We start from the raw sequence: 55,731 nt of genomic DNA on the forward strand, positions 1-55,731 counted from the left end.
GTCCGGAGAGGTACACACTCTCCCGGGTTTCTTGCCGGTAAGAGGAGTCTTGGCGAGAATAAGAGAACCACGGGGAATGGCGAAAACCGTTTAAAGGCCGCTCGCGTTTTTACAGGAATAGGGAAAACGTGTTACAGTGAACGTGGAGACTAGGGAAAAGGAGAATGCAGAATGAAACGCAAAAGAGCCGATCGGCCAAACTGGCGGCGGGTAAAAAAGCTGGGCTACGATGAAAAACGGGTCGAATCCCCGGAGTTCACGGGTTATGCTGTCCGCCTGACATTGGATGAGGTGCATGAGCCGGCGTATATGACGGTGGGCGGAAAGCGCCTCTGCGTAGGGGACAAAGGGTATTGCTACCTGCAGTATTTCCCGAACGGCTGCGGCTACGCCGTGACCAAAATGCTGGATGGCCAAGGCAGAACCATTCAATGGTACATCGACATTTGCAAGCAGCACGGCAAGGACGAACAGGGGTATTTGTTTTACGATGACCTTTATCTGGACATCGTGGTGCTGCCGAACGGCGACGTATTTTTGCTGGATGAGGACGAGCTGGAAGATGCCTTGAAGCGAGGGGCCGTCGATGAAGCGGAGTATCGGTTTGCTTGCCGGACGGCGGACGACCTGCTGGAAAAATACAGGGCTGGCCAGAGAGAATGGTTCGACTTTCCGAATCCGTGGAAATAGGTCTTTACAGGCAAGAGGAAGAGCTCCTATAATGCGAGTATAGGAAAGTGAGTAATCACTCGCTTTTTGGTGAAGCGTGGCTTTCAACATCTTTTTCACCACACACGGGAATACCGGGCGGCAGTACGCGTTTTTGGTGGATAGGATGTTTTTTTATTCAGCTAAAAATGAGTGAGTACTCACTATTAAAATGAGGTGATCAAATGTTTCGCACTCTGAAGATTTCTTTGCTCGCTGTTTCGCTTCTGTTTTTCTCTGGCTGCTCTATGTTTCAGCCCGCTGAACGGCCGCTCTCTGGCACGATTGAAGCGGAAGAGTTGCCAATCGTGACGGAAGCAAGCGGGCTGATTCAAAGCGTCAAGGCTGAGGAAGGAGATCCCGTTCAGCAAGGCGGGGTGCTGGCGGAAATCGACAAGCGGACCTATGAGGCGGCGGTAAACGAAGCCGAGGCGGCCAAAGCGCAGGCGCAGGCCAAATTGGATGAGGCGAAAGCCGGAAGCCGGGACCCGTCCATCCAAAAAGGAATCTCCCAGGTTCAGCAGGCAGATGCGGCGATTGCCCTGCAGGAAGCTCGTGCCAGACAGGCTCAGGCCACCCTGGCTCAAAGCAATGAACAGGTTGCCCAGGTAGAAATGCAATGGGAGGGCGCCAGGAGAACGCTGGCCTTTCAGGAAAACCGCTTGAAGGAAGCGGCCGCCCTGTTTGAACGGGGGGCCATCGCGAAAAAGGAATACGAGGCTGCACAGGAAGCGGTCAACCAGGCGCAGACACAGGTAAACCAATTGGCGGCACAGCTTACGGCAGCCCGCTCGCGCCGCGACTCTGCCCAGCAGGACATCGCGGCGGCGATCGCCCAAAAGGGAACGGCGGAGGCCCAGAGAAAGGGAGCAGTGGCTGATCTGGAGCTTTTGAAAGAGGGAAGCACCAACTACTCGATCCGAGCTTTGCTTGCCGCCGTGCAGCAGGCGGAGGCTCGTCTGGATCAGGCGAAACTGCAGCTGGAAAAAACCGAGATCAAAGCGCCCGCAGACGGTATTCTGCTTCGGACTTCCATAACGGAGGGAGAGGTTGCGAAACAGGGAGCGACACTGTTTACGATGATGAAGACCGATCATCTGAAGCTGAAGGTATTCATCCCGGAAGCGGAATTGTCGAAGGTAAAGGTCGGGGAAAAGGCATTGATCCGGGTGGACGCTTATCCCGACGAAGCGTTTGCGGGCCGGATTCAGTCGATTTCCGATAAGGCGGAATTCACGCCGAAAAACGTTCAGACCCCGGATGAGCGGACCAAGCAAGTGTTTGCCGTCACCATTCATATTGCCGAGGGGTTGGATAAGCTGAGGCCGGGCATGCCCGCCGATGTCCGCTTTCTCGCTGAGGGGGAAGAGCGATGAGCAGGGCGATGCACGACATTCAGCCGCATGACGCCGCGATCCGCTGCGAGCAGCTGACCAAGCGTTTCCAGGAGCGCATCGCCGTCAACAGCCTGACCCTGTCCGTGCCCAAAGGCTCCATCTACGGCTTTCTCGGCCCGAATGGATCGGGAAAATCGACCACGATCCGGATGCTGTGCGGATTGCTGACCCCCACCTCGGGCCAGGGGACCGTCCTCGGCTACGACGTGATGACGCAAAGCGAGGAGATCAAGCAGCGCATCGGCTACATGTCGCAAAAGTTCAGCCTTTATGAAGATTTGAGCGTAGAAGAGAATCTAGACTTTTATGCCGGCGTATACCAGCTGGGAAAAGCGGAGCGAACCCGGCGAAAAGCGGAGCTGATCGAAATGGCCGGGCTCACCGGACGGGAAAAACAGCTGGCCGGCTCGCTTTCCGGAGGCTGGAAACAGCGGCTGGCGCTCTCCTGCGCGCTTTTACACCGGCCTGAACTGCTCATCCTCGACGAACCGACCGCAGGGGTCGACCCGGTTTCCCGCCGGATCTTTTGGGAGGTCATTCACGAGCTGGCGGGCCAGGGGATGACGATCCTGGTAACGACCCACTACATGGACGAGGCGCAGACATGCGACTGGATCGGGTTTATTTTCTTCGGGAATCTGCTCGTCCAAGGATCGCCGTCTGAGCTGATCGAACATCACGGGGCGGACAATCTGGAGGACGTGTTCATCAAGCTGGTAAAAGAGGAAGAGGCCCGGCAGGCGGCGGGGCAAAAGGACGGAGGAACAGGCAGCAAAAGCTTTCTCGTTCCGGAAAAGGGGGAGGGGAAATGAGCCGCTTTTCGCTAGCGCGTTACTGGTCCGTCGTGAAAAAAGAGATTATTCAGGTAAAACGCGACCGACCCAGTCTCGCCATCGCTCTGGTCATGCCGCTGATGATGCTGTTTTTATTCGGGTATGCCGTCAATACAGACGTAAATGACATCAGGACGGCTGTCTGGGATCAGAGCCCTTCCGCCTACAGCCGTGAGCTTGTCAGCCAATTGGAAAACACCCGCGTATTCAAGGTGGTCGCGCATGCGGGAAGCTACAGCGAGCTCGAAGCGATGCTGGACGACGGAAGCGCCAGCGTAGCGCTCGTCATACCGCCGGATTACGACCGAAAGCGGGATCGGGGGGAGATGGCGGAGGTGCAGATGCTGATCGATGGCTCCGATCCGAACATCGCCCGGACGGCTTCCTCCAATGCCCAGCTGATCGTGCAGCACAACGCGCTCGCGATACAGGAGGAGCGCATGCAAAAGCAGGGCTTCGGCCCGCTGGAGCCGGCTCTGGAGCTGGATACACGCGTCCTGTTCAATCCAAATATGGAGAGCATCGTTTTCAACATCCCCGGGCTGATCGGCTTGATCATGCAGAACGTGACGATGATCCTGACCGCGTTTTCTCTCGTCCGGGAGAAAGAGCGGGGGACGATGGAGCAATTGATCGTGACGCCGATCCGTCCGCTCGAGCTGTTGCTCGGCAAAATCACGCCTTACGTCTTCATCGGATTTTTCTCGTTTTGCCTGGTGCTTTTGCTCGGCACCACCTGGTTCGGCGTTCCGGTAAAAGGCAGCGTTCCGCTTCTGGTTTCCCTATCGGTGCTGTTTCTCGTCACAACCTTGACACTAGGCATCTTCATCTCTACGGTGGCCCGCACTCAACTGCAGGCGATGCAGCTGGCCTTCGCCTTTATTCTCCCGAGCGTCCTTTTGTCCGGCTTCATGTTTCCGCGCGAGACGATGCCAGTCGTGATACAATGGTTAGGCGGGATTGTCCCGCTGACGTATTTTTTGGAAATCCTGCGGGGAATTTTTCTCAAAGGCGTCGGTCTGGAAGCGCTATGGCGGGACACGATGGGAATGGCCGTCTTTTTCCTCTTGATCATCAGCGTAGCCATTCTTCGTTTCCGCAAAAAAATAGAGTGAGCTAAAAACGTGAATGCAACGATAGAGAAGGATGGAGGAGCGAGGACGTGGATTCTGGCAAATCTTTTGAAGAGAGTTTGTTGCAATTTGTCGAAGAGCTGAAGGATGAAAGCGAGATGACCGAAAAGCAGCGGAGCATCATGCAGGCGGCGATCAAGCTGTTTGCGACCAAAGGCTTTCACGCAAGCTCGACAGCGGAGATTGCCAAGGAGGCGGGAGTGGCGGAGGGCACTATTTTCCGCCATTACAAGTCCAAGAAAGACATTTTGCTGGCAGTGGTGGCGCCTGTCCTGGTCAAGATTGCCGCTCCGTTCATCCTCCGCGATGTCAGGGAGATTTTCAACAGGCAGAAAGAGCTTTCGTTTGGCGAGATCATCCGGGAGCTGTATCAAAACCGTTTAAACCTGGTGGCGGCCAATGAAAAGCATGTCCGCATTTTGCTGCAGGAGGCTTTTTTTCACGATGAGATTCGCGAAACCCTGCTGTCCACCGTCTTTCAGGAGATCAAACGGCTTGCCGCACAACTGATCAAGGACCGGACCCGGGCAGGGGAGCTGCGGCCGCTCCCGTCCGATGCGGTGTTCAGGGCGATTCTCTCGTCGATGATCGGTTTGGTGCTGTTCAAGCATGTGACCGATCCGGACGAGTTTGCCAAGCGTACGGACGAAGAGCAGGTCGCCGCTACAGTGGATATTTTGCTGTATGGCATCGCCAACCGGCCATGACGGTTGTTCCTCATCCTTTTTCGTTGAGGATGTAGCGGAGCGTCCGTTTGGAAATGCCCAGCCTTTCGCTGAGCGCCTGCCGGTTTCCGCCCGTTTCTTCCAAGCCTTTCAGGATGATGTGGCGACCGACCTCTGCCTCCAGCCTGCGAATTCGTTCCATCAGCCGTTCAAAATGAATGTCGTCTACCGACCCGATCCGGTCGACGACGCTCTCGACAAACCGGATCGCTTCCTGCTCCACAAAATGGTGGACGGGGAGCGGTCCGTTCGCGTTTTCAAGGGTATCAAGCGAGCTACGGACGATATGTTGGGGCAGATGTTCCGGCAAAAGGACAGGGCTGTCGTGTATGGCGGCCGTCTGGTTGACCACATTGAGCAGTTGTCTTACGTTTCCCGGCCAGCGATAGGCTGTGAGCAGATCCATCGCTTCCCGATCGACCCGGCGCGTGCCGCCGTACTTTTTCTCCAGGTGATCCTCGACGATCGCCGGAATGTCCCCGGGACGCTCCCGCAGCGGCGGGATGGACAGCTTTACCCCCTCCAGCCGGTACAGCAAATCGGCTCGGTACCGGTTTTTTTCCACTTCCTGCTCAAGACTCCGGTTCGTCGCCGAGATGAACCGGATGTTGCTCTTCAAGGTCTGCTCTCCGCCGATGCGCATGAACTCGCCCGTTTCGATTACGCGGAGCAGCTTTACCTGGATGGAGAGGGGAGCCTCTCCGATCTCGTCGAGAAACAGGGTGCCGTTGTGGGCCAGCTCGAAAAAGCCTTTCCGTCCCTTTACGGCGCCTGTGAACGCCCCTTTTTCATGTCCGAACAATTCGCTTTCCAACAGCGTTTCCGGGATCGCGCCGCAGTTTATGCCGACAAAGGGGAAGGCAGACCGCGTGCTTGCGCCGTGGAGAAAACGGGCCATCAGCTCTTTTCCGGTGCCGGTCTCGCCTTCGATTAAAATATTGATCGCTTTTTTGGCCAGCTTTTCCGCGAGCGTCATTACTTTCGCCATCGGACTTGTCTGCGCGTAGATCATGCCGAAGTGGCGGGCGGTGCGGGAGAGCTCGTCGGACTGCTTGGAGCTTTGCTCCAGGACGGAAAGGATGGCCGCCTCCAGGCTGTCCAGATCGTCAAAGGGCTTTTCCAGGTAATCCTTGGCGCCGAGCTGCATGGCCGCAACGGCTGATTTGATCGTGCTGTAGCCTGTCATCACCATGGCCTCGCATGCGGGAAAACGTTTTTTGATGGCGGTCAAAAGCTCCAGTCCGTTGGTGTCGGGCAGCTTCAGATCAATCAGCGCCAGGTGAAAGCCGGAAGCGGCGCGGTCAGCGAGCAAAAGCTCCACTTCTTTTCCGGAGTGGGCGACGGTCACCTCGCAGTTTTTCGCCTTGAGAAAATACGTGAAAAAGGAAGTCACTTCTACTTCGTCGTCAATGATGAGTACACTCTTCTTATTCACCGTCATTCTCCTCGCAAGATGTGGTTGGCAATAACAAGGTGAACCGGCTGAACACCCCGGCCTCGCTTTCGGCGATCAGCTTCCCGTCGTGGGATTCGGCGATGCCGAGACTGACGGACAGTCCGAGGCCGGTTCCCTTGGCCTGTTCCTTGGTCGTGAAAAAGGGGTGAAAAATTTGCGGAAGATGTTCTTTTTCGATGCCGACGCCGTTGTCGTGAACGGACAAGCCGACATACGGGCCTTCCGCCAATACGGTTTGGAAGGTCTCGATGGTGATCGCTGGCGACGGAACGCCTTGAAGGGCATCGCGGGCATTGAGCAGGAGATTGATGATGATCTGTTCGATCTGGTGCCGGCTGCCCCGGAAAAGCAACGGCGTATCCGCACGCTTCTTGGCAATTTTCACTCCGGAGACGGTAAGCTGGTAGCCGATCAGGCCGAGAACATCGTCGATGAGGTCGTCCATGTTCAGCCGTTCGAAAGGGTATTCCTCCTGTCGCGAAAAGGTTAACAGATTCTGGATGATCTTTTTCGAGCGGACGCCGCATTGGTAAATATCGTTCATCATCTGCGAATAAGGCTCTGTCTTGATCTCTCTCATCAACAGCTGAATGTTTCCGAGGATCGCTGTCAGCGGGCTGTTTAATTCGTGAGCCACCCCGGCCGCCATTTCCCCGATCGCCGCCATTTTGGCTGACTGGACAAGCTGGGCCTCGATCTTTACTTTTTCGCTCACATCCTTGAACAGGATCATGTTTTCCACGGAGACGCCGACGTGCTCCGCGATCTGCTGGAATAAGGCCAGGTGCTCGGCGCCATTTTCACCGGGCTTGTCATGCAGCAGCGTGAGAAAGCCGAAGACGCGTTGCAGCCTGCTTTGCAGAGAGATGGAAGTCACATGGCTGTCGGGATGCTCGGTTTGCACCAGAGCGTTGAGCTGCTCGGCGCTGAGGGGCGTTTTTTGCTGGAGCGGACGGGTAACCGTGCGGCAGTGCCAGCTGTTCTCTCCCCGCTGCGCGATGTGAGAGAATATCGTCGCTTTCTCGACCAGCGTGAGGATAAACTGGTCAAACGGGATCAGCCGGGAAAGCTGTTCCGCCAAATAAAGGCTCACCTCCGTCCAGTCGGCGTCTACCTGGATTTTCGTCAGGCGATTGATGACCTCGAGCTGGCGGTTTTTCTTTTTCATCTCGTCGACGACGAGGTTAAGCTCCTTGTAGTACGTTTTGCGCGAGGATTCCACGCCGGTCAGCTTTTCAAGGATTTCCCTTTTATGATGCATACGTCCTCCTACATGGCTTTCTGGAACAGCGCCTTGACGTCATCGACGCTCATGTCGCGGGGATTGGTGGCCATGCACACGTCCTGTACGGCGTTGCGGCTCAAAATGTCGATATGCTCGGGCTCAAGGCCCAATTCGGACAAGGTGACGGGGATTTGCAAATCTCCGGTGAGATTCGTAACAGCTTTCATCATCAGCCGCGAAGCGTCGTGGAGGCTGAGTCCCTCTACCTTTTCGCCCATCGCTTCCGCCATCCTCCGGTATTTTTCCGGAGCGGCGATGTTATTGTATTCCAGCACATAGGGGAGCAATATCGCGTTTACCTCGCCGTGCGGAGTATCCAGTAGGCCCCCGAGCTGATGCGACATGGCGTGAACGGCGCCGAGAATCGCGTTGGAAAAGGCGATCCCGGCTTGCAGGCTGGCCATCGCCATCGCCTGCTTGGCTTCGAGATTGTACTGACTGGCTACGGAAGGCCGCAAATGTTGGGAAATAATCCGCATCGCCGAGAGGGAGAGCACCTCGGTGAGCGGTGTAGCGGCCAGCGAAATATAAGACTCGATGGCGTGAGTCAGGGCGTCGATGCCGGTGTTGGCCGTCAGCCGCCCGTCCTTTGTCATCAGCGTCTGCGGATCGATGATCGCGATGTCGGGAATCAGCGACTTGGAGATGATGGCCATTTTCACCATGCGGGCAGAGTCGACGATGATTGAAAATTGCGAAACCTCGGACCCGGACCCGGCTGTTGTCGGGAGCATCACCATGGGCGGCAGGGGCCGCTCGATCTTGTCCACGCCTTCGTATTGAAGAATGCTGCCTTCGTTTGTGCCGAGCAAGGCAATCGCTTTGGCGGCATCCATCGCGCTGCCTCCGCCAACTCCGACGATGGCGTTGCATTCGCGGGCGCGGTATTCGGCTGCGCCGGCGTGAACCTCGTAATCTTTCGGATTGGGGGTGACGTGGGTCCAGAGATGGTAGTCCAGGCCGCTCTCTTTCAAATATTTGATAGCCTGCTCTGCCCACCCGGCGGAAACGACCCCCGGGTCGCTGACGAGAAAGACCTTTCTGGCGCCCAAGCGGCTCAAGCTGTCTCCGATCTGGGTGATCGACCGGTTGCCAAAGATGATTTCCGGAGTGGCGAACTTGGATATTTGCATCGGAACCCCCCTTTGTTTTCCTGCTTGCATCGTTTTTTATTTATTGTAATATGGTATGTAATCGCTTCCAAGGACAAATCGTCGGCCAATGTGCCGCTATTTTGTCCCGGAGGTCAAATTTTCGGCAGCACCAGTCATAATTTAGTCTGAAGATTGGTATTATTTAGAACTGGCATGTTCGTTGCATGAAGAATACTCCAGAGTGGCTCACTCAATTCACAAGGGGGGATTCTTCATGAAAGCAGCAGTCGTCAATCAATTTCATGAAAAATTGGAAGTGAAGGAAGTGCCAGTTCCGGAAATTGGTCCAGGGGAGGTGCTGGTAAGGATCAAAGCGTGCGGCGTCTGCCATACCGATCTGCACGCAGCTCATGGGGACTGGCCCGTAAAGCCGAAGCTGCCCGTCATTCCCGGTCACGAGGGCGTCGGTGTCGTCGAAAAAGCGGGTGACGGAGTAACCTCCTTGAAGGTGGGAGACCGGGTAGGCATTCCCTGGCTGTACTCGGCCTGCGGCGAATGCGACTACTGCCTGACCGGCTGGGAAACGCTGTGCCAGAAACAGCAGAACGGGGGCTACTCGGTGGATGGCGGCTACGCGGAATACTGCAAGGCACCGGCGGCTTATGTGGCCAAAATCCCGGACGGCATCAGCGATGTGGATGCGGCTCCGATCCTGTGCGCTGGCGTCACGACGTACAAAGCGCTCAAGGTAGCCAACGTCAAGCCGGGCGAGTGGGTCGCGATCTACGGCATCGGAGGATTGGGCCATTTGGCGCTCCAGTACGCCAAAGCGATGGGCTACAACGTGGCGGCGGTAGACATTCACGATGAGAAGCTGGAGCTGGCCAAAGAACTGGGAGCCGATGTCACGGTGAACGGGGCCAAGGTCGATCCCGTTCAGGCGATTGCGGAAAGCATCGGGGGCGCGCACGCCGCCATCAGCGTTGCCGTTACCAAAAAAGCCTTCGAACAGGCGTACCGCTCCGTTCGGCGCGGGGGTTCCGTCGTCGTGGTCGGCCTGCCCAATGACGAGCTGCCGATCCCGATCTTTGACACGGTATTGAACGGCGTTTCGGTGAAGGGCTCCATTGTCGGTACGCGCAAGGACATGCAGGAGGCGCTCGATTTCGCCGCTCGCGGAAAAGTGAAGGCCATTATCGAGACACAGCCGCTCGACAAGATCAACGAAGTGTTTGACCGCATGGTAAAGGGACAAATCAACGGACGCGTCGTTCTGACGATGGAATAGCCAGAAAATTTCGGGAAGGGGAAATCAGGATGATCTATGCACAGCCGGGACAACCTGACAGCAAAGTGACGTTTCGCACCCGCTATGAAAACTATATCGGAGGAGAGTGGGTAGCTCCTGTTCAGGAGGAGTATTTTGAAAACGTTTCTCCGGTAAACGGAAAGGTGTTTTGCGAGGTGGCCCGGTCCCGGGCGAAAGACATTGAAAAGGCATTGGACGCCGCCCATGCCGCGAAAGCGTCGTGGGGGAGCACGTCTGTTGCGGAGCGGGCGCTCATCCTGAACCGGATCGCCGACCGGATGGAGGAAAATCTGGAGATGCTCGCTGTGGCCGAGACGTGGGACAACGGCAAGCCGATCCGCGAAACACTCAATGCCGACCTGCCTCTGGCGATCGACCACTTCCGTTACTTTGCCGGCGTGATCCGGGCGCAGGAAGGGACGATCAGCCAGATCGACAACGATACGGTCGCCTACCATTTCCATGAGCCGCTTGGTGTCGTCGGGCAGATCATCCCGTGGAATTTCCCGTTGCTGATGGCGACGTGGAAACTGGCTCCGGCGCTGGCGGCAGGCAACTGCGTCGTCCTGAAGCCGGCGGAGCAGACACCCGCCAGCATCATGGTGCTGATGGAGCTCATCGGGGACCTGCTGCCGCCAGGCGTGGTCAACGTGGTCAACGGGTTCGGCATCGAGGCCGGAAAGCCGCTCGCCTCAAACAAGCGAATCGCCAAGATCGCCTTTACCGGCGAAACCACCACCGGCCGTCTCATCATGCAGTACGCTTCGGAGAACATCATTCCCGTGACGCTGGAGCTGGGCGGCAAGTCTCCCAATATCTTTTTCAAAGACGTCTTTGACCAGCAGGACCCCTTTGCCGACAAGGCCCTGGAAGGCTTCACGATGTTCGCCCTCAATCAGGGCGAGGTGTGCACATGCCCGTCCCGCGCCCTCGTTCAGCAAAGCTTTTACGGCGAGTTCGTGGAGAGAGCCGTCGAGCGGACGAAACAAATCAAGCAGGGCAACCCGCTGGATACGGAGACGATGATCGGGGCCCAAGCCTCCAGCGATCAGCTGGAAAAGATTCTTTCCTACATCGATATCGGCAAGCAGGAAGGAGCGGAGGTGCTCACCGGAGGAGAGCGAAATGTGCTGGATGGCGATCTGGCGGACGGCTACTATGTGAAGCCGACGATCTTCGCCGGAAACAACAGCATGCGCATTTTCCAGGAGGAAATCTTCGGTCCGGTCGTGTCGGTCACTTCCTTTGCGGACTTTGACGACGCGCTGGCGATTGCCAACGACACGCTGTACGGGCTCGGAGCGGGCGTCTGGACTCGTGACATCAACAAGGCATACCGTCTCGGACGCGGCATCCAGGCAGGGCGCGTCTGGACCAACTGCTACCACGCGTACCCGGCCCACGCTGCCTTCGGCGGATACAAACAGTCGGGCATCGGCCGCGAAACGCACAAGATGATGCTCGGCCACTACCAGCAGACGAAAAACCTGCTGGTCAGCTACAGCCCGAATGCACTCGGATTTTTCTGATGGCTGCGGGCAGGCTTCGCACGCGGAGGAGAAAATGATGGTCCAAAAGGTTGTGGCGACTCCGGAAGCGCTGGTTTGGATCGACAAGCTGCGGGAGCAGCACGGTCCGCTCATGTTTCATCAATCGGGAGGCTGCTGCGATGGAAGCGCCCCGATGTGCTACCCTCAAGGAGAGTTCCGGGTGGGAGACCAGGACGTGCTCCTCGGGGAAATCGGCGGCTGCCCGTTCTACATCGGAGCCGCACAGTACGAATACTGGAAGCACACCCAGCTCATCATCGACGTCGTGACCGGCAGGGGCAGCGGCTTTTCTCTGGAAGCTCCCCACGGCGTCAGGTTCCTTACTCGTTCGCGTTGTTTTACGGAGGAGGAAGGGCAGGGGGGAGTGTAGCATAACCAATTCAATAGCATAGTTAGTCCGGCATGCTGACCCCGGGTACCCTAAACGAAAATAGGGTTCCCGGGTGTTTTTAAATTTCTAGATACTTTGATTGAACCATCTGCTGCTTAATCTCATCCGCAAATGCTTAACGCTCACAGTATTCTCTGTTAATCTACTAGAATTTAGGAATTATCCATGTCAGTGTAGCCGATTTCAGTTCTCCGAAACTTTCGAGGTAACTCTCATATTGGTCATATAATCAATTTTTGTACTATACAAGGTTGCAATTACATCATACGGGATCCCCTCACCTTATGCCTTAGACTCTATTTGCTTGGAGAAAGATATTCAAATTAAGTGATTAAAGCTCTTCATATAGGTTAATGGAGTTTAAACGAAATTATTGATAGACCCTGAGAGGTCTTAAGAAGTCACTCAAGTTATGGTAGTGCTTTGATAATGGTTTCGGCAAAAACTCAGCGACCTCTCCTCGGTAGGATACCGAAAAGAGATCGCCCGTAATGAATCATTTTTTTTTTCGTTGTATACTTCACAGGTTCTACCATAAGTGTATCTACGGAATAACCCCAAATATATAACGTTATCAGTTAAAATTAGGTTTCGCGATAAACTGTCATATGCCCCTTAACATTACCCAGAATTCTCAAGTAGTAATCGACACCATCATCCAAATCGTAAAAGTATTCATATTGTTTGCTTCCAACCCTCATTTCAACCTTATCAATTGTAATATAGTCGTTTACAAAATCTCTCCATGTTTCTATCGCGACATCGTACGTTTTATTAGTACCTGTGTTCGGTTGAGCATCTGACAGAATTCTAATAGAATTTAATGTACTAGAAGTGACGTTGATAACTTTTGGAATTTGGTAGTGGTTCTTTACGATATAATCGGCCTCGTATACAATTCGGCCATAAAATAGAAGCCCAATTCCACCTGATTGTTGCTGTAATTGCTCGTCTAACATGCGTTGGGACTCTTTAATGGGCAGGAATTTATGGCTTCCACTTTCTGGGCCATAAATTTTATCATAGTCTTTTGATGTCATAGGTGTCTTTTCTGAAGCAGCAAAGGTTGGGGAAAGCATACTAAAAACTAAACCAGCAGTCATTAAAAACTTTGCTATTTTTTTCAATAAAAGCACTCCTATTCACAAGTTTTTTAAATTATGGTAACATCTACATTATATAACACTGAATGGAAATTTACTACCAAAAATTGGGGGTATCTATGAAGAATTTTAGTCTGTTAGTTTGTCTGCTTCTCTTCATTCTTACAGGTTGTACAAGCTCTGAGGCATCAAAGGAGCCTGAAGTAGTGGTAAATCAGTACCTTGATGCGATTAAGAATCAAAGAATTGATGAAGCATATGGAATGATTACTGGAAGTGTACCAGAAAAAGAGAGTTTTAAGAGATCGGTTGAAAAAACTAGTGTTGTAGAATACAAAATACTTGACACAAGTAAAGAAAATGACCAATATACAGTCCAAGTGGAGATCATAATTAAAGGAAGCGGAGATAAACAAATTTCTAACAAAATTACTTATGATGTTGTGAACAGTGATAGTAAATGGAGTATTTTTTTCAAAGATAACAAAAACAAAAATACAAATAATGTTTCTTCTTAAGTTATCTACCTTGTCAGGATGATGATAACTAAACGGGTTTTTTGGACATCATTATCCGATGGCAAAGATAACTGAATTTCTGAATAACCTAAGAAAAAAAACAACAGCCGTAGAGATGAAAAAGGAGAAAACAGCGATGGTCTTTGGGACCCTACCCAGGCGCCATTCCAAAAGCGGAACACGTTCTTAGCGTCCAACCTCTGAAACGCTTCCCTGAAAAATCTGCTTTTGGACGCGGTTCCGCTTTTGGAATGGCGCCGGACATGCAAACACCCTTGCGGGCGTCCCAACGTATCCTGAGCGGTTTTCTCCTTTTTCATCTCCTGCACTAGAGCTGGAGTTAAACCGCGCTTCTGGACGCGGTTCCGCTTTTGAAAATGGCGCCGGACATGCAAACACCCTTGCAGGTGTCCCAACGTATCCTGAGCGGTTTTCTCCTTTTTCATCTCCTCCACTAAAGCTGTCAACAAGGCAAAAATTTCATTCAAAAAAGTTCGCTCGGACCCTCAAACCCGGACATGGTATAATGGCAAAAACATTTTCAAGCAAAGTTGGAGGAGTAGAACCATGCATCTTTTGTCAGAGAGAGAATGGCTGGCGTACCGGCAAAAGAACAAGGATCGGGCCCGCATGCTGATTTCCTGCCCGGACCGTGCCGGAATCGTCGCCGCTGTATCCCATTTCCTGTTTGAACAGGGAGCCAACATCGTTCAGTCCGACCAGTACACCACCGATCCGGAAACAGGACGCTTTTTCATGCGGATCGAATTTGACGTCGTCAATCTGGCCGAGCGCTATGAAGCGATCAAGGAGTCGTTTCGCCCGGTCGCTGAAAGCTATTCGATGGAATGGTCGCTGGTCGAAGCCAACAGACGCAAAAAAATGGCCATTTTCGTTTCCAAGGAAAACCACTGTTTGCTCGAATTGCTCTGGCTGTGGAAGTCCGGTGCCCTGCATGCCGACATCGAGGTCGTCATTAGCAATCACCCTGACATGAAAGAAACGGTGGAGTCCTTTGGAATCCCTTATAAGCACATCCCCGTTCTCAAGGACAGGAAGGCAGAGGCGGAGGAAGCACAGCTGGCGGCTGTCCCGGACAGCGTCGACCTTTTGGTGCTGGCCCGCTACATGCAGATTTTGTCCCCGCGCTTCCTGCAGGAGTATCCGATGCGAATCATCAACATACACCATTCGTTCCTGCCGGCATTCGTTGGAGCCAAGCCGTATGAACAGGCGTACCGCCGCGGCGTGAAGCTGATCGGAGCGACAGCCCACTACGTGACGGAAGAGCTGGACGCAGGCCCGATCATCGAGCAGGATGTGCAGAGAGTGACGCACCAGGAAGACGTGGAGACGCTCAAGCAGCTGGGCCGTCAGGTAGAGCGTACCGTTTTGGCACGAGCGGTCGGCTGGCATCTGGAGGACCGTGTGCTCGTATATGGCAACAAGACGATTGTCTTCCCATAAGGGGAAAAGAGGATAAGGCGCTAAGTCGCACCATCCCTGAGCTCATTTTTTCACGCATACAAAAAAGCTCTCTTTCCAAAAACGAAAGGGAGCTTTTACGCTCTTCCCGACAGGAAGGGCGTTTCATTTGTTGAAGAGGCTTTGCTTGCAAGCCGACCCATCTGTAACTCCCGGCGAGATGAAAGACTGGAGAGGACCGGCCGTTCTCTTTGTTTCCATCGTGGCGGTCTGTGAAACGTTCTGTTTGCCAAAGTGAATCAAGGCTGTTTCTCCAAGGCGAGCTTGACGCCAAAGCCAAGCAGGGCCACGCCTGTCATTCCCTGAATGACACGCTGCGTGGACGGCTTCTTCATCCACGCCCGAATCCAGTTGATGAAGTGAATATAGAGGAAAAACCAGACGACTGTCAGGATGGTGTAGGTAAGTCCCATAGCGAGAAGTTGCCAAAAGGCGCCAGTACCCGGCTTGACAAATTGGGGCAGGAACGTCAGGAAAAAGACAGCGACCTTCGGATTCAGCACATTGGTGAGAAAGCCTTGGAAAAAGTGCGATTTGTGCTTGTAGGCATGTTCGCCCGGTGCATCCCCGGCAGCCCCTTTTTTTCGCAGCGACCACAGGGACACGATCCCCAGATAGATCAGGTAAAGGGCCCCGACGTATTTGAAGATGGAAAACAGCAAGGCGGACTTGACCAGAATGGAGGAAAGCCCAAGGGTAACCGCGAGCGTGTGAATCATCAGACCGCCGGCGCTTCCCAGAACGGTCTTCATGCCGCCCGGCCTTCCGGCGGCCAGGGTGTTTTGGGTAATCAGTCCGGTGTCTGGCCCGGGCAGGATGATCAGCAAAATGGACATCAGTATAAATAACGAATAGTTCTCCATGTGAACCTCCCGCTGTACGACTTTGGCGTTTATCATAACACGGAGCGGAAGCTGGATTCTATATTTTCGGACTTGCGAAAAAACTTTTTGCCGCGGGTTTGTCCGTCTTCACATACAAGCAAGTATCGAAATTCATACGGATCCAATTGCTGTTCACGCCTTCCTGCCAAGGACCAGATCAAGAAAACGGGCGGCAACCGGGCCAATCTCGTCATCCTTCATACGGGTACAGATGTATACCGGACGTTCGATCTCTACCCCGGCAATGCGGACTCGACCGATTTCCCCTCGCCGAACCAGATCGCTGACAGCGGGTTCCGGAGCCAGCATCGCTCCATACCCGGCCTTGACGGATTGAACAGATTCAACCAATCCGTGGTACTGCAGCCCGACTTTGGGCGGGGCGACGCCGTGCTCGCGGCAGAGCGAGAACAGCCTTTCGCGTGTAGAGCTGCCATTTTCCCGCAGCAGGAACGGCTCCCGCATCAAGACCTGCAATGGCACCTCCTGACCGGCAAGCAGATGGTCGCGAGGCACGACAAACCAATATTCCACATTCGCGATGTGTTCTCTTCTGATAGGCTCATCGTCCCAGGACTCGTTGGCGATAACCGCGACATCGGCCTGATGGCGGAGCAGGCGGTGGAGGGACTGCTGTGAATTGCCTGTCCGTATTTCCACATCCACCTGCTGATAGCGCCTTTTAAAAGCAGCCAGCCAGGCCGGCACCAGATACAGCGAGGGGAGAAAGGTTGAAGCGAGCCGCAGCTTGCCGCGCAGGCCGGATTTGAGCTGTTCCCACTCGGCTTCAAGCTCTTTTTCCCAATCAAAGATGCGCCGTGCCCGCGAGAATAAAAATTGGCCTTCATCGGTAAGGACGATGCCTCTGCCTTTGGGGGCGAGGAGCTGTTTTCCGAGTTCGGCTTCCAGCTTGCGGATCTGCGCAGATACAGCGGGCTGGCTAATCGACAAGGAAGCGGCCGCAGCCGTCACATTTCCTTTGGAAGCCACTTCGACAAAAATGCGGAGGGCGTGCAGATTCAATCGTTCTCTCTCCAATCATCACGTTTTCTTATGAATCGGGCTGAAATATGTATTGGAATTGATGGATTCTACCTCGTAGTGTATAGAGAAAAGACAGAGAAAGCAAAGGGGAATGACATGGATCCTTCACGGAATAGAGAAAAGGGGAAAAAAGAAGTCGTCATGCTTTCCATGGTGACGGCTCTCTGTTTGCTTGGGGACTCGATGCTGTACGTCGTTCTCCCTTTGTATTGGAAAGAAGCTGGTTTGGAATCTCTCTGGGAAGTGGGGATACTGCTTTCGATCAATCGCCTGGTGCGCGTGCCGCTGAATCCGCTTGTCAGCAAATGGTACGAGCGTTCCGGCGGACGCTCGGGTTTGCTTTTGGCTGTCGCGCTCACCTTTGTCAGTACCGCTGCCTACTCGCTTCAGGGCTTTTGGCTCTGGCTGATCATGCGGGGGGTATGGGGACTGGCCTGGACTTTTCTGAGGCTGGGGGCGTTTGCGCTCATCGTGGAGGCCGCAGATAACGGCAACAGAGGGCATTTGATGGGACTCTACAATGGATTGTATCGACTGGGGAGTCTGGCCGGGATGGTGCTCGGAGCCATTTTGGCGGCATGGGGCGGGATTCAGACGGCTGCGCTCGTGTTTGCATGCGCCTCCCTGCTTGCGTTTTTTCCGGTGCTTGTTTCCATCCGCCCATCGTTCGTAAAAGAGCCGCGGGTGTCCTCGGCGCCGCCGTCTGAAGCCGTCTCGCTCTTTCGCTGGCCAAAGGGGATGGCCGTCACGATGCTGACTGGCTTATTTGTGGCGATGTGCTACCAGGGGATGTTTACGGCCTCCCTGAGCAGGCTGATCGAGCTTTTTCATCCGACCATGACGATAGGCGGAATCTTGATCGGCTCGGCAGTGATCGCCGGGGGGGTGCAAGGAGTTCGCTGGCTTTGGGAACCGTGGCTGGCGCCCTGGTTTGGAAGGTTGTCGGATCGGTACGGACGCGGCAAGCTGTTTGTCATTTCGATGCTGGCTGCATCCGTGCTCTTCGTCTGTGTCGCCGCGGGCCTGTCCTTGCCGCTTTTTTTGCTGGGCCTTTTGGGTATACAGGTAACCGCCACCGTCTTGACCACCGTCATGGACACGCTGGCGGCGGATGACGCTTCTCGCCGGGAAAACAGCGCGTCTGCGATAATGGTCTATTCGGTGATGACCGATCTGGGAGCGGCGCTGGGGCCGATGCTCGCCTTTTGGATTGAAGAACGAGCGGGCTTGCCGCTGCTTTTCACCGGCATCGGCGTCTCATTGCTGCTCGTTTCCCTCAGCTGGATGAAAAGCAGGAGAGTGCTCGCGTACCGCGGCTAGAATCCGGGCGATGGCATCATCCCGGTCGGCATCGTGAAAAATCATATGACCCGAGCGATCGTACCAGGTGATGTCGGGAGAGGCAGAGGGGGCTACGCTGCTGGCCAGGTGCTCCGCGCTGCGTGCCTGTACGGTGTCATCCCGGCGAGACTGCAGCAGGACGTAAGGGATCGAGACCTGCGGCAGAAGCGCCTTCGTCTCCGCGAGCAGCTGGCGGAATTGCAGCATGCTGCGAAACGGAATTTTGACCAGCCCCCGTACATACCTGCGCGAGTGTGAAGCAAAGTCCTCCCGCAGATAAGCAAGCGCCTGCTGGATATCCCAGTAAGCGTAAGGCGTATTGATGGTGATCAAAAGCCGAGCCGGATAGCGGTTGACGAGGTTGATGGCGAGCAGGCCTCCCATCGAAAAGCCGATCACGATGATCTCCCCCGCCCGCAGGGAAAGGCGCTTGTAGGCTTCGTCCGCGGAACGCAGCCAGTCCTGGCGGGTGCTATTGGCAAGTCCCCGTCTGTTCAGTCCGTGTCCTTCCAGCGTGGGGCATTCTACTTGATACCCTTCGCTGCGGAGGGCATTGGCGAGGGGGAGCACATCGCGGATGTCTCCGGCGAACCCGTGCAAAACGAGACAACCGACAGCAGGAATCATTGGGCATTCTCCTTTCCGATCCGGTTCAAAAACGCAAAGTTTTTCTCTGTAGCTATTATACACATAATGGAAAAACGTTTTCGCGGGGCACTCCCGCCTGGAAAGACAAAAACCGTCAGGAACCTCCCGACGGTTTGCCTTCATCCTATCCTACACCTTGACCGTTTTCAGTTCGCTGGACACAAGTAATTTCGGCTGCGTGCAGGCCTGTATATCCTCCGGCGTGTAGCCTTCCGCCACCTCCACCAGCAGCAGCCCCTCCGGCGTCACGTCCAGCACGGCCCGGTCGGTGATGATCCGGTTGACCACCTTTTTGCCAGTCAGCGGCAGAGCGCACTCGTTCAGGATTTTCGGCTCGCCGTGCTTGTTCACATGATCCATGATCACGACGATCTTCTTGGCGCCGTGCACCAGATCCATGGCGCCGCCCATGCCCTTGACCATCTTGCCGGGGATCATCCAGTTGGCCAGGTCTCCGGCGGCTGACACCTCCATCGCGCCGAGGATGGCCAGATCGATGTGGCCGCCGCGGATCATGGCGAACGATTCGGCGCTGGAAAAGTAAGCGGCGCCCGGTATCGCGGTGACCGTTTCCTTTCCGGCGTTGATCAGGTCAGGGTCTACCTCGGACTCAGCGGGGTAGGGACCGATGCCGAGCAGTCCGTTTTCCGACTGCAGCACGACAGTCATCCCCTCCGGAATGTAGTTGGCTACAAGGGTCGGCATGCCGATACCCAGATTTACATAAAAGCCGTCCTGCACTTCCTGGGCGGCCCGCATTGCGATTTGTTCACGCGTAAGAGACATAGCGTTGTCCTCCTTCGTTCATACTGGAAAGCTTCCGTTATTGACGGACCGTTCTGCGTTCAATCCGTTTTTCAAAAGAGGGGGCCTGAATCAGGCGCTGCACGTAAATGCTCGGCGTGTGAATGTGATCGGGATCAAGCTCGCCCGTCTCCACGATTTCCTCCACCTCGACAATCGTCACTTTCCCTGCGGCGGCCATCATCGGGTTGAAGTTGCGAGCCGTTTTGCGGAAGACGAGGTTGCCCGTCTTGTCTGCCTTCCACGCCTTGATCAGCGCGAAATCGCCGGTGATGCCGTATTCGAGCAAGTACTCCTTGCCGTTAAAGCCGCGGGTCTCTCTGCCTTCCGCGATCGGTGTTCCTACTCCGGCGGGGGTGTAAAAGGCAGGGATTCCGGCACCGCCGGCCCGAATCCGTTCGGCCAGCGTCCCCTGCGGCGTCAGCTCCACTTCCAGCTCTCCGGAGAGGAATTGCCGCTCGAACTCCTTGTTTTCGCCAACGTACGAGGAAACCATCTTCTTGATTTGCTTTTCCTTGAGCAAAAGGCCAAGACCCCAGTCGTCCACGCCGCAGTTGTTGGAGACGACAGTCAGGTCCTTCACGCCTTTGTCGCGCAGGGCAATGATCAGATTTTCGGGGATTCCGACGAGACCGAAGCCGCCGACCAAAAGGGTGGCTCCGTCGTGGATGTCACCCACGATGTCCGCGTACGACGTGTAGATTTTTGCCATGAAGCTCACTCCCACCATTTCAAAATTGAACTGCACACAGCCGAAAGCGCTGTCAAAAGTGGAATGTCTCTGGACAAAGGATGCGGCAAACTGAAAAGCGTGAGGATTTCCACTTTTTCCTCTATAATAGCAGGAAGAGTTACAAACGAGTGAAGAATGAGTTGGGCGTTTTATAAAAAAAAAATAAAAAATGACAGAAAAGTAGTACAAATCAGTCAACCTTTCTGTAAAATATATTTTGTCATTTTATGTTCATTTTAGGAAAAAGAAGTTTTGAGCAGGAGCTGATGGAATGAAAAAATGGATCGGTCTCTCGCTGGTTGCGCTGCTGCTTGCGGGATGCGGAAGGCTGAACGAGAGCGTGCAAAATTTGAAGCGCCTGGAAGAAGAGGTGGTCATCAAGGTCAAGACCGTGAACGCCTACACAGTCGAACTGCAGCAGGACGGATTGACGCAGGAGATATCCGGTGTGGTCGCACCTTTGAAAGAACTCTCGCTCTCGTTCGCCCGCTCAGGGAAAATCGCGCAAATCCTTGTGCAAAAAGGCAGCGCGGTCAAGGCGGGACAAGCACTGGCCTCACTCGATACCTCGGTGTTTCAGCAGGAGGTGTCTGTCGCTCAGGGGGAGGTAGCCAGCGCCAGCATCCGTCGCGCCAAGACCTTGAAGGGACCTGAGCAGCACGAGCTGGAGACGCAGCGTCTGCAGGTGGAAAAGGCACAGCAAAACGCGGCCAAGGCAGCGGAAGAGCACGCCCAGGCACAGCTTTTGTATGCGAACGGCGCCATTGCCAAGGACGAGCTGGACCGTCTGGCGCTAGCCGACAAGCAGGCGGTCATGGCTTTACAGGAACAGCAGATTCGCTACGATGAGCTGAAGAAAGGCGCTGACAAGCTGGAGATCGAAGCCGCCAATGCGGAAGTGCAAAAGGCCAATGTCCAGTTGACGCGTGCCCGCCAGGAAGCGGCGGACGCCGTGCTAAAGGCCCCTTTTAACGGAGTGGTTGCGTCCATCGCTCAGACCGAATCGGAGCAGACCGGACCGGGAAGCGAAGTGATCCGGCTGGTGGATACTTCGCAGTGGCTGGTCCAGCTGCAAGTGGAAAGCGGGCAGATCGGCAGCTGGCAAAAGGGCAAGACGGTGCAAATCAAGGCAGCGGACGGGACGGAAGCAGAGGGGATCGTCACCTTTGTCTCACCCGTTTTGGACACAGCGACCGGCACCTATCCGGTGGAAGTGACGGTGCGGGACAAAGCGGAACACTGGCGAGGCGGCATGACGGTCACCTGCGTTTATCAAGTGAAAACAAGCAGCGCTTTGTTCGTACCTGTCACCAGCGTGGGAATTGCGGAGGAGTCCTACTACGTCATGAAGATCGAAGATGACACGATTAAAAAACAGCCTGTCAAGGTAGGCAATCTGTACGGAACCTATTACGAGGTCCTGGAAGGCTTGGAGCAGGGAGATCAAATCGTCTCCTCGGGCCTCTCCTACGTGGTGGACGGCGAGGCGGTGAAGGTGGCCGATGAATAACCGTACGTTTGCTTCCACATGGCCTGCGCTGGCGAAGCTTCTGGCGCTGGTTTGCTGCCTGCTGGCCATCGGGGCTGCGCTTCGCATGGAGATCAGGCTGTTTCCCGACCGGCCGCTGCCGGAGTATACGGTTCGGTTTACAGCGGCAGGAATGAGTGCGGAGATGGTCGATGAGAAAGTGGCTCGGCCGGCTGAAGAGGCCATCCGCTCGACGGGTCTCGCTCTGAAAATATCCGTCAGGGCACAGGCCAATTCCGCCACGGTCACATTCAAGACACGCGACAGCCTGTTTGGCGACAAACGGGAAACGTTCGAGAACAAGCTGCGCGAATTGTCCGCTTCTCTGCCCGTAAGCGACTGGGAGCTGAGCCAGTCCAATTTGGCTGATGACCGTGTAGGCTACTATTTCCTGCACGGCTCCGATCTGCAAACGATCTCTGATGCGGCCCGGGGGGACGTGTCCGAGAAAATAGGCGCAATACCGGGTGTGGCTCGCGTGGAGGTGGATAGCGACAGCCTCCGCCAGGAAATGGAGCTGGTATTCCGTCCGACGATGCTCCGGGCCTATGGACTGACTCCCGGAGATGTGATCGACCAGCTGCAAGGAAAAGGAGCCCGGGAACCGGTCGGCACTGTCGGATTTGGCACTGACCAGACGCACTTTCAATGGTCGGGCGAATGGACCAGTCCGCAGGAGCTGGGAAAACAGCTCATCTCTACCCAGAAGGGCCACATCGAGCTGAAAACGCTGGTTGACATCCGCGACCTGAGAGGAAGCAAGGGGGAATCGGTGCAGGTGTACAGAGGGGCGCCTGCTGTCGGTGTGACGGTGTATGCGGCGGCAGGTTCGCAGCTCCCCTCCGTTCGGGCCGACGTGATGGAGGCGGTAGGCGAATTGAACGAAGCGGCGAAAGGACGGTACCAGATTGATCTGGTGAAGGATTTTGCCGCAAAAATGACTGCTGCCCTCCGCGACACTGGCTTGCTCATTCTGCTGCTCGGACTCGGCACCTCGCTAGCTGTCGGCCTGACCTTCCGCAGCGCGATGGCAGGAAGTCTTTCTCTCCTGTCCCAAATCATCGCCGTGGGGGCCTTGCTGGGAGGCATGTGGCTATGCGGCATCCCGCTTGCGCTCACCTCGATCGGACCGATTGCGCTGTTTGCCGCTCTGTACGCGGGAGCAGTCGTCCCGCTTTTTCACCGGATCGGCCAGGAGCGCGTCGTTTCCCACGTGAGTGGCCTGCATATCGCAAAAGATCTCCTGAAGCCGACCCTGCTCGCTATTGTGATGCTGGCTGCTTGTCTAACCGGGCTGATGACGACAGATATATTGAAGTCTTCAGACCTGTCGCTTTTGCATGACGTGCTGCCGGTAACGATGATCGGCACGGCGGTGATGATCGCAGTCTACGGCTTCATCGTTCCGGTCCTCGTGGCAGCCTGGCTTCCGGAAGGTCTTTCCTCGGTCCGGCGAGACGGGCGGGGCAAGTTGACAGGGTATCTTGTTTCCCGCTGGGAGCGAACCGTCAGCCAAAGATTTTTGCCGTTTGGACTGGCGCTCGTGGCATCTTTGCTCGCTGTGGAGCTGTTTCATTCCTTTGTACAGGTCGATCCTTATGAAAAAACAGACGGACAGCAAAAGACACTCACGCTGGCGATGATCAAGGGCAGCACCATCGATCAAGCGATGCAGGCGGCGAAAACGGCGGAAGAGCGTCTCCTGGCCCTTGAAGAGGTACGGGATGTGCATACGGTAGCGTCCCGGGAAAATCTCACCTTCCATCTCCAGCTGGCCGACTCGGACGAATGGACACGGACCCGCGTTGACCTGGAAAAGGAGCTGGATAAAAGCCTGAGGGAGATTCCCCGTACCGACCCGTTTGCCATGGTCGTCTCGGATGATCAGAAGACCCGCCTGGAAGTCACGGTAAAGGGGCCGTCCCTCCAAACGACCAAAGATATCGCCATGCAAGTCGTCAGCTTTTTGCAGGAGATGAGATGGCAGGACGAAAAAGGAAGGGAAATGATCACGGACGAACGCATCGGTGCGGGCACCTCAGGCACGTATATAGCGATCAAGCCCAAACAGCAGGTGCTGGCCCGTTACCGTGTAACAGAGGCCGACATAAAGCGTCAGCTGGAAAGCTACATGGGGAAGCAATCGGCCGGAAGCATGATCTGGAACAGCCAGAGCGTACCGATCACCGCCCGTTTTCCCGACAACTGGATGGAGCATGCCGACCAGATCAAAAGCATCTTGATCCGTACCCCTGCCGGGGCTGTTCACCTGCAGGAGCTGGCAGACTGGACTCTTGCGGATGAACCGCCCGTTTACCAACGGGAGGACGGCGATTACGTATTTCTGGTAAGCAGTGCCGTTTCCGTGCAGGAGTGGATTGAAGGGATCGCTTACTCGATTCCGTTCCGCATGGAAGAGAAAATGCCGATACCGGATGGGTATCGTATTTTAAGCGCGACCGAATTGAAAAAAGAGCAGGAAAAGGAGACAAACGACACGGATACGGCTGGACGCTTCCTCGCCGGCTTTGCCGCGATTGCGACGGTTATGGCGGCGAGCGTGCTGCTTTTGCGCAGAATGCGAGACGGCGTCATAGCGCTTGCACTTTTGCCTGTATTGTCTGGCGGACTGATGTTCGGTCTGATGCTGTTTGATCGCCCGCTGAATGTAATGGGCTTTTACGGGATTGTCACAGCGTCGGCCATCACGGCCCAGCAGGCCCTGATCTTCCTCAGCCAGCTTGCCGATACAGCAGAAGGCGCAGAGACGATACTGGATGGAATTCGAGCCCGGGCGGCACGAGCTGTCCCTGCCCTGATGACCGTCTTCGGAGCGCTGACGGTCGCCTGCCTGCCTTTTGCCTTTGGCTTTGGAAAAGGGGACGATCTGCACGCTTCCTTTTCCGCGGCGCTTCTGCTCGGTACGGTTGCAGCAGGCTACGCTGTCGTCTTCCTGCTCCCGGCCATCTACGCAGGTGCCGAGCATCGACGGTTGTACAGACAGCCATGGAGCATTCCTGTCATCAGGCGGCAGCTCGGCATCTGGTGGGAAAATGAAAAGGTCCGTCGTCTGGATCGACGAAGCCGAAAGCGAAAATGGCCGGACGACCAGCAGGAACTCCATGCAGACTCCGCGGAGCAGCCAGCTGCAGAGAGAAAAAGAGAGCTGTCCAAAGAAGATTTCTTGCCGTTGTCAGCTTCGTCGCAAGATGCCAACCGTTAGGGTTGGCTCTTTCTTTTCTCATAAATGATTTGTATGTGGACAAAGACATCTGCTATTTTGGTTATGAGAGGAATAGATGAAAGAATGCAGCATGGGGCATGGCGGCAGTAAGGAGGCAGCGAGTGGAAAGAGCGAAACGGGTGGTCGAGATGATCCTGCTGGCGGGGATTTTGGCGGGTTTGTTCATCTCGTCATCGACGCCGTACGGGAACCAGGATATCCGGGGAACGATTTCGAAGTTTGTGGATGAAGAGACAGTTTCAGAAAATTGGCAGGATTTTTCCTTTCAATATGGAAAGAAAAAGATCAGTATTGACAATAATGGTGTAGCAGGGGTTATTGAGTTTTTTCTCCGAAAGGGAACGCATTTTTCTGTATTTGCCATTTTGACGGCAGTATGGTATCGGGTGCTGCGCCAGCGCATGTCTGTTGCGGCGGCACTGCCCTGGAGCGCCTTTTTAAGCTTGGCCGTGGCTGTGCTTGACGAATGGCACCAGACCTTTACGCCTGACCGGACCGGACTCGTCGCAGATGTGATCCTGGATGGTTCCGGGGTGTGCACGATGCTGCTGATCATCGCTGTTTTGTCGCGTTGGAAAAGTCGAAAAACAAGGTGATAAAACGGCAAAGTCTTACCTATCCTAGGATGGGAGACAGAAAGCAAGAGGAAGATGGGAGTGGAACTAATGATTGCATCCGTTGGCGAATAAGAATCCATATTTTGGGTTGCAAGCTCTATTCTACCAATGATTCCAGTTCAGGAAATTGATGGTAGAGCGTTCCTTGAAAGAATAGGCTTTTCAGTCATTGATTATCTCTGCTATACTAATGAAATGAGGCTTCTGGTAGAGGTTCTCACCATTTTTGGGAAATGATAAAAGGAGTGCAAACTGAATGGCAGTACAAGTGGGAAGCATCATCGAGGGAAAAGTGACAGCAATTAAACCGTTTGGGATGTTCGTAGCAGTCAGCGAAACCGAGCAGGGGCTAGTCCACATTTCCCAAGTTGCAAACGGTTTTGTAAAGGATATCAACGATCACTTTTCCGTAGGGGATCAGGTCAAGGTAAAAGTCCTCTCCATTGATGATGCAGGTAAGATCTCGCTTTCGGTTCGCGCCGCACTGCCTGCGCCGGAGCGTCCAGAGCGTGAAGAGCGTCGCGGGGGTGGATTTCGTGGAGGCGACCGCGGGGGTAATTCGAGACGCGATAGCGCAGCTTCCTTCGAGGACAAGATGAAAAAATGGTTGAAGCACAGTGAGGAGAACCTTGCTACGATCAACAAAAAGAACGCAAAACGCGGCTACTAGGGCCTAACCATATCAAGAAAAGAAAAAGACGGGAGCCCCCGTCTTTTTTTCTTTCACACCGCCATTGGGCGTTTCTTCGCGAAGGCTCCCTTCCACTGGATGGCCCTCGCGCCATTTTGCATGTCATGCCAAAAGAAACGATCCGGCTTTACGGGGAATCTAAAGATGTCGTGAGCGGCGAAGAGAGGGGGAGTGAAAGTGGAAACAGAAATGTTCCGCAAATATCTGGAGCCGTTTGTCGCGGCTGTCAGAGAGCCGTCTGTGCAGCCTGGCATCAGTCTTTACACGGTCAGCTATTACAGCGAGGGGCTGCTGGTCAAAGCGGCGCTCGCCGTGCCGGATGCCCTGCCGGACGATGAAAGGAGTCTGCCTGCCCTGCTTTATTGCCGGGGAGGCATCAAGGGAGTGGGCAAGGTCAGGCCGGAGCGGATTAGCGAGATGGCCTCGTTTGGCTATGTCGTGCTGGCTCCCCACTATCGGGGCAATGAAGGGGGGGAGGGCCGCGACGAGTTTGGCGGCGCGGATCGTCACGATGTGTTTTCGGCTTACGAGCTGCTCAGCCGGATGCCGGGCGTAAGCAGCGAGCGGATCAGCGTTTATGGCTTTTCACGCGGCGGAATCATGGCGCTCCTGGCGGCGATTGAGTGTCCGGGCTTGCACTCCGCAGTCGTGTGGGGAGGCGTATGCGACCTGTTTTTGACGTACGAGGAGCGAGTCGACTTGAGGAGAATGCTTCGCCGGGTAGTCGGCCATCCGCGCAAGCAGGAGCAGGCCTATCGGTGGCGTTCGCCGATTTTTCGCGCGGCGGAAATAAGCTGCCCGGTCCTGATCATCCACGGCACAGAAGACGGGAATGTCGGGGTAGAGCACGCCCGCCGCCTGGCCGATGCGCTGCAGGCAAACGGGAAACCCCATGAGCTGTGGCTGGTGGAGAGTGCCAGCCACTTGTTCAAAGGAGAAGAGCTCGCGGCGTATACGAGACGGATGTTTGACTGGCTGGCGGCTGCACGCACCTAAGCGCGTCCATGGCGGCAGAGCGGCAGGGTAATGACGATCTCTGTACCTTTGCCCAGCTCGCTGAAGATCTGCATGTTCCCGCCGTGGTTTTCGACCATCCGGCGGGAGATGGGCAAGCCAAGCCCCGTTCCGTCCTCCTTCAGGGAGAAGAATGGATCAAAGATGCGAACCAAGTGTTCGGGCGGAATGCCGGAACCGGTGTCGGACACGCGAATCTGGACCGTCGAATCAATCACCTTGCTCGCGATGCGGAGCGATCCCCCGTGCTTCATTGCCTCAATGCTGTTCTTCATCAAGTTGAGCAAAATCTGCTTGAGCTGCTCGACGTCAGCCTCCAACCGCGTATCTTTTTCCAGCAGATCGACAATTTCAATCCCGTGCAGGGCCGCTTCCCCCTTCATCAGCGGCAGGATGGAGTGCAGCACTTCAGTCAGCAGCACTTCCCGATAGTTTGGTTCCGATGGCTTGGAGAGCATCAACAGCTCCGTTACGATATGGTTGACCCGTTCGATCTCTTGCAAGATCAATGGAAGGTAGTGACGGTCTTTTTCTTCTTCAGGCAGCCGTTGCTGAAGCAATTGAATAAACCCGTAGATGACAGTCAGCGGGTTGCGTATCTCATGGGCCGCTCCCGCTGCCAGCTGGCCCACCATGGCCAGCTTTTCCGACTGGTGCAGGTAATCCTGGACCTGCTCCTGCTCCGTAATATCTGAAAAAGCGACCATCCATCCGCCTTCCTGGTCGTATTGATTGCGCAGCGGTACGTAAGAGACCAGCGCGGTAAAAGTCGTTCCATCCTCGCGAAGGAGCGAGATTTTCCGATTTTCAAACCAGGGTGTCTGGTCGCTGGGTCCTCCCACCCAGAGATCGGGATCTTTGGCCACGGGAAAGTGACCGGCATCGAGGCGGACCAGCTCTTTCGCTTTTTGGTTGATGTGCACCCATTCCGAATCGAAATGGCGGGTAATGACACCGACAGGGAGGGAGTTGAGAATTTGCTCCCTGACGTTCTTTTCTTCCTCCAGCACCTGCCTGCGGGCTTCATCCTGCTGGAACAGCTGCGCGATACTCGTCGACATTTTGTTAAACTCCTGCGCGAGTTCATGAAATTCATCCTTGGTCGTATAGACGATTTGCTGGCCGAATGTGCCCTTTGATACCTCCCGCACCTGTTCAATCAAGGACTGGATCGGACGCAGCAGCTCTTTTCGAAAGTAAAACGTGCAAAACAGTCCGAATAAAATGGAAGCCACGGATACGCTGTAGGTCAGGATAAGGGAAACCTTCAAAGTCTCGTTCGTCTTTTGGAATTCCTTGTTCGTCTGGTACTCCAGGCGATTGAGGGAGTAGGTAAGATGGCGCTCCAATTCGTTGATCCTCGGCTGCACGTCCGTTTCAAGCACATAGCTGACAGCCGTTACATTGCCTGCATGGAGCAGCGGGTTGATTTTGTTCAAAAAAATGAAATCGAGCTGCGTGATGAGATCGATGACCGACAACAGCTCGCTGTTTTCCTCGGTTTCGGGAACGGAGGAAAAACGGGAGCTGTCGATCAGATTCGTGTAGTATTGGTCGAGATAGGACGGCTGTCGCGTCAAGGTGTACATTTTCAACGCGTATGTCTTCAGGTAAAGCTGGTTTTTCACATCCAAGAGAGCGCTGGCTTGCGGAAGAACATTTTGGGTCAGGTGCATCTCATCGGATGTCACCTTGGTCATCTGAAAGCTGAAAAGAGTCGTCACACACCCGATCAGCAGCATCATAACCAAATAGCTGAGCATGATTTTCTTCTGAAAACCGAGGCTCCGAAACGGAGACATCATGTCTATCCTCCAAACATCTAGCGGCGCTCGATCAACTGCTCCAGCTCCCGCTTGATTTCTTCGCGTATTTCCTTTGGAACCATAGGACCAAACGAGCTTAGCCGATTTACGCCTTCCTTCAGACCGTAGGTAACTTTGCCCGAAGGCAGTTTTCCGGCGGTAAACTGGGACATGATCGTCCGATAGCACTGTTGGACGTCTTGAATCATCGACGCGATCACGTGATTGGGAGCGATGTAGCGTTGATCCGCGATGTAGCCGATGGCGTAGATGTTGGCTCGCTGCGCTTCCGTAATGACGGCCAGATTCAGGCTGTCTCCCGTCGTGTAAACGACGTCGACGCCCTTGGAGATCATGTCCTTGGCCGCCTTGGTTGCACCGGCGATGTCATTGAAGTCCCGCACCTTGCCGACAACCACGTTTGTCCTTGCGCTCGTGTCCTTGACAGCCTTTTTAAAGCCGTCCAACTGATCGAACTCGGTAGGCTTGTCTGCAACGATGTAGCCTACTTTACGCGTGCGGGTCATTTGCGCGGCCAGCTTTCCCACCAGGTATCCAGCAGGCCACATGTCGTAGCCGATCGCGGTCTGGTTGGAGTGGGGGGCATCGCCATTGAAAGAAACAAAGCGGGTCTCCGGGTAAAACGGAGCCACTTTCGTAAACGGGTCTGAAAAGATGACGCCATGTCCGAAGATGAGGTCACATCCGCTTGAGGCGTATTGCTCGGCTGCCGAAGTGATCCGAGCGGGGTCCAGGTTGCTTGCCACTTCCAATGAGAATCCGTACTTCTTTTGCAGCTCTGTCAAGCTTTCCAGCGCGCTGCTGTTCCACCCCTGGTCGTAGGTTGGGCCCTCCAGCATCAAGACGACGCGAAGCCGGCGGTCGGGAGTTCCTTTTTCTTCCATCTGTCTAAGGTGGTTCATGCTGGTCAAAAACTGGCTCGTATTCAACAGGAGCAACCCGATGACCAGGCATGCAAACAAGGCGGGAAACGGCTTAAGCTTAGGCATGACTGTCTCCTCCACAAAAAGAAAACGTAATTGAACACATTTCTACAAAATCAGACAAAAATCCTCCCGCAGGAAAAAAGAGGAGGCCTGTACTCCTAGAGTACAGACCTCCTTTTGGATCAAAAGAGAAGCGATTAAAAACGATAGCCGCTGTGCATGGCGCGCTGGTTTTCTACAGCGTGGGCCGCATGCTCGGACAGGGCGGGATTGGCTGGAATGGCATACGGATTTTGGTACTGATTCAGCGATTGAATCGCCTCGGGAGAAATGTGGCCGCGGAACACAAGGGCGGCCGGTGAAACCTGGTCGTTGTACGCGGTGGTCTTCTCATTGTAAGCAGGCTGATTCGGATACATCATGTGGCTCTGACCTTGCTGCATCGAGTAGGCGTGGGGATTGCGCTGGTGCATTTCGGCCTGCTGGTGATGATACATCGCATGCTGCTGGTGAGCCTGAGCATGGTGCCGGTGCAGGTGGGCATAATGTTGGTGAGCTTGTCCCAGATCGTATTGGTGACGATTGTTCATCTGCATACCCTCCAGAAAATGGAATAAACTGTGCGGACAAATCGGCATTTCGCCTTTTACATTATGTCCAACTGACGCCTGATCATGCGAAAGAGGAATGGGGTAGCGGGCAACAGGGAATGATAACCGCAAGCGATCGCAAAAGGCGCAAAAGGAAGGTGCGGCAGATGGAAAAAGATCTGATTGAAATTCCCCAAATCGACATTCCCGATGAAATCAGGCAGGTGGAGCTCCCCGAGATTGGGGAAACGACTCCTCATCCCAAACCGGACAGCCCTTCTGTCCAGACAGGAGAAAACGGGCGGTCTATCGGTTTCCTGTCCGAATAAAAAGAGCTTCCAGTCAGTCAGGGACTTTCGCATGAAAACGGGTTTTCCGCTGCGGAAACCGTGCCGGATTGCAAACTGCACTTTCGACAAAAACAGCCATTTTCTCTCGTGGACAAGTCTCCTGTTTTTTGTAAAAGTTAAAGGGTAAGCGCGAGACAATTCAAGGGGGAAAACGATGTGGCCCGTTTGTTGATTGTAGACGATGCGGCATTTATGAGGAAAATGCTGGCCGACATGGTAGCCGAGAAGCACGAGGTGTGCGGCGAGGCAGCCAGCGGTGTGGAGGCCATCCAGAAGTACAAGGAATTGAAGCCCGACGTCGTCACGATGGACATTACCATGCCAAAGATGCAGGGAATCGAAGCGATGCGAGAGATTCTGGCCATCGATCAGGACGCCAAAGTACTCATTTGCTCGGCCATCGGCCACCGGCAAAAAATACTGGAAGCGATGAAAAACGGTGCCCGCGATTTCCTGGTCAAACCCTTTCAAAAGGAACAAATTCTGGACGCGATTTCCCGTCTGGTGTAAATGCATGAAGAGCTGCTCCCCCCCTAGGGGGGCGGCTTTTTTTCGTTCAGTTTCGATACGAAGCGGGGCATCATTCGTTATAATAAACAAATAGCATCACACGAGCGTTAAGAGGGTGGAGCCGTGTCAAACCAACCGAATGTTTTCCAGCAATTTCAGCACGCCGATATCGACGAGCTGGCCGATGTTATCGGCGAGCTTTTGCAGAATCCGATCACGATCGAGGACGCCGATCACAAGCTGATTGCCTACAGCTCTCACAGCGAGAGCACCGATCAGGCCAGGTGGTCGACGATCATGGGCCGGCGGGTGCCGGAGAAGGTGCTGACCCGGCTGTGGAAGGACGGCGTGTTTCAGGAGCTTCTGACCAAAGAGGAGCCCGTGCATATTCCGGCAAAAGACGAGGTGGGTCTCGGCAAGCGGGTGGCCATCGCCATTCGCAAAGGCAGCGAGGTCCTGGGCTATATCTGGGCGATCGAGGTCAATCGGCCGATTACGGAAGAAGACGACGAAATCTTGCGTCAAGCGGCACGGGCTGCCGTCTCCCGGCTTGTTCAAAGGCAGGGAAAACGGAAGGCGGAGGAGCAGCGGCGCAAGGAGTTTTTGTGGGAACTGCTTTTGGGAAACCACAGCAGCGACACGCTGATTCGCCAAAAGGCGGAAAGCCTGCAAATGCAGCTGTCCACGCCGTACCTGATCTGCATTATCGAGGCGGCAGGCACCCGCCTGGAGCAATATCTCTACCCGCTCTTGATGAGAGACAAGCTGCTCTGGGTCGTGGACGGCAATCAAATCATTCTGTTGATCGGACAGGCGGGAGCGGGAAAACAGCCGGATGAGGCGCTGGTTCGAAAGGTGAAGCAATTCCTGGCGGATTCGCTGGGAAAACTGGAATCGCACGTGAGCGAAGGACAGGTGACGGCAGGCTACGGACGCAGCTACAGAGCCTATGCCGATCTTGTCAAAAGCTACCGGGAAGCTTTGCATGCGGTCAAAATCAAGCGGCTGTTCCCGCGGGAAACGGCCGGCATTCACGGCTATCGCGAGCTGGGGATCTACCGGTATCTTCTCAAGCTGAAGCAATGGGACGAGGAACAGGGATACGAAAATGAAAGGCTCGCCAGGCTGAAGCAGTATGACGCGGAAAATCAGACGGCGATGGCCGAAACGCTGGAGACGTATCTGGATGCTGCCGGAAAGGTGAACATCACAGCCAATCGGTTGCATATTCATATCAATACGCTGAGCTATCGATTGAAGAGAATCGAAGAGATCATGCAGGTCGATCTGGAGGACATGAATCAGCGGGTGGCTCTCTACCTGGAGTTGAAGCTGGACAAATTAAACAGCGAACGATAGTTCGTTTGTGGATTTTCACAAATAAAAGGAAGGCAAGATTAAGGGAATCCCCAAGGAAAATCGGTTTGCAAACGCTGTACAATGTAGATAATCTCGTTATTCGGCGTTTGCAAAAGGAGGACTTATACGATGATTGTAGGGATTCCCAAAGAGATTAAAAACAACGAAAATCGCGTCGCCATCACGCCTGCGGGCGTAGCTGCGCTGGTGCAAAACGGCCATACGGTCCGGATCGAAAACAGTGCCGGTCTTGGCAGCGGCTTCACCAATGAAGATTACACCGCTGTGGGCGCTGAAATCGTCGCCACGGCAGCGGAAGCTTGGGCAGCCGATATGGTGATGAAAGTAAAAGAACCGCTTCCAAGCGAATACGGCTTTTTCCGCGAGGGACAAATCCTGTTCACGTACTTGCACCTCGCTCCAGAACCGGAATTGACTCGTGCTCTGGTAGAGAAAAAAGTGGTAGCCATCGCGTATGAAACCATTCAGTTGGACAACGGCGCTCTGCCTCTCCTGATGCCGATGTCGGAAGTAGCTGGACGGATGTCCGTACAAATCGGCGCGCAATTTCTGGAAAAGCCGTATGGCGGAAAAGGCGTCCTCTTGGGCGGCGTACCGGGCGTGCCGAAGGGTGAGGTCGTCGTTATCGGCGGCGGTATCGTTGGTACCAACGCTGCGAAGATGGCTCTCGGACTGGGGGCAAACGTGACGATCATCGATGTGAGCGCGGACCGTCTGCGTCAACTGGACGACTTGTTCCAAGGCCGCGTGCAAACCCTGATGTCGAACTCCTTCAACATTGCGAATGCCGTGAAAAAAGCGGACCTCCTCGTAGGCGCTGTCCTGATCCCGGGTGCCCGTGCGCCTCGCCTGGTGACCGAGGACATGGTAAAAACCATGGCTCCTGGCTCCGTCATCGTAGACGTAGCGATCGACCAAGGCGGTTCCATCGAGACCTGCGACCGTATCTCTACACATGACAACCCGACCTACGAAAAACACGGAGTCATTCACTACTCTGTTGCAAACATGCCGGGTGCTGTTGCCCGGACATCCACGCTCGCGCTGACCAACGTGACTGTGCCGTATGCGGTGCAGCTTGCCAACAAAGGCTATCGTCAAGCGATCCTGGAAAACCGTCCGCTGTCCAAAGGCGTCAACGTCATCGACGGAAAAATTACGTACAAGGCGGTTGCGGAAGCCCACAACCTGCCTTACGTGGCGCTGGAAGAAGTTCTTTTGGTGAAAAACTAGGGCTTGCCCCTTTTCAAAACCATGATACATGCAGACCAACTGCCTGCCCTGCCACATCGGGGCGGGCAGTTTTTACTTCTGCTCGATCAGCTTGGGGTATACAAGGTACAAAAGAGATCCAGGCGTCCCGTGCTGCTTTGCTCAGCAATAGCGGAATGATCGTTGCGTGAGTGGTAATCCCGACAGACAGCATGATCATCATCACAGCCTGAGAAAATCCGATAGACCCAGTTGCGTTTCGCACGGACCGGATCATTCCTTTTTCAAATGTGGTCCATTCTATGTACAAAAAGGAAAGGCGTTATGCAAGGGCGATCCGGACGCCATTTCACACTGGAAAAAAAAGAATCTCTCAATTTATACGCCTCACCCAAAAAAATATGGTATGCTACTAGGCAGAAAAAAGCAGTGAGGAGTGCAGCGATGTATCAGCTAGTGCGGAAATTCCTGTTTCAGATGGACGTCGAAGAAGTGCACGAAAAAACCGTCCATCTCCTCAAGGTGGCAGAAAAATCGGCAGCTGGAAAAAGTCTTTTGAAAATGATGTACCAGGTTCGAGACGAACGGCTTGAGACGAAGCTGTGGGGCATTTCGTTTCCGAATCCGGTGGGGCTGGCAGCGGGCTTTGACAAAAATGCGGAGGTGTACCACGCCTTGGCAGCGCTCGGCTTCGGTTTTGTCGAGGTCGGTACGATCACGCCGCAAGGCCAGCCGGGCAACCCGCAGCCGCGGCTGTTCCGATTGGTGGAACATGAAGCGATCATCAACCGTATGGGCTTTAATAATCTGGGGGCCTACCTGGCATCCCAAAACCTGATCGACTACGCATATGCCGATATTCCGATCGGCATCAACATCGGCAAGAACAAAATAACGCCAAACGAAAGTGCCGCAAGCGATTACAGCAAGTGTCTAGACATGCTGTACGGCTACGGTCATTACTTTGTCATCAATGTCAGCTCGCCAAATACACCGAATTTGCGCGATTTGCAGGAGACGGAAAGCTTGCGCGGCTTGCTTCGCGCTGTCAGGGACAAGGCGTCCGAGCTGGAAGCGCGGGGAGCCAAGGCAAAGCCGATCCTGTTAAAGGTGGCCCCCGATATGGCGGACGAGCAGATGAGCGATGTGGTGCAGGCAGCAGTGGAAGAAGGAATCTCCGGCATTATTGCGACGAACACCACATTGTCCCGAGAGCCGGTGCAAGACCATCCGAAGGCGGGGGAAGCAGGCGGGCTAAGCGGAAAACCGCTGGAAGCCAGAGCGACCGCCTGGGTCAAGGAGATCTATCAGGAAGTCGGGGACAAGGTGCCAATCATCGGAGTGGGCGGCATTTTTACCGGTGAGGACGCATACCGCAAGATTCGCGCGGGCGCCAGCCTTGTCCAGGTCTATTCGGGCATGGTGTTTCAGGGCCCGGGAATTGCCAAAATGATCAACAGGCAGCTGCTCCAATACTTGAAGCGTGACGGCTTTTCACACATCAGCGAAGCTGTCGGGGTCGATGCGCGGTAATGGAAAACCCTTCCGTATCCGGTGGACCCCATTGGCAAAAAGACAAGGGAGAACTGGCATGTTCTCCTTTTTCTTTTGAGAGCCATCGTTTATAATAGAACAATCATCAACGAATATTCGGAAAAAGAAAACGGAATAAAACGCAGCGAGGTGCCCTTATGAATCATAAGGGGTAACAGGGAATCGGGTGAAAATCCCGAGCGGTCCCGCCACTGTAACCAGGGGAATGCTCTTTTCACGAAAGCCACTCATCGATTAGATGGGGAAGGCAAAAGAGCGTGTCGATCCGGAAGCCAGGAGACCTACCTCGCTGCTACACCCATGAGCCTTCGAGGAAAGGAGAGGTGAGCCCGGAAAAAACGACAGCTTGCAGTGTCGTTCGTTGCCGTGTGCCTAGCTCATCCGATCGGGTGAGCTTTTTTGCATATTTGATTGGAGAATCAGATCGAGGAGTGTTGTTCAATGAGAGATAGACGGACTGTTGCCAGCGGTCTTCTTATCGCTGGGTTTCTTGCATACTTTCTGTTCAATACGCCGCAGACCGGACATGCCATGCATATCATGGAAGGGTATTTGCCGGTGGGCTGGTCGCTGTTCTGGTGGGCTGCTTTCTTGCCCTTCTTTTTCCTCGGATTGCGCCAGGTTCAGCGCATCGTCAAGGAAAATCCGGAGTATAAGCTGCTTTTGGGCGTAGCGGGGGCATTTGCTTTTGTCCTGTCGGCTTTGAAAATTCCGTCTGTGACGGGCAGCAGCTCTCATCCGACGGGAACGGGACTTGGCGCGATCCTGTTTGGCCCGCTGGTCATGTCCGTACTGGGCAGTTTGGTGCTCTTGTTTCAGGCGCTGCTGCTGGCGCATGGAGGGTTGACTACGCTGGGAGCCAACGCGTTTTCCATGGCTGTTGTCGGTCCGCTTGTGGCATATGGCGTGTATCGGCTGGTCGCCAGAAACAACGGCAGCCGGAAGCTGGGCATTTTTCTCGCCGCTGCTCTTGCCGACTTGAGTACCTATCTGGTTACTTCCGTTCAGCTGGCGCTGGCATTCCCTGCTGCTTCCGGCGGCATCATGGCTTCCTTTGTCAAGTTTGCCGGGATTTTTGCCCTGACGCAGGTGCCGCTGGCGATCAGCGAGGGATTGCTGACTGTGCTCGTATGGAATTGGCTGCAAGCCTATAATTCGCAGGAATTGTCACAGCTGACGCTGCTGAAAAAGGAGGGGTAAAAGATGAAGCGTTGGACAAACTGGCTGCTGCTTCTGGCTGTAGCTGTATTGGCTGTAGTACCTTTGCTGGTGGTGAAGGATTCGGAGTTTGGCGGAGCCGATGGAGCGGCAGAGGAAGCGATCATGGAAATAGCTCCCGACTACGAGCCGTGGTTTCAGCCTTTGCTTGAACCGCCCGGCGGCGAAACCGAAAGCCTCTTGTTCGCCCTGCAGGCAGCCTTGGGTGCAGGCGTGATCGGGTATGCCATCGGCTTGTACCGGGGCAGGCTGAAAAACAGGCAAGAATGATTGGACGGATCGACTCCCTCGCTTACGAAAACAGGCTCAAGCGGCTGCCGCCCGGACAGAAGCTGTTCTTTTCATTGGCGATGCTGCTTCTTGCGCTGATCAGCCACCCGCTTGTCCAAGGAATGTTGTTCGTCTGGATGAGCATCTGGATCGTCGTCTACGCCCGGACGCCATGGCGTATTTATCTGGCAGTGGTGGCAGCTTCATTCGCTTTTCTGCTCGCGGGAAGTCCGGCGCTGCTCCTGGAGGTAACGAGACTTTCGGAATGGACAAGGGGCGGCGATGTGCTCGCGTACTGGCAGCTGGGAGGCTGGGTCGTCTATGCGACGGCAGAGGGGCTAATCCGGGCATGGAGTCTGGCAGCCCGTTCGCTGGCGGCGCTGTCCTGTTTTTCCTTTATTCTCTTTACGGTTCCCTTTGCGGAGGTCCTGCAAGTATTTCGCCGGATCGGCATCCCCTCCATCCTGACTGATCTTATGATGATTATGTACCGCTTCGTGTTCGGCCTGCTGGAGACGGCCGAGCAGATCTGGACGGCGCAAAAGGCCAGAGGAGGGCACCGCGGCGCAGCGGGAACGCTCAGGGATGCGGGCAGGCTGATCGTACAATTATTTATCCGCACAATGCAGCGCTATCGCCAGCTGTACATCAGCATGACGGCAAGGGGGTTTACGGACGATTTCCGTGTCTTGGCCCAAGTCTCCCACATGCGCTCGAAAAGATATGAATGGGAAGCGATAGCAGGCTGTCTCTTGCTGACGATGCTGGAGTGGTGGATGGGAGGATGAGAAGCGAGTGGCAGTTGAAGTGACGACCGAAGCGAAAACACAATGGAAAAGAGCAGCGAGAGTAGACGTGCTGCGCTTTTCAGACGTCCACTACACCTATCCGGGAGCTCGCCAGCCGGCGCTCAACGGACTTTCTCTCGGTGTGCCTGCGGGAAAAAAGTGCGTGCTCCTGGGTCACAACGGTTGCGGGAAGTCTACGATGTTTTTGCATGCAAACGGGATTTTTCGCCCGAACCAGGGCCAAGTCCTGTGGAAAGGGGAGGAAGTTCCCAATAACCGCGCTTATTTGCACGAACTGAAACAGAAGATCGGTCTGGTGTTTCAGGACCCGGAGCAGCAGCTGATCGCCACGACGGTTGCCGAAGACCTCTCCTACGGATTATGCAATCAAAAGCTGCCGGAAGACATTGTCAGGGAAAAGGTGTGCCGCACGATGGAAACGTTTGGGATGACCGACTGGGCAGAGACTCCGATTCACAAACTCAGCCTTGGTCAGAAACGGCGTGTGGCGTTGGCCGGTGTCATGGTGCTGGAGCCGGAGCTGCTTTTGCTGGACGAGCCGACGGCTTATCTGGATCAGGGACAGACGAAACATTTTGTCCAAGAGCTGGACCGGATTCATGCGGCCGGAACGACGATATTGATGGCAACGCACGACGTCGACCTCGCATTTGCCTGGGCAGACTGGGTGCTCGTCATGGAAAAAGGGCAGCTGGCGCTGGAAGGAGAGCCGGAAGCTGTCTTCTCCCACCGGGACACTCTGGAGAGGCTGCAGCTGCGTAGGCCTGTCGTATTTGATGTGTGGGAGGCGCTGCCTGATGCCCTGCGAGAAGAGATCGGCTCTCCCCGGGTGCCGAGGAAAGTGGAGGAGCTGACAGCGGGATTGCGCAAGAGAGCAGCAAGCTTTATCACATAAACAGGCTTCTTTAACCCGTCGGAGCCGTACTGCTTATTCGCGTAGCCGTTTTTGCCGGAGCAGATATGTGACGCTCCTCACACCCCGAGGACCGCTGTTTCGCTACGATAATGGTAGCTGCAGATTCATTGGCGGGACAGAAAGGGGAGGAGCAGATGGGCCTGTTGTTGAAAGAGCGCGATTACGCCCAAAGTCCCTTTATCGTCATTTGGGAGGTGACGAGAGCGTGTGCCTTGCATTGCCTGCACTGCCGGGCCGAGGCGCAGTACGCGTCGGACCCGGCGCAATTGACGTTTGAAGAAGGGAAAAGGCTTGTCTATCCGAGCGGATTTCTCCCTGTAAAGGCGGGAAATGTTCGCGAGGGCTCTTTGCAACAGATCTATCGGGAAGCGCCTGTGATGAAGCAGCTGAGGGACAAATCCCTCCTAAAGGGAAAGTGCGGCCGTTGTCCATACAAGGAAATCTGCGGAGGCTCAAGAGCCCGGGCATACGGAGTGACGGGCGATTACTTGGAGAGCGATCCCTGCTGTGTATACGAGCCGGAAAAAAGTGCGGTGGAAAGCGGAGAATCATACGATGCGACGTAAGCAATCAGCTGTTCTGTCTATCGGAAAAGGAAGGGAGGAGCCAGAATGAGATCGTTCATCCCCAATCAGCACGGCGCCTGGGCGATGCTGATCGTGCCTTTTCTGTTTGGAGTGTTCGCGTCCACCCCGGTGATCCTTCACCTTCCCTTGTTTCTGTGCTGGTTGCTCCTGTATCTGTTTACCTTTCCGCTGCTGCAGTTGATTCGCACCGGAAAGGGAGAGCGCTACAAAAAGCCGCTTTTGGTGTATGGCGTGCTGCTCGCTCCGCTTGCCGGGGTGCTGCTTATGGCAAAGCCGGGACTGGTCTGGTACGCGCTGTCGCTGCTGCCGTTCTTCTTGATCAACTGTTACTACGCCCGTAAAAATCAAGAGCGGGCGCTTTTGAACGATTTTGCCGCAGTGCTTCTGTTTAGTTCCATCGTATTTGTCACCTATCAAATCGGCGGAGGCAACGACTGGAGCGCCGCTGTATCGCTGTTCTCTCTGAGTGTGCTTTACTTTTCGGGAACGGTTTTTTACGTCAAAACGATGATCCGCGAGAAACGGAACAAAGCGTTTTACGGGCTGTCTGTTGGCTATCACATCGTGCAAGCTGCCGTTATGGGCTGGATGTTTTCCCTCTGGCTGCTCTTGCCGGCCGGCGTGCTGCTGATCCGGGCGATCGTTTCGCCTCGGCTGCAGCCGTCAATTAAAGTGGTTGGAATCTCGGAGATCGGTTATGCCGTGTTAATGACGGCAACCGTCCTGTGCTTGTATACATGAGGAAATCGGCGGGTTCCTGTATGCGGTCTTGCAGCCGGGGCCTTATCTCTCACTCGCCGGATGATGTCGTAGAAGCCTGGGATCACTAGAAACGAGTCTTTGGAAGGGGTTCCCAAGGCTCGTTTCTTTTTGGAAAAACCTAGCATCCTCTTTCAGTCTTTTGTATAATGATTGTTACATAATGAATGGGAGGCGTTTTTATGAAGTGCACGATGATCGTCAGGGCTCAAATCCAAATTCAGGGGGAAGACGCATAACTTGCCCTGTAACCTGCGAGCTTCCCCTGTAATGGGGAAGGGGTTCCATTTTGGTGGAAAAAGAACGGAACGAACAAATTTGTTTACAAACAGAGGGTGTGGAAGCTGCCGGTCCCGCTCGAACCTTTGGTCGTTTAAAAGCGGCATTGGCCTGGCTCGGCTTCCTCGGATTTTTCAGCGTACTGAATGAAACCGTATTTACGGTATCCTTGCCGGACATTGCAAAGCAATTTGGCGTACCGCCATCGACTGCTAACTGGGTGACGATCAGCTTTGTCATTACGTTCGGGATCGGCTCGGCCATTTATGGAAGATTGTCCGATATGTACGGCGTCAAATGGCTGCTTGTCATCGGCCTGTGCATATACAGCGGAGGATCGCTGCTCGGCTTGTTCGCGCAAGCCTCATTTCCGGCTGTCCTCGCCGCCCGTTTTATTCAAGGGGCGGGTGCATCGGCTGTCCCTGCGATGATCATGGTGATGATTGCCCGTTATGTCGGGGCTGGAGATCGCGGGAAAGCGTTTGGTGTCGTAGGTTCCCTGATCGCCATGGGGGAGGGAATCGGCCCTGTCATCGGGGGCGTCATCGCGGATTCGATCCATTGGTCGTTCCTGTTTTTGATCCCGGTAGTGACGCTCGTCTCCATCCCTTTCTTTCTGCGGGCTTTGCCTGACGAGCCTGCTCGCAAAGGGAAGGTGGATGTCCCGGGAGCTTTGCTGCTTTCCGCTGTGATTGTGATGTTTACCCTCTATACGACAGGATACCAATGGGGTTATCTCGCCGGAAGCATTCTTCTGTTGGGCGTGTTTGCCCTTTATATCCACCGAGCAAATGAGCCCTTTATTGAACCAGCCTTGTTTGGGAAGCCAAGGTTTGTAAAAGGCGTTTTGAGCGGATGCATGCTGCTTGGAACGGTGGCAGGCTTCATTTCCATGGTGCCGTATATGATGCGGGAGATGCATCATCTGAGTACGGGCTTGATCGGGGGAGGCATTTTGTTTCCGGGTACCATGAGCGTAGCGTTATTCGGTGCCATTGGAGGCAGACTGGCCGACAGACGAGGGCACGCCTTTGTCATGACTCTCGGCGTATCCATGATCACTGCCAGCTTCCTTGTCACAGCGCTGTTCGCGGAGCAAACGCCGTGGCTGACGACTGGAGCATTGGTGCTGACATTTGGCGGTTTGTCCTTTGTCAAAACGGTGATCTCCTCCAGTGTGGCAGATACGCTGGAAGAGCACGAAGCTGGCGCTGGCATGGGGATGCTCAATCTGGCATGCTTCTTGTCTGAGGGAATCGGGATCGCGATTGTCGGCGGAATGCTGTCGAACCGCTTTCTGGACTTCCCTTTGCTTCCGACGGTGAGCCAGCCTGGAGCATTCGCCTACAGCAATTTGCTGCTCGTTTTTGTTTTGGTCATGTTCGCTGGCCGAGCCGTATACGCGTTGGCTTTTGACCACAGGCGTAGATGACTCGCCTTTGTACAGCGTAAACGATTGTATGAGAAAAACAGCCGTGCTCGTCCGGCTGTTTTTTTGTCTAAAGAAATTTTTCCTGCCCTCCTTTAACTTTAGTTAGTCTACAGAACAGGAATTTAGAACTAGACTGAAGGTGCCCGTTGTAAAGGTTTTCTTATCCGTTGATGGAACGCCGTGTGCGCTGAAAGGCGCCCGCACGGTGTAGGCTCGTTCGAAAGCCATGCCTGGTATAAGGCGAGAATAGCGACGATTCGAATCCTCCAGTGGTCGTTTGGGTTCAAGAGCAAACGGCAGGTGGAGATCATTGGGTAAACAAGGGGGAATATCATGACGGCTTCCATGTAGTGGTGAAAAGCACAAAGGCAGGCAGTGTATATCTCGTTCCAAGCGGCACACCCCGCGATGAGAACAGTATCCGGCTGGCCGCAGTCGGCAGTGCCGATGTGACCGCAGCCGATGCGGAAACGGTGATCGCCATCGCTCCGAGGGAGACAAAGCTGACCCATGGAGAACGATACGTTCTTTATGCAGTGGATCAAAAGGGTGTTGTATCTCTGCCCACCTCGACAGTTTTTACCGTTGATCTGGAAGGACCTGTCTCGGAGGATGCAGAGACAAAAGCCGGGGGATGGGAAGAGACAGCGATGATGAATGAGCCGAGTTCTGGCGGAGCAGCTGCGGTTTTGCCAAATGGTGAAATTTTGGTCGCTGGGGGCAGTATCAAAAAAACAGTGGAAATGTACGATCCGAGTCGCGAAAAGTGGACACAGCTGGAAGACATGGGCGTGCCTCGTTACGGTCCGGCTGCAGCCGTACTGCCGGATGGCAAGGTGCTGGTAGTGGGCGGCGACCCGGAAGGAAGGGGCTCATTCTTGAAATCGACAGAAGTGTACAATCCTGAATCGGATAGCTGGACTGCGGGTATCCCGATGGGTACGGAACGATTTAAACCGGTTGCTGTAACGCTCGAGGACGGAAGAATTCTCGTAGCCGGAGGTTTTTCAGGGAAAGGGGTTCAAAAGTCGGCGGAAATTTTTGATCCCGAGACCGAAGAATGGAGCAGCGCTGCAAACATGAATACGGGAAGAGAGGGTGCTGGCGCAGTCCTTCTTTCAACCGGAGAAGTGTTGGTGATGGGCGGTATAGGTCCGGCCGATCAACAACTGACGTCGGCGGAACTCTACGATCCCGCATCGGATTCGTGGACATACGCAAGTGACATGAATGTGAAACGATACAAGCCTTCAGCTGTCGCATTGGTAAATGGCAAAGTGCTGGTAGTAGGGGGGATTTCGGAGAGATCGGCAGAAATGTATGATCCTCGAACCGATACGTGGGAGTATACCGTTCCTCTTTCCGATATGCGCTTGGAAGGAGTTGCTGCGCCTCTTCCGGATGGTCGCGTCCTTGTAGCTGGGGGCTTCGATCGGTCAGGTGAATTGGCGACAGCCGAGATCTATACGCCTCATCTGCAAGTAACGCTTTTGTTTGCAGAAGATGTCGCGCTTATCAGGGATCTTGATGACATCAAGGGTATGATCGGTTATTCGGTAGACGGAGGTCCCTTCAAATCTTTAGGCCGGGACGATGCCGTTCAATTTTCCGCGAACAAGCTGGTGATTACGCTTGATATTTTGCCAAACGGAAGTGCTGTTCAGGTGAAGCTCGGGGAAGCGATTGTGGAGGATGAAGCCGGGAATCCGAATGAGGAGCTGCTGACAGAGGAGCTGCGCTACTGAAACAGGATTACCGTTCACGTGAATGATCGGTGCCTAGCATATAGCCTAAAGGAAAGCCCTTGGTATTGCCTACTGGCAACAGCCAAGGGCTGAAAAGCTTGGTACTACGATATTTTGAAATTCGTGAAGCCAGTGCCCGTAAAACAATTAGTCGCAATCACAGCCAACAATTACCAGGAGGACGAAGAGAACCAGGACTAACGCAAAGTTGTCGCCAAAAATTCCGCAGCTGGACATTGATATCACTCCTTTACTGAGATTGAGAAAAACTTCAAGATCAAGTTATGCGAAGAATATATGCAGGGTAAGGGCGAGCGCGGAAGGATCTGGAATTTGGGCAAAATCAAAACATGCGAGGCAAACCATGCCTGATCGTGTTATGTTCAGACTGGGCAGCGCAAAGCTTGCTACAGGGTCAGAATAATAACGGGACCTGCCATACCGGTTGCAAGCAGGACGTGAGCTGGATGCGAAAGTGGCGGAGGCGCTGGGTTGGGACTTTCTAACAGAAGAAGGATTTATGGATGAATATTTGCCTTGCTTCTCTACTTCGTGGGATGGAATAGGATCCCTGGTGAAGGAAGCGAGGAGGATCGGTATATATTTGGGGATAAATGCGGTTCCTGATAGAAGATATGAGGCATATGCATGGGATGAAGTTAATCAGAAACGTTATGAAATAGGCGGAAGAACAGCTCGGCTTGCTGTTTGTTCGGTATTTCTAACGGCTAAGGGAATCACTATTTAACAAAAGAGAAATTTTTGATGCAATAGGAGATTGAAAAATGAAAAGTGCCTCAACATTGAGGCACTTTCGTTCGGCTTAAAATGTCCTAGTACAATACCGAACAAACATTTGGGGCAGCTCCGCAATTTAACGGTTCAGCAGCTGTAGCGCCACTAGCTACAGACATAACCATCATGATTGCAAAAGCGAACGCGGCGAACTTTTTCATAGTAATCACCACCTTTTCCAATATTCGGATAAATTGTAACCCAAATTCTGGATAATAGCAATGGCAGAATAAAAAAAGCCTACTCGCAGGGAGCCAAATGTAGGTTCGCTGCCAACATTAAAACCATGGCAAACCGCGAGGGGGTACGGAAGATGAGCACACAAGAACAAGCGGAAAAAGGAATCGATCAGCTCTTTCCACGGCTGCAGCTTTCGGAAACGAAAAATGAATGGAAAGCGAGGCAGATCGAGCGGGCACTACAGTATTCGTTGGACGAAACAGAGAGAAAAATCATTGGAAAAAAGTACCTGAATCCAGTCAGAGTAAGCGACATCGACGTGTACTTGGACTTGGGGCTGACAAAGGATCAATACTACCCGAAAAAGAAAGAAGCTATCTTTCAAATTGCCACGGCACTCCGCATCATTTGAGTGCCGTTTTTTATTTTCCCGCCAAAAACCCGACAGAAAGCAGGACAAAAATAGGGACAAAATCACGGACAAAACCATGGACGTTTTTTCCATACGGGATCGGTAACCTTGAATTAAGAGCAAGGCATCGAGGCTCTTGGGAGATACCGTCTATCCCTTATCAATGACGTACCTGAGCGAATCTATGGATGTTGACGAATGTGGCCTTACGAGAGGGGGACATTCTGAGTCTGAACGCGCTAGTCTTGCGACGATCGTAGCAGGGAACATGCAACTTTTCTTTGTTGCTGTGCTTTAACAAGCGGTTTTCAGGTTTAGGCACCCCTCTCGGAACTTTAGAAAATCGCGATTACGCGGTTGGGACATATCGGACAGGGGATAACGTGCGAGACCTATGGCTCCTGCCCCTCGCCCTTTGTCCAGTACTTCTCAACGAGTTATCGAAGTAGAAGGTTGATTATTGGGTAAAATAAAAACCAATATTATGAATTTTTTTATATTTAGGTTAAAATATGGTAATCTTAGTTGTCACAAGCTGCTTCAACAACTGTAAACTTAGGAGTCAAAAAAGTAACGCAAGCAGCAGCGCTATGGTGCTGGTCAGCATCGTCAGTATCTGTATTGGATTATTTTGGTATTAAAGTTACTCAATCAGATTTTGTTGAATATGTTAAAGGTGAGGTTACGAATAAAGCGGGAAGTATTTCTGAGGTTATGGATGGCCTTGATCATTATGGGCTTCGAAGTTATCGAGAGAATAACTCATTAACATTTAAGGAGACGGCAAAGGAAATAAACAATGATATACCTTTAATAGCACGAATTAAATGGAAAACCGGGAATACAAGTATTGGTCATATGGTTGTTATTGATGGCTACACAAACGACTCAACTAGATATCTAAGGTATATGGATCCTGATAAAGGTGAGTACTCTATTATGCCTTATGACAAATTTGCAGATAGCTCGGGTCAAGAGTGGACCCATACCCTATATGGATTCGAAGAAAATTAATTGAGGAGGTAAAAAATGAAGAAGGTTACTTTAGCGGTTTTGGGAATAGCAACTCTTGCTGCAATGTTTTCGTTTTCTGCTGTCGGGGCAATTAATGAAGGGAAAAAGGACGCCTTTAATGCATATAAAAAGTTCGAGTCAGCAAGCAATAATAAGACATTACAAAAAAATAATGTGAACGACTTCTCTTTGTCTGATTACTCAATTGACAGCGCACAATTACCTGATACAAAAACAATAAAATCTTTTAAAGGTTCTAGTCTTACTGAATTACTTGTACCTTCAGATGAAAAACTGTGGTTTATCATGGAGGGAGATAAAGCTAAAGGTATAGTTATAGCAACGGATACCGAGCCAATTCAAGCAGGGCGCGAAAAAACAGGGCCGGAATTGTATGAAATGTTCAATAATATAATTCAAGAGTTTGGTAAAGATGTTCAAGTGAATTATTTGGACTACGCAGGCGGATTTATTTTTGTTGCGGTTGATGCTAATGGAAATGAAGGTATATGGCTCGAAGAACGTGCAGCAAGACTTCTTGATCTTAGTCCCGGAACCAAGTACAGTACTGAACAAGTTCTTGAAAGTATCAACGATGGGTTAAACTCTAGCGATGAGAAAGTCTCTGAAGATGATTCGCTAAGTGGAGGAAAATAAGAAAGTAAGGGACAGCGATATGCTGTCCTTTTTTTATCATCGAAAATATACATAAAGAAAGTAACAATTTCAAAACAGATTATACTTTTCCGCAACTCATTAATGAACAAATGGAGGTGGGTGAGACGTAGTGCGGCAGTTCGTTGAACGATCGACCGGGGAAATATACTACACCGAGGAAGTGCTGCGCCGATCGGACGAGATCGTGAAAGTTTTTCGTCCAGTTGGCTGAAATCGATCATTGGTCAAACGGAAGAAGAGGTTACAAAGTTGTTTGGGGCTGCATACTTCAATGAGAACGGAGTACGGATGTACGGAAGTCATACGAGAAGCGATGTCAGTTATGTTTGACGAGAACATCGGCTATAAGATGATAAACTTGCGGGCTGAGACATTAACCGAGAAGCCGGCTTTCCGGAATCTTTTTGAACGGAAACGGTTCATCATACCTGCACGATTATCGCCACACGGCCAAATGAGGTTGTGAAAGATATTCACGACCGGATCCCGGTTATTCTTCGACAGGAAGACGAAGCGATCTGGCTGGACCGTTCATTTTGTGAGTGATGAGGTGATTTTGTATCGTTTGTCCCCAATCTGTCCCCAATTCTTGGGTGAAAGACAAGAAAACAATTGATATAACAGGATTTTGATACAAGCTTACCTCTTACAGATCGTAATACAGCTCATATTCCTTCGGATTTACCGTACGTTCAACTTCCTGAATTTCGCCGCGCTTCAGCTCAATCCAGCTCTCGATCACCTCGCGGGTGAAGACGCCGCCTTCCAGGAGGAAGTCGCAGTCGCGTTCCAAAGCGTCCAGAGCTTCAGCCAGCGAGCCTGGAGCGCTCTTGATATCCACTTTTTCGGCATCGGACAAGTCGTAGATGTTTTTGTCGATCGGACCGTAGCCCAGCTCCCGCGGGTCCAGCTTCCGCTTGATTCCGTCCAGTCCGGCCATCAGCATGGCGGCGAAAGCCAGATAAGGGTTGGCGGTGGAGTCCGGGGTGCGGAATTCGATGCGGGCAGCTTTCGGCGTTACGGCCGCAACTGGAATGCGGACAGCCGCCGAGCGGTTTCCTTTGGAAAAGACCAGGTTGACCGGCGCTTCGTAGCCGGGAACGAGCCGTTTGAAAGAGTTGGTGCTCGGATTGGTCAGGGCGATCAACGCCGGCGCGTGATGCAGGATGCCCCCGATGTAATAGAGAGCCGTCTCGCTCAGGTTCGCATAGCCGCCTTTTTCAAAAAACAGCGGAGTGTCGCCGTTAAAGAGGCTTTGGTGGACATGCATGCCCGATCCGTTGTCGCCGACGATCGGCTTCGGCATAAAGGTGGCGGTTTTGCCGTGCTTGGCTGCCACATTGCGGACGATGTACTTGAACAGAAGCAGATTGTCGGCTGTCCGGGTCAGCGTGTCAAAGCGGAAGTTGATCTCGCCTTGACCGGCTGTCGCCACTTCATGATGATGGCGCTCAACCTTCAGGCCGGCTTGCGTCATGAGGGTGCACATTTCGTTGCGGATATCCGTTTGCGAATCGGTCGGTTGAACCGGGAAGTAACCGCCTTTGTTGCGGACCTTGTACCCCAGGTTTTTTCCTTCCGCGCCGGTATTCCAGTAAGCCTCTTCGGAATCGATGTGGAAGAAGGAGCCGGACGGGCCGGAAGCGTAGCGTACGTTGTCAAACAGGAAGAACTCCGATTCCGGTCCGAAGTAGGCATCTGTCGCCACTCCGAGCTCCTGCAAATACGCTTCCGCCTTCAGGGCGATGCCGCGAGGATCGCGATCGTAAGCGGAACCGTCCGGATTGTGGATGTTGCAAACGATATTTAATGTTTTCGCTTCGACGAATGGATCGATGAATGCGCTGTCCGTGTCGGGAATGGCGACCATATCGCTTTCTTCAATGCCCTTGTAGCCTGTAAGGCTGGAGCCGTCAAAAGCGACGCCGTTGTGGAACGTGTCCTCGTCGACGGCATAGGCAGGAATGGTGACATGGTGCTGGCGACCGAGCAAATCTACAATGCGGAAGTCCACATATTCAATGTTTTCCAATTCGATAAGAGACAGAATTGCTTTAGAATCCATTCAAACCACTCCATTCACGAATGTTTATTTGCATTAGTTTTTGAATGTTCGTTTTTCTTTCTCTTCTATACTTGGGATTATAAAATTTTCAGAACAGGACTGTCAAGAGGTTTAGTTACATTTTATGTTAGTTTTTCTAACATCATATTGCGGGCTATTTTATCTGGTTCCTTTTTTGTAAAATATAGACGAACTATTTTGAATGAGGGGTGGAGGGGTTTTGGCGAAGGTATTGGTGTTGGGAGCGGGGGCAGTTGGCGGTTATTTCGGTGCCCGGCTGGCCGAGAAAGGGGTAGACGTCACCTTTCTGGTAAGGGAACGCAGGCGGAAGCAGCTGCAGGAAAGAGGTCTCAGAGTACAGAGCGTTCACGGAGATATTCACCTGGAGCAGCCCGGAACGATTGTGTCGGGAGAGTCGGCAGGGCCGTTTGATGTCATCCTGCTATCCAACAAGGCGTACCATTTGGAAGACAGCATCGAAGCGATCGCAGCGTACGTAGGCGAGCAAACGGTGATTCTGCCGCTTTTGAACGGCATTGCCCACATGGAGCGGCTGTGGGAGAAATTCGGTCGCCATCAGGTGCTGGGCGGATTGTGCTTCATCGAAACGACACTGAACGAAGAAGGCGATGTCGTCCAGACAAGCCAGACAAATGAAATGGTTTTTGGCGAGTGGGCCGGTGGAGAGAGCGAACGCGTCGAAGCGCTCAAACAGGCGTTTTCCGGTACGAAAGCGAGCATTCGGGCCAGCGCCGACATTCAGCGGGACATGTGGCAAAAATACTTGTTTATCACCACTTTGTCAGGGATTACGACCTTGATGAATTCGTCAGTCGGACCGATTCGCGATGCGGTGTACGGGCTGGAGCTGACACGCCAGCTGGCCGAGGAGAGCGCAGCCGTCATGCGCAAGCTGGGAGCTCCGATCGATCCGGATGTTGTAGACAAACAGATGGATACATTCATGAAGCAAGGCTATCGGATGAAGGCTTCCATGCTCCGCGATATGGAAAAAGGCTTGCCGGTGGAGGCGGACCACCTGCAAGGGTATTTGATCCGGAAGGCTGACCAGCTGGGGATGTCCGTTCCGCTCCTCAAGGTGGTTTACAACAATTTGAAGGTATACGAATTGAAGCGTGAAGCGGCCAAATAAGTTATAATGAAGGCAATACGCAAAATGGAGGAGGGGTAAACATGGAAGTCGTCAAGATTTCCCCCCGCGGCTATTGCTACGGCGTCGTTGACGCTATGGTGCTCGCGCTCAAAACGGCACAAAACTTCGATCTGCCCCGTCCCATACACATTCTCGGGATGATTGTGCACAACGCGCATGTGGTTGACTCGTTTGAAAAGATGGGGGTCAAAACACTGGATGGCGAAGACCGGCTTGCCCTCCTGGATCAGATAGACGAAGGGACAGTCATTTTCACGGCCCACGGCGTTTCGCCGGAAGTGCGAAAAAAAGCCCGCGATAAAGGCTTGACGGTCGTGGATGCCACGTGCCCGGATGTCACCAAGACGCATGATTTGATCCGCGAAAAGGTGGCAGAGGGATATCACGTCATCTACATCGGCAAAAAAGGGCATCCGGAGCCCGAGGGGGCAGTCGGAATCGCTCCCGAGCGGGTGCATCTGGTGCAGACAGTGGACGAAATCGAAAAGCTGTCGATGCCGACCGACAAACTGATTGTCACCAATCAGACCACGATGAGCCAGTGGGATGTCAAGCACTTGATGGATGCGATCATCAAGCGTTTTCCGCAAGTGGAGGTCCACAATGAAATCTGCCTGGCCACGCAGGTGCGGCAGGAAGCCGTTGCCGAGCAGGCGGGGGAGGCCGAATTGACCATCGTCGTGGGCGATCCCCGCAGCAACAACTCCAACCGGCTCGCTCAGGTAGCGGAAGAGATCGCCGGTGTTCCGGCATATCGCATCGCCGACTTGTCTGAGCTTGATCTGGAATGGCTGAAGGGGAAAAAGCGGGTTGCCGTAACTTCCGGGGCGTCCACCCCGACACCGTTGACGAAAGAGGTCATCCAGTTTCTCGAGCAATACGATGAGGCCAAACCGGAGACCTGGGAGAAGAAGAGAACCGTCAATATGAATAAAATCCTTCCATCGGTAAAGTAAAACGCCGATAATCGTCAGGCGTCTGGCTCACTGCAGCAGGAGAGCCGGAGACAGGGAACGGATGCGGATGCACCTGCTGAAGACGAGCTCTGTTTGCTCGTCTTTTCTTGGTTAAGGGGAATACCAGAAAGCGGTGTGACCTGAGCAAAAGCGGTCGGCTCGATCACAAGTCCCGGCGTTTGGCTGCCACTCGCGCGTTCAGGCGCATCACAGCTGACGCTTCGCCAAAGGGCAAAGCGAAACAAAGCGTTTGAAAGTCAGAAGGAGGATTATATGGAGGGCAAGGTCCGGCAGCATGTGAGCCTTTGTGCTCTGTACTTGTTTATCTACTACGGATACGGGGCGCTTTATCCGTTGATTACGCAGTATTATCAGTCCATTCAGCTAACAGGTACACAAATCGGCATCATCAGTGCAGTGACCCCCGTCGTATCCATGGTTACCCAGCCGGTATGGGGGATGATCTGCGACCGCTTTCAGATACGGAAGCCTGTATTGATGCTGGCGCTGGCCGTGTCAGGTTTTGTCGGGCTGTTCTTTCCGGCGGTTTCGACGTTTGCCTTTGTTTTTCTTTTGTACATCATGCTCTCTATTTTCCAAAGCGCGCTGGTGCCCATTTCAGACAGCATGGGTCTAGGGTATGCCAAACAACATCACCTCCAGTTTGGGGACATTCGCCTGTGGGGGGCGGTCGGCTTTGCCGTGGCGGCCTTGTTGACAGGGCTCGCGCTGGAACAATGGGGCACGGCAAGCATCTTCGTTTCCTACTGTGCGGCGTCGCTGACTGCTGTCTTGTTTTTGCGGAATATTCCGGATCATACCGAATCGGCCCCCCGTATTGGCGGGAGTCTCCGTCAGGGCATCGTGGAGCTGTTGAAGCTTCCACGCTATGTTCTCTTCCTGATCGCTTCTTTTTTTATCTACGGGGCCATTAATGCACACAACATCTGGTTTTCGCTGTATTACCAGCATATCGGCGGCTCTGTGGCCGGCATCGGGCTGGCCTTCATGCTCTTTGCCGGCAGCGAAGCGCCGTTCATGAAGCTGGCCGGTTTCTTTGTGAGACGCTTCGGACTGGAGCTGACGATTCTTTTGGCGGGGGCTGTTTCCGCAATGCGCTGGCTTTGGTACAGTTCTGCGCCAGGGACGACCGTAGTGATTGCCTTCTTTTTCCTGCAAGGTCTGTCGGTCGGGTTTTACCTGGCTACCGCTTCCCAATTTGTCAGGGACAATACGCCAGCCTCCCTGCAAGTGACCGCGCTGTCCTTGTTCGTGTCAATCGGCAACGGATTCGGATCGATGACCTGCAATCTGGTCGGCGGCTGGATCAAGGATCTCTCGTCCATTCTGGAGACGTATTTGTTCTTCGGGATCGCGACCGTCTTTGGGCTGATTCCCTTGCTTGTCATTCGCTACGGGCCGTGGAAGCAGCCCCGGTTTGCTCAAAGCAGTCAGTTCTAGCAAAGGACTGCGGGAGTGTGTGGGTTCATGGAAAAAAGGACAGCTAATTGACGATCAGCGTCCCTTGATATCCGGTTTCCGGATAGCCCGGCGTATTGGAGATAAATGTATACTGCCCTTCCTGCTCAGCCAAAAATTGCAGCGTCGCCGACTGGTTTGGCTTCAAATCGGCGGATGCTACGTTCAGCTCGCGGATTACCAGATTGTGCGGGCGAATGTCTGAATTGACGATCATCAGGGAGACGGTCTCTCCCTTGTTGACGGAAAGCTTGTCGGGCAAAAAGCCCGCATTGGAGATGGTGACAGTCTGCACGCGTTGGGCAGCCACTGGAGAGGCATACAGGCGGTACTGATGAATAGCCAGTAACCCCAGTATCAGTGCCAACGCGACTAACGGATAGCGAAGCTGCCTGTACCGTTGACGAGTCATTTCCCTTCAGCTCCTTCGCGTGTGCGGATTCGTGGAGATGTTACTACTATCCTGCCCTGGACCTCTTTGGGATAAACAAGCAAGCTTTTGCGCCAGACAGGAAAAAGGAACGCAGAGAAGAGAAAAGGAGAGCGGGAATGCTCTCCTTTTGCGTTAGGCGAGAGACTGCGACTCGCGAAACAACGAGAAGGCCATGTACAGCGCGACGCCCCAGATAATCAGCGCGGAGACGATGTTCAAACCGCGTAGCAATTTGCCGGAGGTGTCCAGCCTTCCTGCGGTTCTTCCGGCGACGGCAAGCGCGAAGAACCAGAGCCAGGAGACGAGGATGCAGGAGAGGGAGAAAGCCCATTTCAGCATGTCCGCATACTGAAGCGAGCTTGTTCCGATGACCCCGATCGTGTCCAGGATGGCATGCGGATTGAGCAGGGAGACGGAAGCGGCGAACATGATCTGCCGTTTGGGGGTGAACCGCTCCGCCGCTCCCTTTTCGACAGCGGGGCGGCTTCGCCAGGTCATGAAGCCCATGTACGCGAGAAAACAGACACCGACTGCAAACAGGATCATTTTCAGCCAGGCAAAGGTAAGAACGATCAGAGAGACGCCAAGCACAGCGAGCAAAATAAGTGCGGTATCGCAAAGAGCGGCAGTGATGACGACAGGCAGCACGCGCCAAAGCGTAGGCTGCAGGGCGCCTTGATTAAACACAAACACGTTTTGCGCTCCTAGAGGCAAGATTAAGCCGAGGGCGAGCGCGAACCCATGCGCGATTGCTTCCCACATGCGGGAGCCTCCTTTTTCCGTTTTCACAGGTTTTAGCCTACGTGAAAACAAAGGGAATGTCTCCAGCCAATTGGCTTGCTTATAACCCAACCAATTTGTAAAATAGCAAGAAATGTGAACGAGAAAGGAGGGACACGACATGCTGAAGCTGGACTGGAAGCCGGATAAACTGGCTGATACCCCTGTGTATCTGCAAATGATCCAATATATGAAGGAAAAGATCGCAAGCGGCGAGTGGCCGATCAACACCCGCCTTCCCACGCAAAGGGCGATGGCGGAGGCTTGGGGAGTGAATCGCAGTACAGTGATCACAGCTTTGGACGAGCTGAAGGCCGAAGGGCTGATCGAGTCCGTCATGGGCAGCGGAACGATCGTAAGCAACAATACGTGGTCGCTCCTCACATCGGCAGCCCCGCCCGATTGGATGAGCTATGTACAGACAGCAGACCATCCGTCCAATATGCAGACCATCCAGGATATCAACAAATACGAGAGCGATTCTTCCATGATCCGTCTGGGAACAGGAGAGCTGTCTCCGGAGCTTTTGCCGCTCAGGGAAACGGAAGAGATCCTCAGTTCCCTGAATGGACGTCTTACCCATCTGGGGTACTCGGAGCCAAAAGGCTGGCTGCCGCTGCGAGAGGCCGTCAGCGGCCATCTGCGGACAAAAGGGATAGAGGCGACGCCCGCCTCGATATTGATTGTGTCAGGCGCTCTGCAAGCTCTGCAATTGATCTCGCAGGGAATTTTGCGTCAGGGCTCCGGTATTTTGCTGGAGCGTCCTTCCTATCTTTACTCGCTTTCGGTTTTCCAATCTTCCCGGATGCGCCTCTTGGGTGTCCCGATGGACGAGGAAGGGATTCGGCCGGAGTCTTTGTCCAGGCAGAAGCAGCTTCACGATGCGGCGCTCTTGTATACGATTCCTTCCTTTCACAATCCGACCGGCGCGTTCATGTCTGAAAGCAGAAGGCGTCAGGTCATGGCTATCTGCGAGCGTGAGCGCCTCCCGGTTCTGGAGGACGATGTGTACGGAGAGCTGTGGCTGGATGAGCCGGGGCCGCTCCCGCTGAAAGCGCTGGATCAGAACGGGCTGGTCCTGTATGCAGGCAGTTTGTCCAAGACGCTCAGTCCCGGGCTGCGGATTGGATGGGTCGTCGGGCCGGAGCCGGTGATCGAACGGCTCGCCGATGTGAAAATGCAGACGGATTACGGCGCAAGCGCGCTGTCCCAGCTGGCGGCAGCCGAGTGGCTGCGGGAAGATCGCTACGACCGGCATCTTAAGCGGGTAAGAGCGTCGCTGAAAGAACGCAGAGACCTGGCCTGCAAAGCGCTCCGCCGCTGGTTTTCCGATGTCGCCGATTGGCAGGTGCCGGGCGGTGGATTTTACATCTGGCTGCGCCTGAAGCAGACAAGGTCCATGCGAACGCTTTTTTTGCGGGCGCTTGGCGAGGGCATCCTGTTGAACCCCGGGTATGTGTACGATCAAACCGATAGCAGGCATTTGCGGATTTCCTATGCGTACGCAAAGGAGGGGGAACTGGAGAATGCTCTGTTCCGTCTCTCGCAGCTGTTGCGGAGTTAGCGTGTTTACGTGCCGGGAAAAGGGGAGGAACTGATTGTTAGTGTTTTTAAGGCGTTTGTGAAAAGACGAGAAGTTTTCCAGCAGAAACGGAAAAAGCCTTGGCTTCTAAAGGAGCGGCCGACTGCTGTGTTTGTTCGATGACCTAGCATTTTTAGCAGCGCTAGGTGGTTCCATATAGATTAGTTGGTTACTAAATGGTTATTTTTTAACGATAATGCAAATAAGTTTTAAAATTCATTTTTTTCCCATTATTGCAAAATATCCTTGTAAAGGAAAGGAACAATCGTTCTAGGCAATCATAAA

Annotated in this window: 54 protein-coding genes, 2 pseudogenes and 1 riboswitch; of the genes and pseudogenes, 38 read left to right on the forward strand and 18 right to left on the reverse strand. The window is 53.7% G+C overall.

What is annotated here, in order from left to right:
• The first annotated feature begins 171 nt into the window (after positions 1–171).
• The 5 genes from Q3F21_RS21270 (at position 172) to Q3F21_RS21290 (ending at position 4,778) form a co-directional block, all read left to right on the forward strand.
• Positions 172–690, forward strand: coding sequence for a DUF402 domain-containing protein (locus Q3F21_RS21270; RefSeq protein WP_340257544.1), 519 nt, complete (start codon positions 172–174; stop codon positions 688–690).
• Positions 691–893: 203 nt separating this feature from the next.
• Entirely contained in the window at positions 894–2,084 is a 1,191-nt protein-coding gene (locus Q3F21_RS21275) for an HlyD family secretion protein (RefSeq protein WP_340257546.1), read from the forward strand.
• The gene (locus tag Q3F21_RS21280; protein ID WP_340257548.1) at positions 2,081–2,917 is read left to right on the forward strand and encodes an ABC transporter ATP-binding protein; all 837 of its coding nucleotides are present in this window, start codon (positions 2,081–2,083) and stop codon (positions 2,915–2,917) included. Before Q3F21_RS21275 ends, Q3F21_RS21280 begins: the two co-directional genes overlap by 4 nt.
• The gene (locus Q3F21_RS21285) at positions 2,914–4,053 is read left to right on the forward strand and encodes an ABC transporter permease (RefSeq protein WP_340257551.1); all 1,140 of its coding nucleotides are present in this window, start codon (positions 2,914–2,916) and stop codon (positions 4,051–4,053) included. The genes Q3F21_RS21280 and Q3F21_RS21285 overlap by 4 nt, the downstream gene beginning before the upstream one ends.
• 47 nt (positions 4,054–4,100) lie before the next feature.
• Positions 4,101–4,778: a TetR/AcrR family transcriptional regulator gene (locus Q3F21_RS21290; RefSeq protein WP_340257554.1), complete on the forward strand. Its 678-nt coding sequence runs from the start codon at positions 4,101–4,103 to the stop codon at positions 4,776–4,778.
• 10 nt (positions 4,779–4,788) lie between these two features.
• Here Q3F21_RS21290 and Q3F21_RS21295 read toward each other — a convergent pair whose 3' ends face one another.
• Genes Q3F21_RS21295 through Q3F21_RS21305 form a run of 3 tightly spaced genes read right to left on the reverse strand, consistent with a single transcriptional unit; the run spans position 4,789 to position 8,670 of the window.
• Positions 4,789–6,231 (reverse strand): sigma-54-dependent transcriptional regulator, encoded by a 1,443-nt coding sequence (locus Q3F21_RS21295; RefSeq protein WP_340257557.1) that lies wholly within the window; start codon positions 6,229–6,231, stop codon positions 4,789–4,791.
• Positions 6,224–7,513, reverse strand: a complete 1,290-nt coding sequence (locus Q3F21_RS21300; RefSeq protein WP_340257559.1) for an ATP-binding protein — start codon at positions 7,511–7,513, stop codon at positions 6,224–6,226. The genes Q3F21_RS21295 and Q3F21_RS21300 overlap by 8 nt, the downstream gene beginning before the upstream one ends.
• Before the next feature lie 8 nt (positions 7,514–7,521).
• Positions 7,522–8,670, reverse strand: a complete 1,149-nt coding sequence (locus Q3F21_RS21305) for an iron-containing alcohol dehydrogenase (protein ID WP_340257562.1) — start codon at positions 8,668–8,670, stop codon at positions 7,522–7,524.
• A gap of 235 nt (positions 8,671–8,905) precedes the next feature.
• Here Q3F21_RS21305 and adhP point away from each other — a divergent pair, with 235 nt between their 5' ends.
• The 3 genes from adhP to Q3F21_RS21320 are packed head-to-tail and all read left to right on the forward strand — an operon-like array spanning position 8,906 to position 11,860.
• Positions 8,906–9,919 (forward strand): alcohol dehydrogenase AdhP, encoded by a 1,014-nt coding sequence (gene adhP, locus Q3F21_RS21310; RefSeq protein WP_340257564.1) that lies wholly within the window; start codon positions 8,906–8,908, stop codon positions 9,917–9,919.
• Positions 9,920–9,948: 29 nt separating this feature from the next.
• Positions 9,949–11,469, forward strand: coding sequence for an aldehyde dehydrogenase (adh, locus tag Q3F21_RS21315; protein WP_340257567.1), 1,521 nt, complete (start codon positions 9,949–9,951; stop codon positions 11,467–11,469).
• A 37-nt stretch (positions 11,470–11,506) separates the two neighbouring features.
• On the forward strand, positions 11,507–11,860 hold the full coding sequence (locus tag Q3F21_RS21320) for a DUF779 domain-containing protein (protein ID WP_340257673.1): 354 nt from the start codon (positions 11,507–11,509) through the stop codon (positions 11,858–11,860).
• Between the two features lie 605 nt (positions 11,861–12,465).
• On the opposite strand, the gene Q3F21_RS21325 is transcribed toward Q3F21_RS21320, so the two are convergent.
• Positions 12,466–13,008, reverse strand: a complete 543-nt coding sequence (locus Q3F21_RS21325) for a hypothetical protein (protein ID WP_340257569.1) — start codon at positions 13,006–13,008, stop codon at positions 12,466–12,468.
• Positions 13,009–13,190: 182 nt separating this feature from the next.
• Between Q3F21_RS21325 and Q3F21_RS21330 the strand changes: the two genes are divergently transcribed.
• On the forward strand, positions 13,191–13,502 hold the full coding sequence (locus Q3F21_RS21330; RefSeq protein ID WP_340257571.1) for a hypothetical protein: 312 nt from the start codon (positions 13,191–13,193) through the stop codon (positions 13,500–13,502).
• 5 nt (positions 13,503–13,507) lie between these two features.
• Here Q3F21_RS21330 and Q3F21_RS21335 read toward each other — a convergent pair whose 3' ends face one another.
• On the reverse strand, positions 13,508–13,948 hold the full coding sequence (locus tag Q3F21_RS21335) for a hypothetical protein (protein WP_340257574.1): 441 nt from the start codon (positions 13,946–13,948) through the stop codon (positions 13,508–13,510).
• A gap of 121 nt (positions 13,949–14,069) precedes the next feature.
• Between Q3F21_RS21335 and purU the strand changes: the two genes are divergently transcribed.
• Positions 14,070–14,969 (forward strand): formyltetrahydrofolate deformylase, encoded by a 900-nt coding sequence (gene purU, locus Q3F21_RS21340; RefSeq protein ID WP_340257577.1) that lies wholly within the window; start codon positions 14,070–14,072, stop codon positions 14,967–14,969.
• A 257-nt stretch (positions 14,970–15,226) separates the two neighbouring features.
• Here purU and Q3F21_RS21345 read toward each other — a convergent pair whose 3' ends face one another.
• Both Q3F21_RS21345 and Q3F21_RS21350 read right to left on the reverse strand, forming a co-directional pair.
• Positions 15,227–15,850: a LysE family translocator gene (locus Q3F21_RS21345; protein ID WP_340257579.1), complete on the reverse strand. Its 624-nt coding sequence runs from the start codon at positions 15,848–15,850 to the stop codon at positions 15,227–15,229.
• A 153-nt stretch (positions 15,851–16,003) separates the two neighbouring features.
• Positions 16,004–16,894, reverse strand: a complete 891-nt coding sequence (locus Q3F21_RS21350; RefSeq protein ID WP_340257582.1) for a LysR family transcriptional regulator — start codon at positions 16,892–16,894, stop codon at positions 16,004–16,006.
• A gap of 117 nt (positions 16,895–17,011) precedes the next feature.
• Here Q3F21_RS21350 and Q3F21_RS21355 point away from each other — a divergent pair, with 117 nt between their 5' ends.
• Complete coding sequence (locus Q3F21_RS21355; RefSeq protein WP_340257585.1) at positions 17,012–18,235, forward strand: MFS transporter; 1,224 nt, start codon at positions 17,012–17,014, stop codon at positions 18,233–18,235.
• On the opposite strand, the gene Q3F21_RS21360 is transcribed toward Q3F21_RS21355, so the two are convergent.
• From Q3F21_RS21360 to Q3F21_RS21370, 3 genes are all read right to left on the reverse strand, one after another.
• The gene (locus Q3F21_RS21360; protein WP_340257588.1) at positions 18,173–18,883 is read right to left on the reverse strand and encodes an alpha/beta hydrolase; all 711 of its coding nucleotides are present in this window, start codon (positions 18,881–18,883) and stop codon (positions 18,173–18,175) included. The genes Q3F21_RS21355 and Q3F21_RS21360 overlap by 63 nt on opposite strands.
• Before the next feature lie 150 nt (positions 18,884–19,033).
• On the reverse strand, positions 19,034–19,690 hold the full coding sequence (locus tag Q3F21_RS21365) for a 3-oxoacid CoA-transferase subunit B (RefSeq protein WP_340257591.1): 657 nt from the start codon (positions 19,688–19,690) through the stop codon (positions 19,034–19,036).
• A 37-nt stretch (positions 19,691–19,727) separates the two neighbouring features.
• Positions 19,728–20,420, reverse strand: coding sequence for a 3-oxoacid CoA-transferase subunit A (locus Q3F21_RS21370; RefSeq protein ID WP_340257593.1), 693 nt, complete (start codon positions 20,418–20,420; stop codon positions 19,728–19,730).
• A gap of 292 nt (positions 20,421–20,712) precedes the next feature.
• Here Q3F21_RS21370 and Q3F21_RS21375 point away from each other — a divergent pair, with 292 nt between their 5' ends.
• The 5 genes from Q3F21_RS21375 (at position 20,713) to Q3F21_RS21395 (ending at position 27,517) form a co-directional block, all read left to right on the forward strand.
• On the forward strand, positions 20,713–21,951 hold the full coding sequence (locus Q3F21_RS21375; RefSeq protein WP_340257595.1) for an efflux RND transporter periplasmic adaptor subunit: 1,239 nt from the start codon (positions 20,713–20,715) through the stop codon (positions 21,949–21,951).
• Complete coding sequence (locus Q3F21_RS21380) at positions 21,944–25,192, forward strand: efflux RND transporter permease subunit (protein ID WP_340257597.1); 3,249 nt, start codon at positions 21,944–21,946, stop codon at positions 25,190–25,192. The genes Q3F21_RS21375 and Q3F21_RS21380 overlap by 8 nt, the downstream gene beginning before the upstream one ends.
• Positions 25,193–25,314: 122 nt before the next feature.
• Positions 25,315–25,809, forward strand: a complete 495-nt coding sequence (locus Q3F21_RS21385; RefSeq protein ID WP_340257599.1) for a VanZ family protein — start codon at positions 25,315–25,317, stop codon at positions 25,807–25,809.
• 277 nt (positions 25,810–26,086) lie between these two features.
• A complete protein-coding gene (locus Q3F21_RS21390) occupies positions 26,087–26,500 on the forward strand; it encodes a S1 RNA-binding domain-containing protein (RefSeq protein ID WP_003391231.1) in 414 nt (137 codons plus the stop codon).
• Between the two features lie 210 nt (positions 26,501–26,710).
• Entirely contained in the window at positions 26,711–27,517 is an 807-nt protein-coding gene (locus Q3F21_RS21395) for an alpha/beta hydrolase family protein (protein ID WP_340257675.1), read from the forward strand.
• Here the strand turns inward: Q3F21_RS21395 and Q3F21_RS21400 are convergent.
• The 3 genes from Q3F21_RS21400 to Q3F21_RS21410 all read right to left on the reverse strand — a co-directional run bounded on the left by Q3F21_RS21400 (position 27,514) and on the right by Q3F21_RS21410 (position 30,877).
• Complete coding sequence (locus Q3F21_RS21400) at positions 27,514–29,337, reverse strand: sensor histidine kinase (protein ID WP_340257677.1); 1,824 nt, start codon at positions 29,335–29,337, stop codon at positions 27,514–27,516. The genes Q3F21_RS21395 and Q3F21_RS21400 overlap by 4 nt on opposite strands.
• A 20-nt stretch (positions 29,338–29,357) precedes the next feature.
• A complete protein-coding gene (locus Q3F21_RS21405) occupies positions 29,358–30,350 on the reverse strand; it encodes a BMP family ABC transporter substrate-binding protein (protein ID WP_340257602.1) in 993 nt (330 codons plus the stop codon).
• 134 nt (positions 30,351–30,484) lie between these two features.
• Positions 30,485–30,877: a hypothetical protein gene (locus Q3F21_RS21410; protein ID WP_340257604.1), complete on the reverse strand. Its 393-nt coding sequence runs from the start codon at positions 30,875–30,877 to the stop codon at positions 30,485–30,487.
• Between the two features lie 167 nt (positions 30,878–31,044).
• Here Q3F21_RS21410 and Q3F21_RS21415 point away from each other — a divergent pair, with 167 nt between their 5' ends.
• The 4 genes from Q3F21_RS21415 to ald all read left to right on the forward strand — a co-directional run bounded on the left by Q3F21_RS21415 (position 31,045) and on the right by ald (position 34,350).
• A complete protein-coding gene (locus Q3F21_RS21415; RefSeq protein WP_340257606.1) occupies positions 31,045–31,206 on the forward strand; it encodes a hypothetical protein in 162 nt (53 codons plus the stop codon).
• A gap of 177 nt (positions 31,207–31,383) precedes the next feature.
• Positions 31,384–31,737 carry a response regulator gene (locus Q3F21_RS21420; protein WP_340257608.1) on the forward strand — a complete coding sequence of 118 codons (354 nt, stop codon included), beginning with the start codon at positions 31,384–31,386 and terminating at the stop codon, positions 31,735–31,737.
• Positions 31,738–31,860: 123 nt separating this feature from the next.
• A complete protein-coding gene (locus Q3F21_RS21425; protein WP_340257610.1) occupies positions 31,861–33,096 on the forward strand; it encodes a PucR family transcriptional regulator in 1,236 nt (411 codons plus the stop codon).
• Between the two features lie 129 nt (positions 33,097–33,225).
• Positions 33,226–34,350: an alanine dehydrogenase gene (gene ald / locus Q3F21_RS21430; protein ID WP_340257614.1), complete on the forward strand. Its 1,125-nt coding sequence runs from the start codon at positions 33,226–33,228 to the stop codon at positions 34,348–34,350.
• A 13-nt stretch (positions 34,351–34,363) separates the two neighbouring features.
• On the opposite strand, the gene Q3F21_RS21435 is transcribed toward ald, so the two are convergent.
• Positions 34,364–34,594 carry a hypothetical protein gene (locus Q3F21_RS21435; protein WP_340257617.1) on the reverse strand — a complete coding sequence of 77 codons (231 nt, stop codon included), beginning with the start codon at positions 34,592–34,594 and terminating at the stop codon, positions 34,364–34,366.
• Positions 34,595–34,773: 179 nt separating this feature from the next.
• Between Q3F21_RS21435 and Q3F21_RS21440 the strand changes: the two genes are divergently transcribed.
• From Q3F21_RS21440 to Q3F21_RS21480, 9 genes and pseudogenes are all read left to right on the forward strand, one after another.
• Entirely contained in the window at positions 34,774–35,862 is a 1,089-nt protein-coding gene (locus Q3F21_RS21440) for a quinone-dependent dihydroorotate dehydrogenase (protein ID WP_340257619.1), read from the forward strand.
• Positions 35,863–35,993: 131 nt separating this feature from the next.
• A riboswitch (cobalamin riboswitch) is annotated at positions 35,994–36,186 on the forward strand.
• A 138-nt stretch (positions 36,187–36,324) separates the two neighbouring features.
• Positions 36,325–37,083: an energy-coupling factor ABC transporter permease gene (locus tag Q3F21_RS21445; protein ID WP_340257622.1), complete on the forward strand. Its 759-nt coding sequence runs from the start codon at positions 36,325–36,327 to the stop codon at positions 37,081–37,083.
• A gap of 3 nt (positions 37,084–37,086) precedes the next feature.
• Positions 37,087–37,371: an energy-coupling factor ABC transporter substrate-binding protein gene (locus tag Q3F21_RS21450; protein ID WP_340257624.1), complete on the forward strand. Its 285-nt coding sequence runs from the start codon at positions 37,087–37,089 to the stop codon at positions 37,369–37,371.
• Entirely contained in the window at positions 37,368–38,159 is a 792-nt protein-coding gene (cbiQ, locus tag Q3F21_RS21455) for a cobalt ECF transporter T component CbiQ (protein ID WP_340257627.1), read from the forward strand. Before Q3F21_RS21450 ends, cbiQ begins: the two co-directional genes overlap by 4 nt.
• Before the next feature lie 7 nt (positions 38,160–38,166).
• Complete coding sequence (locus Q3F21_RS21460; protein WP_340257629.1) at positions 38,167–39,075, forward strand: energy-coupling factor ABC transporter ATP-binding protein; 909 nt, start codon at positions 38,167–38,169, stop codon at positions 39,073–39,075.
• Between the two features lie 314 nt (positions 39,076–39,389).
• Positions 39,390–39,662: pseudogene (locus tag Q3F21_RS27515) on the forward strand (SPASM domain-containing protein); the annotation flags it as partial.
• A 45-nt stretch (positions 39,663–39,707) separates the two neighbouring features.
• Positions 39,708–40,424 carry a YwiC-like family protein gene (locus Q3F21_RS21470; RefSeq protein WP_340257635.1) on the forward strand — a complete coding sequence of 239 codons (717 nt, stop codon included), beginning with the start codon at positions 39,708–39,710 and terminating at the stop codon, positions 40,422–40,424.
• A 310-nt stretch (positions 40,425–40,734) separates the two neighbouring features.
• Positions 40,735–42,153: an MFS transporter gene (locus tag Q3F21_RS21475; protein WP_425341292.1), complete on the forward strand. Its 1,419-nt coding sequence runs from the start codon at positions 40,735–40,737 to the stop codon at positions 42,151–42,153.
• A gap of 269 nt (positions 42,154–42,422) precedes the next feature.
• Positions 42,423–43,898 (forward strand): Kelch repeat-containing protein, encoded by a 1,476-nt coding sequence (locus tag Q3F21_RS21480; protein ID WP_340257641.1) that lies wholly within the window; start codon positions 42,423–42,425, stop codon positions 43,896–43,898.
• Between the two features lie 147 nt (positions 43,899–44,045).
• On the opposite strand, the gene Q3F21_RS21485 is transcribed toward Q3F21_RS21480, so the two are convergent.
• Positions 44,046–44,135, reverse strand: coding sequence for a YjcZ family sporulation protein (locus Q3F21_RS21485; protein WP_340257644.1), 90 nt, complete (start codon positions 44,133–44,135; stop codon positions 44,046–44,048).
• 238 nt (positions 44,136–44,373) lie between these two features.
• Between Q3F21_RS21485 and Q3F21_RS21490 the strand changes: the two genes are divergently transcribed.
• The 5 genes and pseudogenes from Q3F21_RS21490 to Q3F21_RS21510 form a co-directional block, all read left to right on the forward strand.
• Complete coding sequence (locus tag Q3F21_RS21490) at positions 44,374–44,646, forward strand: hypothetical protein (protein ID WP_340257647.1); 273 nt, start codon at positions 44,374–44,376, stop codon at positions 44,644–44,646.
• Positions 44,647–45,006: 360 nt separating this feature from the next.
• The gene (locus Q3F21_RS21495; RefSeq protein ID WP_340257650.1) at positions 45,007–45,285 is read left to right on the forward strand and encodes an ArpU family phage packaging/lysis transcriptional regulator; all 279 of its coding nucleotides are present in this window, start codon (positions 45,007–45,009) and stop codon (positions 45,283–45,285) included.
• 525 nt (positions 45,286–45,810) lie between these two features.
• A complete protein-coding gene (locus tag Q3F21_RS21500; protein ID WP_340257653.1) occupies positions 45,811–46,299 on the forward strand; it encodes a C39 family peptidase in 489 nt (162 codons plus the stop codon).
• Positions 46,300–46,314: 15 nt separating this feature from the next.
• Positions 46,315–46,956 carry a hypothetical protein gene (locus Q3F21_RS21505; protein ID WP_340257656.1) on the forward strand — a complete coding sequence of 214 codons (642 nt, stop codon included), beginning with the start codon at positions 46,315–46,317 and terminating at the stop codon, positions 46,954–46,956.
• A gap of 349 nt (positions 46,957–47,305) precedes the next feature.
• Positions 47,306–47,505 (forward strand): annotated as a pseudogene (locus Q3F21_RS21510) (SOS response-associated peptidase family protein); the annotation flags it as partial.
• Positions 47,506–47,623: 118 nt separating this feature from the next.
• Here Q3F21_RS21510 and glnA read toward each other — a convergent pair.
• On the reverse strand, positions 47,624–49,042 hold the full coding sequence (gene glnA, locus Q3F21_RS21515) for a type I glutamate--ammonia ligase (protein ID WP_340257658.1): 1,419 nt from the start codon (positions 49,040–49,042) through the stop codon (positions 47,624–47,626).
• A 202-nt stretch (positions 49,043–49,244) separates the two neighbouring features.
• Here glnA and panE point away from each other — a divergent pair, with 202 nt between their 5' ends.
• From panE to Q3F21_RS21530, 3 genes are all read left to right on the forward strand, one after another.
• The gene (gene panE, locus Q3F21_RS21520; protein ID WP_340257660.1) at positions 49,245–50,195 is read left to right on the forward strand and encodes a 2-dehydropantoate 2-reductase; all 951 of its coding nucleotides are present in this window, start codon (positions 49,245–49,247) and stop codon (positions 50,193–50,195) included.
• Between the two features lie 41 nt (positions 50,196–50,236).
• Complete coding sequence (locus tag Q3F21_RS21525; protein WP_340257662.1) at positions 50,237–51,172, forward strand: 4-hydroxy-3-methylbut-2-enyl diphosphate reductase; 936 nt, start codon at positions 50,237–50,239, stop codon at positions 51,170–51,172.
• A gap of 273 nt (positions 51,173–51,445) precedes the next feature.
• Positions 51,446–52,633, forward strand: a complete 1,188-nt coding sequence (locus Q3F21_RS21530) for an MFS transporter (protein WP_340257665.1) — start codon at positions 51,446–51,448, stop codon at positions 52,631–52,633.
• A gap of 43 nt (positions 52,634–52,676) precedes the next feature.
• Here Q3F21_RS21530 and Q3F21_RS21535 read toward each other — a convergent pair whose 3' ends face one another.
• Positions 52,677–53,063: a cupredoxin domain-containing protein gene (locus tag Q3F21_RS21535; RefSeq protein WP_340257667.1), complete on the reverse strand. Its 387-nt coding sequence runs from the start codon at positions 53,061–53,063 to the stop codon at positions 52,677–52,679.
• A gap of 153 nt (positions 53,064–53,216) precedes the next feature.
• Entirely contained in the window at positions 53,217–53,846 is a 630-nt protein-coding gene (locus Q3F21_RS21540; protein WP_340257669.1) for a LysE/ArgO family amino acid transporter, read from the reverse strand.
• 139 nt (positions 53,847–53,985) lie between these two features.
• On the opposite strand from Q3F21_RS21540, the gene Q3F21_RS21545 reads away from it, so the two are divergent.
• Positions 53,986–55,428, forward strand: coding sequence for a PLP-dependent aminotransferase family protein (locus tag Q3F21_RS21545; RefSeq protein ID WP_340257671.1), 1,443 nt, complete (start codon positions 53,986–53,988; stop codon positions 55,426–55,428).
• The last annotated feature ends 303 nt before the right edge of the window (positions 55,429–55,731 follow it).

The sequence above is a fragment of the Brevibacillus borstelensis genome (genome assembly GCF_037834415.1).
Lineage (GTDB): Bacteria > Bacillota > Bacilli > Brevibacillales > Brevibacillaceae > Brevibacillus > Brevibacillus borstelensis_A.

Coding starts and splice junctions, on each gene's coding strand:
- Q3F21_RS21270 (WP_340257544.1), top strand. CDS start 172: ATGAAACGCAAAAGAGCCGATCGGCCAAACTGGCGGCGGGTAAAAAAG.
- Q3F21_RS21275 (WP_340257546.1), top strand. CDS start 894: ATGTTTCGCACTCTGAAGATTTCTTTGCTCGCTGTTTCGCTTCTGTTT.
- Q3F21_RS21280 (WP_340257548.1), top strand. CDS start 2,081: ATGAGCAGGGCGATGCACGACATTCAGCCGCATGACGCCGCGATCCGC.
- Q3F21_RS21285 (WP_340257551.1), top strand. CDS start 2,914: ATGAGCCGCTTTTCGCTAGCGCGTTACTGGTCCGTCGTGAAAAAAGAG.
- Q3F21_RS21300 (WP_340257559.1), bottom strand. CDS start 7,513: ATGCATCATAAAAGGGAAATCCTTGAAAAGCTGACCGGCGTGGAATCC.
- Q3F21_RS21305 (WP_340257562.1), bottom strand. CDS start 8,670: ATGCAAATATCCAAGTTCGCCACTCCGGAAATCATCTTTGGCAACCGG.
- adhP (WP_340257564.1), top strand. CDS start 8,906: ATGAAAGCAGCAGTCGTCAATCAATTTCATGAAAAATTGGAAGTGAAG.
- adh (WP_340257567.1), top strand. CDS start 9,949: ATGATCTATGCACAGCCGGGACAACCTGACAGCAAAGTGACGTTTCGC.
- Q3F21_RS21320 (WP_340257673.1), top strand. CDS start 11,507: ATGGTCCAAAAGGTTGTGGCGACTCCGGAAGCGCTGGTTTGGATCGAC.
- Q3F21_RS21335 (WP_340257574.1), bottom strand. CDS start 13,948: ATGAAAAAGGAGAAAACCGCTCAGGATACGTTGGGACACCTGCAAGGG.
- purU (WP_340257577.1), top strand. CDS start 14,070: ATGCATCTTTTGTCAGAGAGAGAATGGCTGGCGTACCGGCAAAAGAAC.
- Q3F21_RS21345 (WP_340257579.1), bottom strand. CDS start 15,850: ATGGAGAACTATTCGTTATTTATACTGATGTCCATTTTGCTGATCATC.
- Q3F21_RS21355 (WP_340257585.1), top strand. CDS start 17,012: ATGGATCCTTCACGGAATAGAGAAAAGGGGAAAAAAGAAGTCGTCATG.
- Q3F21_RS21360 (WP_340257588.1), bottom strand. CDS start 18,883: ATGATTCCTGCTGTCGGTTGTCTCGTTTTGCACGGGTTCGCCGGAGAC.
- Q3F21_RS21365 (WP_340257591.1), bottom strand. CDS start 19,690: ATGTCTCTTACGCGTGAACAAATCGCAATGCGGGCCGCCCAGGAAGTG.
- Q3F21_RS21370 (WP_340257593.1), bottom strand. CDS start 20,420: ATGGCAAAAATCTACACGTCGTACGCGGACATCGTGGGTGACATCCAC.
- Q3F21_RS21375 (WP_340257595.1), top strand. CDS start 20,713: ATGAAAAAATGGATCGGTCTCTCGCTGGTTGCGCTGCTGCTTGCGGGA.
- Q3F21_RS21380 (WP_340257597.1), top strand. CDS start 21,944: ATGAATAACCGTACGTTTGCTTCCACATGGCCTGCGCTGGCGAAGCTT.
- Q3F21_RS21390 (WP_003391231.1), top strand. CDS start 26,087: ATGGCAGTACAAGTGGGAAGCATCATCGAGGGAAAAGTGACAGCAATT.
- Q3F21_RS21395 (WP_340257675.1), top strand. CDS start 26,711: ATGTTCCGCAAATATCTGGAGCCGTTTGTCGCGGCTGTCAGAGAGCCG.
- Q3F21_RS21400 (WP_340257677.1), bottom strand. CDS start 29,337: ATGTCTCCGTTTCGGAGCCTCGGTTTTCAGAAGAAAATCATGCTCAGC.
- Q3F21_RS21405 (WP_340257602.1), bottom strand. CDS start 30,350: ATGCCTAAGCTTAAGCCGTTTCCCGCCTTGTTTGCATGCCTGGTCATC.
- Q3F21_RS21410 (WP_340257604.1), bottom strand. CDS start 30,877: ATGAACAATCGTCACCAATACGATCTGGGACAAGCTCACCAACATTAT.
- Q3F21_RS21415 (WP_340257606.1), top strand. CDS start 31,045: ATGGAAAAAGATCTGATTGAAATTCCCCAAATCGACATTCCCGATGAA.
- ald (WP_340257614.1), top strand. CDS start 33,226: ATGATTGTAGGGATTCCCAAAGAGATTAAAAACAACGAAAATCGCGTC.
- Q3F21_RS21440 (WP_340257619.1), top strand. CDS start 34,774: ATGTATCAGCTAGTGCGGAAATTCCTGTTTCAGATGGACGTCGAAGAA.
- Q3F21_RS21445 (WP_340257622.1), top strand. CDS start 36,325: ATGAGAGATAGACGGACTGTTGCCAGCGGTCTTCTTATCGCTGGGTTT.
- Q3F21_RS21450 (WP_340257624.1), top strand. CDS start 37,087: ATGAAGCGTTGGACAAACTGGCTGCTGCTTCTGGCTGTAGCTGTATTG.
- cbiQ (WP_340257627.1), top strand. CDS start 37,368: ATGATTGGACGGATCGACTCCCTCGCTTACGAAAACAGGCTCAAGCGG.
- Q3F21_RS21470 (WP_340257635.1), top strand. CDS start 39,708: ATGAGATCGTTCATCCCCAATCAGCACGGCGCCTGGGCGATGCTGATC.
- Q3F21_RS21485 (WP_340257644.1), bottom strand. CDS start 44,135: ATGTCCAGCTGCGGAATTTTTGGCGACAACTTTGCGTTAGTCCTGGTT.
- Q3F21_RS21495 (WP_340257650.1), top strand. CDS start 45,007: ATGAGCACACAAGAACAAGCGGAAAAAGGAATCGATCAGCTCTTTCCA.
- Q3F21_RS21505 (WP_340257656.1), top strand. CDS start 46,315: ATGAAGAAGGTTACTTTAGCGGTTTTGGGAATAGCAACTCTTGCTGCA.
- glnA (WP_340257658.1), bottom strand. CDS start 49,042: ATGGATTCTAAAGCAATTCTGTCTCTTATCGAATTGGAAAACATTGAA.
- panE (WP_340257660.1), top strand. CDS start 49,245: ATGAGGGGTGGAGGGGTTTTGGCGAAGGTATTGGTGTTGGGAGCGGGG.
- Q3F21_RS21525 (WP_340257662.1), top strand. CDS start 50,237: ATGGAAGTCGTCAAGATTTCCCCCCGCGGCTATTGCTACGGCGTCGTT.
- Q3F21_RS21530 (WP_340257665.1), top strand. CDS start 51,446: ATGGAGGGCAAGGTCCGGCAGCATGTGAGCCTTTGTGCTCTGTACTTG.
- Q3F21_RS21535 (WP_340257667.1), bottom strand. CDS start 53,063: ATGACTCGTCAACGGTACAGGCAGCTTCGCTATCCGTTAGTCGCGTTG.
- Q3F21_RS21540 (WP_340257669.1), bottom strand. CDS start 53,846: ATGTGGGAAGCAATCGCGCATGGGTTCGCGCTCGCCCTCGGCTTAATC.
- Q3F21_RS21545 (WP_340257671.1), top strand. CDS start 53,986: ATGCTGAAGCTGGACTGGAAGCCGGATAAACTGGCTGATACCCCTGTG.